Origin of the sequence: Georgenia wutianyii (assembly GCF_006349365.1) — a bacterium.
GTDB classification, from domain to species: domain Bacteria; phylum Actinomycetota; class Actinomycetes; order Actinomycetales; family Actinomycetaceae; genus Oceanitalea; species Oceanitalea wutianyii.
This window is the reverse complement of the sequence record NZ_CP040899.1, coordinates 3321986-3377770: the sequence shown is the minus strand read 5'-3', so window position 1 is coordinate 3377770 and position 55785 is coordinate 3321986. Positions and strand designations below refer to the sequence as shown.

Annotated in this window: 54 protein-coding genes, 1 tRNA gene and 1 riboswitch (2 of these 56 only partly in view); of the genes, 37 read left to right on the top strand and 18 right to left on the bottom strand. The window is 73.9% G+C overall.

Features of this window, described 5'->3' with window-relative positions:
* On the bottom strand, positions 1 to 1227 hold the 5' portion of the coding sequence (gene purB, locus FE251_RS15000; RefSeq protein WP_139949172.1) for an adenylosuccinate lyase. The gene continues 273 nt to the left of window position 1, outside the view; the window shows 1227 of its 1500 coding nt (coding positions 1-1227); the start codon lies at positions 1225 to 1227; the stop codon falls past the left edge of the window.
* A 62-nt stretch (positions 1228 to 1289) separates the two neighbouring features.
* On the bottom strand, positions 1290 to 1790 hold the full coding sequence (locus tag FE251_RS14995; protein ID WP_139072313.1) for a low molecular weight protein-tyrosine-phosphatase: 501 nt from the start codon (positions 1788 to 1790) through the stop codon (positions 1290 to 1292).
* A 152-nt stretch (positions 1791 to 1942) separates the two neighbouring features.
* Between FE251_RS14995 and FE251_RS14990 the strand changes: the two genes are divergently transcribed.
* Both FE251_RS14990 and FE251_RS14985 read left to right on the top strand, forming a co-directional pair.
* Complete coding sequence (locus FE251_RS14990) at positions 1943 to 2224, top strand: hypothetical protein (protein WP_139949171.1); 282 nt, start codon at positions 1943 to 1945, stop codon at positions 2222 to 2224.
* Complete coding sequence (locus FE251_RS14985) at positions 2221 to 3753, top strand: hypothetical protein (protein ID WP_139949170.1); 1533 nt, start codon at positions 2221 to 2223, stop codon at positions 3751 to 3753. Before FE251_RS14990 ends, FE251_RS14985 begins: the two co-directional genes overlap by 4 nt.
* A 13-nt stretch (positions 3754 to 3766) precedes the next feature.
* Here FE251_RS14985 and FE251_RS14980 read toward each other — a convergent pair whose 3' ends face one another.
* Positions 3767 to 4138: a phage holin family protein gene (locus FE251_RS14980; RefSeq protein WP_139072433.1), complete on the bottom strand. Its 372-nt coding sequence runs from the start codon at positions 4136 to 4138 to the stop codon at positions 3767 to 3769.
* 48 nt (positions 4139 to 4186) lie between these two features.
* Here FE251_RS14980 and hisC point away from each other — a divergent pair, with 48 nt between their 5' ends.
* The 4 genes from hisC (at position 4187) to FE251_RS14960 (ending at position 9157) form a co-directional block, all read left to right on the top strand.
* Positions 4187 to 5284, top strand: a complete 1098-nt coding sequence (gene hisC / locus FE251_RS14975) for a histidinol-phosphate transaminase (protein ID WP_139072316.1) — start codon at positions 4187 to 4189, stop codon at positions 5282 to 5284.
* 320 nt (positions 5285 to 5604) lie between these two features.
* Positions 5605 to 6750 carry a pyruvate dehydrogenase (acetyl-transferring) E1 component subunit alpha gene (pdhA, locus tag FE251_RS14970; protein WP_139949169.1) on the top strand — a complete coding sequence of 382 codons (1146 nt, stop codon included), beginning with the start codon at positions 5605 to 5607 and terminating at the stop codon, positions 6748 to 6750.
* Between the two features lie 23 nt (positions 6751 to 6773).
* Positions 6774 to 7763: an alpha-ketoacid dehydrogenase subunit beta gene (locus FE251_RS14965; RefSeq protein ID WP_139949376.1), complete on the top strand. Its 990-nt coding sequence runs from the start codon at positions 6774 to 6776 to the stop codon at positions 7761 to 7763.
* Positions 7764 to 7771: 8 nt separating this feature from the next.
* Positions 7772 to 9157, top strand: a complete 1386-nt coding sequence (locus FE251_RS14960) for a dihydrolipoamide acetyltransferase family protein (protein ID WP_139949168.1) — start codon at positions 7772 to 7774, stop codon at positions 9155 to 9157.
* 3 nt (positions 9158 to 9160) lie between these two features.
* On the opposite strand, the gene FE251_RS14955 is transcribed toward FE251_RS14960, so the two are convergent.
* The 4 genes from FE251_RS14955 to FE251_RS14940 all read right to left on the bottom strand — a co-directional run bounded on the left by FE251_RS14955 (position 9161) and on the right by FE251_RS14940 (position 15639).
* Positions 9161 to 10354 (bottom strand): PP2C family protein-serine/threonine phosphatase, encoded by a 1194-nt coding sequence (locus FE251_RS14955; RefSeq protein WP_139949167.1) that lies wholly within the window; start codon positions 10352 to 10354, stop codon positions 9161 to 9163.
* 133 nt (positions 10355 to 10487) lie between these two features.
* Positions 10488 to 12098 carry an SLC13 family permease gene (locus FE251_RS14950; protein ID WP_139072320.1) on the bottom strand — a complete coding sequence of 537 codons (1611 nt, stop codon included), beginning with the start codon at positions 12096 to 12098 and terminating at the stop codon, positions 10488 to 10490.
* Between the two features lie 81 nt (positions 12099 to 12179).
* Positions 12180 to 14228 (bottom strand): S9 family peptidase, encoded by a 2049-nt coding sequence (locus FE251_RS14945; RefSeq protein ID WP_139949166.1) that lies wholly within the window; start codon positions 14226 to 14228, stop codon positions 12180 to 12182.
* A gap of 25 nt (positions 14229 to 14253) precedes the next feature.
* Positions 14254 to 15639, bottom strand: coding sequence for a GntP family permease (locus FE251_RS14940; RefSeq protein WP_139072321.1), 1386 nt, complete (start codon positions 15637 to 15639; stop codon positions 14254 to 14256).
* A gap of 140 nt (positions 15640 to 15779) precedes the next feature.
* Here FE251_RS14940 and FE251_RS14935 point away from each other — a divergent pair, with 140 nt between their 5' ends.
* A complete protein-coding gene (locus FE251_RS14935) occupies positions 15780 to 16598 on the top strand; it encodes a hypothetical protein (protein WP_139072322.1) in 819 nt (272 codons plus the stop codon).
* A gap of 47 nt (positions 16599 to 16645) precedes the next feature.
* Positions 16646 to 17326: an HAD family hydrolase gene (locus tag FE251_RS14930; RefSeq protein ID WP_139072323.1), complete on the top strand. Its 681-nt coding sequence runs from the start codon at positions 16646 to 16648 to the stop codon at positions 17324 to 17326.
* 42 nt (positions 17327 to 17368) lie between these two features.
* On the opposite strand, the gene FE251_RS14925 is transcribed toward FE251_RS14930, so the two are convergent.
* Positions 17369 to 19825, bottom strand: coding sequence for an amidase (locus tag FE251_RS14925; protein ID WP_139949165.1), 2457 nt, complete (start codon positions 19823 to 19825; stop codon positions 17369 to 17371).
* Between the two features lie 190 nt (positions 19826 to 20015).
* On the opposite strand from FE251_RS14925, the gene FE251_RS15600 reads away from it, so the two are divergent.
* Together FE251_RS15600 and FE251_RS14915 are read left to right on the top strand one after the other, a co-directional pair.
* Positions 20016 to 20495: a helix-turn-helix domain-containing protein gene (locus tag FE251_RS15600; protein WP_168202758.1), complete on the top strand. Its 480-nt coding sequence runs from the start codon at positions 20016 to 20018 to the stop codon at positions 20493 to 20495.
* A gap of 314 nt (positions 20496 to 20809) precedes the next feature.
* Positions 20810 to 21502, top strand: coding sequence for an LmeA family phospholipid-binding protein (locus FE251_RS14915; RefSeq protein WP_139949163.1), 693 nt, complete (start codon positions 20810 to 20812; stop codon positions 21500 to 21502).
* On the opposite strand, the gene FE251_RS14910 is transcribed toward FE251_RS14915, so the two are convergent.
* Positions 21499 to 21765, bottom strand: coding sequence for a hypothetical protein (locus FE251_RS14910; RefSeq protein ID WP_139072327.1), 267 nt, complete (start codon positions 21763 to 21765; stop codon positions 21499 to 21501). The genes FE251_RS14915 and FE251_RS14910 overlap by 4 nt on opposite strands.
* Before the next feature lie 170 nt (positions 21766 to 21935).
* Complete coding sequence (locus tag FE251_RS14905; RefSeq protein ID WP_230976460.1) at positions 21936 to 23969, bottom strand: cytochrome c oxidase assembly protein; 2034 nt, start codon at positions 23967 to 23969, stop codon at positions 21936 to 21938.
* 132 nt (positions 23970 to 24101) lie between these two features.
* On the opposite strand from FE251_RS14905, the gene FE251_RS14900 reads away from it, so the two are divergent.
* The 9 genes from FE251_RS14900 (at position 24102) to FE251_RS16045 (ending at position 32544) form a co-directional block, all read left to right on the top strand.
* Complete coding sequence (locus FE251_RS14900) at positions 24102 to 25124, top strand: AAA family ATPase (RefSeq protein ID WP_139072329.1); 1023 nt, start codon at positions 24102 to 24104, stop codon at positions 25122 to 25124.
* Complete coding sequence (locus FE251_RS14895; protein ID WP_139072330.1) at positions 25125 to 26012, top strand: DUF58 domain-containing protein; 888 nt, start codon at positions 25125 to 25127, stop codon at positions 26010 to 26012.
* Entirely contained in the window at positions 25999 to 26451 is a 453-nt protein-coding gene (locus tag FE251_RS14890; protein WP_139072331.1) for a hypothetical protein, read from the top strand. Before FE251_RS14895 ends, FE251_RS14890 begins: the two co-directional genes overlap by 14 nt.
* A gap of 5 nt (positions 26452 to 26456) precedes the next feature.
* Positions 26457 to 27467, top strand: a complete 1011-nt coding sequence (locus FE251_RS14885) for a VWA domain-containing protein (protein ID WP_168202757.1) — start codon at positions 26457 to 26459, stop codon at positions 27465 to 27467.
* The gene (locus tag FE251_RS14880) at positions 27464 to 28507 is read left to right on the top strand and encodes a vWA domain-containing protein (protein WP_168202756.1); all 1044 of its coding nucleotides are present in this window, start codon (positions 27464 to 27466) and stop codon (positions 28505 to 28507) included. Before FE251_RS14885 ends, FE251_RS14880 begins: the two co-directional genes overlap by 4 nt.
* Entirely contained in the window at positions 28504 to 29331 is an 828-nt protein-coding gene (locus FE251_RS14875) for a prolipoprotein diacylglyceryl transferase (protein ID WP_139949159.1), read from the top strand. The genes FE251_RS14880 and FE251_RS14875 overlap by 4 nt, the downstream gene beginning before the upstream one ends.
* 44 nt (positions 29332 to 29375) lie before the next feature.
* Positions 29376 to 30857, top strand: a complete 1482-nt coding sequence (locus FE251_RS14870) for a phytoene desaturase family protein (protein ID WP_139949158.1) — start codon at positions 29376 to 29378, stop codon at positions 30855 to 30857.
* A gap of 83 nt (positions 30858 to 30940) precedes the next feature.
* Positions 30941 to 31705, top strand: a complete 765-nt coding sequence (gene aroD, locus FE251_RS14865; RefSeq protein WP_139072336.1) for a type I 3-dehydroquinate dehydratase — start codon at positions 30941 to 30943, stop codon at positions 31703 to 31705.
* A complete protein-coding gene (locus FE251_RS16045) occupies positions 31702 to 32544 on the top strand; it encodes a variant leucine-rich repeat-containing protein (RefSeq protein ID WP_330998296.1) in 843 nt (280 codons plus the stop codon). Before aroD ends, FE251_RS16045 begins: the two co-directional genes overlap by 4 nt.
* A 21-nt stretch (positions 32545 to 32565) precedes the next feature.
* Here the strand turns inward: FE251_RS16045 and FE251_RS14855 are convergent, their stop codons facing one another.
* Entirely contained in the window at positions 32566 to 32979 is a 414-nt protein-coding gene (locus tag FE251_RS14855; RefSeq protein ID WP_179954766.1) for a (deoxy)nucleoside triphosphate pyrophosphohydrolase, read from the bottom strand.
* Positions 32980 to 33034: 55 nt separating this feature from the next.
* Here FE251_RS14855 and FE251_RS14850 point away from each other — a divergent pair, with 55 nt between their 5' ends.
* Together FE251_RS14850 and FE251_RS14845 are read left to right on the top strand one after the other, a co-directional pair.
* On the top strand, positions 33035 to 33760 hold the full coding sequence (locus tag FE251_RS14850; RefSeq protein ID WP_139072338.1) for a M50 family metallopeptidase: 726 nt from the start codon (positions 33035 to 33037) through the stop codon (positions 33758 to 33760).
* 58 nt (positions 33761 to 33818) lie between these two features.
* Positions 33819 to 34319, top strand: coding sequence for a MarR family winged helix-turn-helix transcriptional regulator (locus FE251_RS14845; RefSeq protein WP_139949157.1), 501 nt, complete (start codon positions 33819 to 33821; stop codon positions 34317 to 34319).
* Between the two features lies 1 nt (position 34320).
* On the opposite strand, the gene FE251_RS14840 is transcribed toward FE251_RS14845, so the two are convergent.
* On the bottom strand, positions 34321 to 34881 hold the full coding sequence (locus FE251_RS14840; RefSeq protein ID WP_139072340.1) for a hypothetical protein: 561 nt from the start codon (positions 34879 to 34881) through the stop codon (positions 34321 to 34323).
* Positions 34882 to 35044: 163 nt separating this feature from the next.
* Here FE251_RS14840 and FE251_RS14835 point away from each other — a divergent pair.
* A tRNA-Gly gene (locus FE251_RS14835) sits at positions 35045 to 35118 on the top strand.
* 45 nt (positions 35119 to 35163) lie between these two features.
* On the opposite strand, the gene FE251_RS14830 is transcribed toward FE251_RS14835, so the two are convergent.
* Positions 35164 to 36363, bottom strand: coding sequence for a Fic family protein (locus FE251_RS14830; protein WP_139949156.1), 1200 nt, complete (start codon positions 36361 to 36363; stop codon positions 35164 to 35166).
* A 195-nt stretch (positions 36364 to 36558) separates the two neighbouring features.
* Between FE251_RS14830 and dcd the strand changes: the two genes are divergently transcribed.
* Together dcd and FE251_RS14820 are read left to right on the top strand one after the other, a co-directional pair.
* Positions 36559 to 37137 carry a dCTP deaminase gene (dcd, locus tag FE251_RS14825; protein ID WP_139072341.1) on the top strand — a complete coding sequence of 193 codons (579 nt, stop codon included), beginning with the start codon at positions 36559 to 36561 and terminating at the stop codon, positions 37135 to 37137.
* On the top strand, positions 37134 to 38138 hold the full coding sequence (locus tag FE251_RS14820; protein WP_139072342.1) for a hypothetical protein: 1005 nt from the start codon (positions 37134 to 37136) through the stop codon (positions 38136 to 38138). Before dcd ends, FE251_RS14820 begins: the two co-directional genes overlap by 4 nt.
* A 64-nt stretch (positions 38139 to 38202) precedes the next feature.
* On the opposite strand, the gene FE251_RS14815 is transcribed toward FE251_RS14820, so the two are convergent.
* From FE251_RS14815 to FE251_RS14805, 3 genes are read right to left on the bottom strand one after another with little or no spacing between them, the layout of a single operon-like run.
* Entirely contained in the window at positions 38203 to 38856 is a 654-nt protein-coding gene (locus FE251_RS14815) for a DUF3618 domain-containing protein (RefSeq protein ID WP_139949155.1), read from the bottom strand.
* Positions 38856 to 39386, bottom strand: a complete 531-nt coding sequence (locus FE251_RS14810) for a phage holin family protein (protein WP_139949154.1) — start codon at positions 39384 to 39386, stop codon at positions 38856 to 38858. Before FE251_RS14810 ends, FE251_RS14815 begins: the two co-directional genes overlap by 1 nt.
* On the bottom strand, positions 39383 to 40117 hold the full coding sequence (locus FE251_RS14805) for a hypothetical protein (protein WP_139949153.1): 735 nt from the start codon (positions 40115 to 40117) through the stop codon (positions 39383 to 39385). Before FE251_RS14805 ends, FE251_RS14810 begins: the two co-directional genes overlap by 4 nt.
* Positions 40118 to 40607: 490 nt before the next feature.
* Between FE251_RS14805 and FE251_RS14800 the strand changes: the two genes are divergently transcribed.
* The 6 genes from FE251_RS14800 to mnhG are packed head-to-tail and all read left to right on the top strand — an operon-like array spanning position 40608 to position 47181.
* Positions 40608 to 43610 carry a Na+/H+ antiporter subunit A gene (locus FE251_RS14800; RefSeq protein ID WP_139949152.1) on the top strand — a complete coding sequence of 1001 codons (3003 nt, stop codon included), beginning with the start codon at positions 40608 to 40610 and terminating at the stop codon, positions 43608 to 43610.
* Positions 43607 to 44125 carry a Na(+)/H(+) antiporter subunit C gene (locus tag FE251_RS14795; protein ID WP_176554695.1) on the top strand — a complete coding sequence of 173 codons (519 nt, stop codon included), beginning with the start codon at positions 43607 to 43609 and terminating at the stop codon, positions 44123 to 44125. The genes FE251_RS14800 and FE251_RS14795 overlap by 4 nt, the downstream gene beginning before the upstream one ends.
* Complete coding sequence (locus tag FE251_RS14790; protein WP_139949151.1) at positions 44122 to 45711, top strand: Na+/H+ antiporter subunit D; 1590 nt, start codon at positions 44122 to 44124, stop codon at positions 45709 to 45711. Before FE251_RS14795 ends, FE251_RS14790 begins: the two co-directional genes overlap by 4 nt.
* Positions 45708 to 46352 (top strand): Na+/H+ antiporter subunit E, encoded by a 645-nt coding sequence (locus tag FE251_RS14785; protein WP_139072348.1) that lies wholly within the window; start codon positions 45708 to 45710, stop codon positions 46350 to 46352. The genes FE251_RS14790 and FE251_RS14785 overlap by 4 nt, the downstream gene beginning before the upstream one ends.
* Entirely contained in the window at positions 46349 to 46774 is a 426-nt protein-coding gene (locus FE251_RS14780) for a monovalent cation/H+ antiporter complex subunit F (RefSeq protein WP_139072349.1), read from the top strand. Before FE251_RS14785 ends, FE251_RS14780 begins: the two co-directional genes overlap by 4 nt.
* Positions 46771 to 47181, top strand: a complete 411-nt coding sequence (mnhG, locus tag FE251_RS14775) for a monovalent cation/H(+) antiporter subunit G (protein ID WP_139949150.1) — start codon at positions 46771 to 46773, stop codon at positions 47179 to 47181. Before FE251_RS14780 ends, mnhG begins: the two co-directional genes overlap by 4 nt.
* Positions 47182 to 47199: 18 nt before the next feature.
* Here the strand turns inward: mnhG and FE251_RS14770 are convergent, their stop codons facing one another.
* Entirely contained in the window at positions 47200 to 47466 is a 267-nt protein-coding gene (locus FE251_RS14770; protein WP_139072351.1) for a DUF4235 domain-containing protein, read from the bottom strand.
* Positions 47467 to 47545: 79 nt separating this feature from the next.
* Positions 47546 to 47652, top strand: a riboswitch (TPP riboswitch).
* Between the two features lie 47 nt (positions 47653 to 47699).
* On the opposite strand from FE251_RS14770, the gene FE251_RS14765 reads away from it, so the two are divergent.
* From FE251_RS14765 to FE251_RS14735, 7 genes are read left to right on the top strand one after another with little or no spacing between them, the layout of a single operon-like run.
* Positions 47700 to 48728 (top strand): thiamine ABC transporter substrate-binding protein, encoded by a 1029-nt coding sequence (locus FE251_RS14765; RefSeq protein WP_139949149.1) that lies wholly within the window; start codon positions 47700 to 47702, stop codon positions 48726 to 48728.
* Positions 48729 to 48733: 5 nt separating this feature from the next.
* The gene (locus tag FE251_RS14760) at positions 48734 to 50482 is read left to right on the top strand and encodes an ABC transporter permease (RefSeq protein WP_230976458.1); all 1749 of its coding nucleotides are present in this window, start codon (positions 48734 to 48736) and stop codon (positions 50480 to 50482) included.
* Positions 50476 to 51498, top strand: coding sequence for an ABC transporter ATP-binding protein (locus tag FE251_RS14755; protein ID WP_139072353.1), 1023 nt, complete (start codon positions 50476 to 50478; stop codon positions 51496 to 51498). The genes FE251_RS14760 and FE251_RS14755 overlap by 7 nt, the downstream gene beginning before the upstream one ends.
* Positions 51495 to 52040 (top strand): hypothetical protein, encoded by a 546-nt coding sequence (locus tag FE251_RS14750; RefSeq protein WP_139949148.1) that lies wholly within the window; start codon positions 51495 to 51497, stop codon positions 52038 to 52040. The genes FE251_RS14755 and FE251_RS14750 overlap by 4 nt, the downstream gene beginning before the upstream one ends.
* Before the next feature lie 58 nt (positions 52041 to 52098).
* Positions 52099 to 52884 carry an HAD family hydrolase gene (locus FE251_RS14745; protein WP_139072438.1) on the top strand — a complete coding sequence of 262 codons (786 nt, stop codon included), beginning with the start codon at positions 52099 to 52101 and terminating at the stop codon, positions 52882 to 52884.
* Complete coding sequence (locus FE251_RS14740) at positions 52881 to 55256, top strand: glycoside hydrolase family 65 protein (protein ID WP_139949147.1); 2376 nt, start codon at positions 52881 to 52883, stop codon at positions 55254 to 55256. Before FE251_RS14745 ends, FE251_RS14740 begins: the two co-directional genes overlap by 4 nt.
* A 29-nt stretch (positions 55257 to 55285) precedes the next feature.
* A complete protein-coding gene (locus FE251_RS14735; RefSeq protein ID WP_139072439.1) occupies positions 55286 to 55720 on the top strand; it encodes an aminoacyl-tRNA deacylase in 435 nt (144 codons plus the stop codon).
* 3 nt (positions 55721 to 55723) lie between these two features.
* Here the strand turns inward: FE251_RS14735 and FE251_RS14730 are convergent, their stop codons facing one another.
* Positions 55724 to 55785: the 3' portion of an ABC transporter ATP-binding protein gene (locus FE251_RS14730; RefSeq protein WP_139072356.1), read on the bottom strand. It continues 730 nt past the right edge of the window; the window shows 62 of its 792 coding nt (coding positions 731-792); the start codon falls outside the window, past its right edge; its stop codon occupies positions 55724 to 55726.

Sequence of the window (55785 nt, the reverse complement as noted above, 5' to 3'; positions counted from 1 at the left end):
CGCGTCGGCGTCGACGTCGAGGCCGGCCAGGCCGCGGCGGACGTTGTCGAGGGCGAGCAGCGAGTGCCCGATCGCGACGCCGATGTTGCGCTGCGTCGTGGAGTCGGTGAGGTCGCGCTGGAGGCGGGAGGTGACGAGGGTGGCGCCGAGCGTGTCGAGCAGCGCGGAGGAGATCTCGAGGTTCGCCTCGGCGTTCTCGAACCGGATCGGGTTGACCTTGTGCGGCATCGTCGAGGAGCCGGTCGAGCCCTGCGCGGACAGCCGCTGGCGGAAGTAGCCGAGGGAGATGTAGGTCCAGACGTCGGTGCACAGGTTGTGCAGCACGCGGTTGAACCGGGAGATGTCGGCGTAGAGCTCGGCCTGCCAGTCGTGCGGCTCGATCTGGGTGGTGAGCGGGTTCCAGGTGAGCCCGAGGCCCTCGACGAAGGAGCGCGACACGGCCTGCCAGTCGGTGCCCGGCACGGACACGGCGTGGGCGCCGTACGTCCCGGTCGCGCCGTTCATCTTGCCCATGAACTCGGCGGTCGACACGCGCCGCAGCTGGCGGCGCAGGCGCGCGGCGAGCACGGCCAGCTCCTTGCCGAGCGTCGTCGGCGTGGCGGTCTGGCCGTGGGTGCGCGAGAGCATCGGCACCTCGGCCGTCTGCCGCGCGAGGTCGGCGAGGTCCCCGGCGAGGGCGAGAGCGGCGGGCAGCCACACCTGGCGGACGGCGTCGCGGACGGTCAGCGCGTAGGAGAGGTTGTTGACGTCCTCGCTCGTGCAGAAGATGTGGACGATCTCCCCGACGGCGGGCAGCGGGCTGTCGGGCCCGACGGCGCCCGCGGCGGCGGCCAGGCGCCGCTTGAGGAAGTACTCCACGGCCTTGACGTCGTGCCGGGTCTCGCGCTCGATCTCGGCGAGCTCGGCGATCTCCGCCGCGCCGAAGGAGTCGACGACGCCGCGCAGGTAGGCGACGTCGGCGTCGCTCAGCGTCGGGGCGCCGGGCAGGGCGCCGGTCGTCGTGAGGTGGATGAGCCAGGAGACCTCGACGTCGAGCCGGGCGCGGTTGAGCGCGGCCTCGGAGAGGTGGTCGACGAGGGGGGCGACGACGGAGCGGTAGCGGCCGTCGAGCGGTCCGAGCGCGATGGGCGGCTCGAGCTCGGCGAGGGAGACGCGGCGGCGTCCGGGAGCCGCGCCGGCGGCCCCGGCCGTGCTCGCGGAGGACAGGCTGCTCAGGTTCTCGCTCATGGTCCCCCAGTGTCCCAGAGCCGCCGGGCGCGCGGTGCGCCGTCTCGCCGTGCGCCCGGTGCTCAGCCGGCGAGCGCCAGCTCCTCGCGCAGGTGGGCGACGACGCCCTCGCACGCCGGCAGGACCTCCTCGTAGGTCGTGACGAAGTCGGCGTCCTCCCCGAAGTACGGGTCGTCGACCTCGAGGGCGCCGGCCGCGACGGCGGCGGGGTCGAAGCTGCGCAGCAGCCGCACCTTCGCGCGGTCCTCCTCCGTGGGGGCGAGGCGACGCAGGATCTCCTCGTGGCCGCGGTCGAGTGCCAGGACGAGGTCGACCTCGCTGAAGCTGTCGCGGACGAACTGCTGGGCGCGGTGGGCGTCGCCGTCGAGGCCGAAGCGGCGCAGGGTGCTCAGCGCGCGCGGGTCCGCCGGCCCGCCGACGTGCCAGTCGCCGGTGCCGGCCGAGACGACGCGCACCCGGTCGGCCAGCCCTTCCCGCTCGAGGAGGTCGCGCAGGACGACCTCACCGATCGGGGAACGGCAGATGTTCCCGGTGCACACGAAGGAGACGACGAAGGGCGACATGACGGCATTCTCGCCCGCCCTGCAGGCGAAAGCCACCAGCCCTGCGCAACAGGCGCCCGCCGCGTCCCTCCCGTCCCCAGGGCACCCGGCGACCCGGCCCGCGCGACGGCGCGGGCACCTAGCGTCACCGCCACCGAGCCGAGGAGGGCGTGATGAGTGGGTCGAGGTGTACCCCGGTCGTCGTGGACGGGTGGGGAGGTGCCGGGGACGGGTGCGTCGCCGTCGGGACGGCCGGGCAGGTGCTCGGTGAGATCGAGGACGCCGTGCGCGCCGCCTTCCCCGAGGACTGGCAGTCGACCGCGGCCGACGAGTTCCGCGCCCGGCTCACCGACCTGCTCGGCCTCGCCGACGGCCTGCGCGGGCTGCTCGAGACGGCCCAGGAGCGGGCGGCCGCGCTGTCCGCCGCCGTGGCCGTCGCGTGGGGCGAGCAGTGACGGCACGGATCCACGCCCACGACGCCGACGGCGCGGCGGTCGCGCGCGACGGGCGCCTGCGCACCACGGTCCACGTGCGCGGCGGGGTCGGGGCGACCCGGGTGGACCTCGAGGAGCTGCAGGCGATCGACGTCGTGCTCGAGGGCGTCGTCCGGGAAGCCGGCTATCTCGAGTCGGCGCTGGACGCGGCGAGGCGCGCCCTCGCACTGGACGCCGGGTGGGCGCCGGCCGAGGCGGCGAGCGCGGAGTCGGCGGTGGACGAGGCCGTCCACGGCGCCCGCGGGGTGCGCCGGCTGGGGGAGGAGGCCTTCGCGCTCCTCATGTCCGTGCGGTACGCCCGCATCCTCTACGAGGAGGCCGAGCTGGCCGCCCGCACCCAGCTCGCGGCGCCGTCCTGGTGGGGCTTCCTGCGCGTCCTCCTCTCCCCGCAGGCCGCCGTCGGGGCGGTCGCCGACCGGCTCACCCTCGTGGGCCGCCTCCCCGGCCTCGAGCCGAGCGGACCGGCCGGCATGCTCGTCGACGGGCTCGCCGAGCTCGTCAACCTCGCCCACGGCGACGACGACCTGCCGCCCGACGGCCTCGCGCTCGACGTCGCGGTGCGCGAGCTCGGCGAGCAGGGTCAGTACCTGCTGCCGTGGGCGCTGCTTAGCGGGCCCTTCACCTACGACGGGCGGCGCATCGACCCGGACGGGCTCACGGCGGCCCAGCGGCTGCTCGTGCCGGTCGTCCTCACCTTCAACCGCCTCACCGGGCGCGGGCCGGCACACACGCGCGAGCTCACCATCGCCGTCTCCCCGCCCCGGCTGGTCGCGCCGTCGCGGGACCTGGCGGCCGTCGTCGACAGCCTGCGCACCGTCCACCAGGACCATGGCGCGGAGCCGGGGACGGTCGAGGTCAGGCGCACCGACCACCCCGACGGGCGGCGGACGTGGACCGTCCTGCTGCCGAGCACGCAGGCGATGGTGCCCGGCGGGAGCAACCCGGTGGACAACCTCACCAACGGCGAGACCTACAGCGGGCTGGTGAGCGACGTCGAGATCGCCGCCGCCCGCGCGATGACGCTCGCCGGGATCGCACCGGGGGAGGCGGTGGCCGTCGTCGGCTTCAGCCAGGGCGGCCTGGTGGCGATGCGGCTCGCGGCCGACCCGGTGGTGCGGGCCCGGTTCGACATCCGTGCCGTCGTCACGGCCGGCTCACCGGTGGCGCACCTGCCCACCCCGCACGGGACGGAGGTGCTCCACCTCGAGCACCTCGAGGACCCGTTCATCGGGCTGGACGGTACGACGAACCCCGCGTCCCCCGAGCGGACGACGGTGAGCCGGTCGCTCGCCACCGGGACCACCGGTGAGGTGCGCTTCGAGGTGCCGCCCGGGGAGTCGCACTCGGTCGTCGAGTACGGGCGGACGGCGGCGCTCGCCCTCGCGGCGGGCGAGCCGTCGGTGGTCCACGCCTCGCAGCGGCTCGCCGAGATCACCGGCGGCGCCGGGGCGCGGGTGACGGCCACCGCCTACACGGTGGAGCGCGGATGAGCGGCCGGGCGGCTCAGTCGTTGGCGAGGACGAGGTTGAGCACCCAGCTGATCACCGAGATGATCACGCTCCCGATGAGCGCCCACCAGAAGCCGTCGACGAAGAGGCCGAACTCGGTGGTCCTCGTGAGCCAGCTCGTGAGCAGGAGCATGAGGGCGTTGATGACGAGGCTGAAGAGCCCGAGGGTGAGGATCGTCAGCGGCAGCGCGAACAGGTGCACGATCGGCTTGACGACGAGGTTGACCAGCGTGAAGACGAGTCCGACCACGACGACGACGCCGACCTGCCCCCACCCCGTCCGCTCGCTGAGGGAGATCCCGCTGAGCAGGAGGGAGGCGAGCCAGATGGCGACCGAGTTCACCGCGAGCCGGACGAGGAAGCGCATGCCGACATCGTCCCACGAGGGGTCCGCGCGGGGTGCGATCATGGGCGCATGGCTCCAGCGTTCCGCTTCCGCGCGGAGATCGACTCCCTGCCGGCCTACGTCCCGGGCCAGCGCCCGCCGGCCGGGCGCCCCGCCTACAAGCTCTCCTCCAACGAGAACCCGTTCCCGCCGTCGGCCGCTGTGCTCAGCGCCGTCGCCGACGCGGCCGCGGACCTCAACCGGTACCCGGACATCCACGCCACGGGGCTCGTGGCGGCGATCGCCGCGCACGTCGGGGTGGACGCCGAGCGCGTCGTCGTCGGCAACGGGTCGGTCGCGGTGCTCGAGACGGTCCTCCGAGCCGCGTGCCGCCCCGGCGACGAGGTGGTCCACGCCTGGCGCTCCTTCGAGGCCTACCCCATCGCGATCCAGGTCGCGGGCGCCACCGGCGTGCCGGTGCCGCTGCGGGAGGACGGCGGGCACGACCTCGCCGCGATGGCCGACGCCGTCACCGAGCGCACCCGCGTCGTCCTCGTGTGCAGCCCCAACAACCCCACCGGCACGGTCGTCCACGAGGACGAGATGCGCGAGTTCCTCGCCCGCGTGCCCCGGCAGGTGCTCGTCGTCCTGGACGAGGCGTACGTCGAGTTCGTCCGTGACGACGCCGCGGCCGACGGGCTGGCGCTGGCCCGCGAGTTCAAGAACGTCCTCCTCCTGCGCACCTTCTCCAAGGCCTACGGCCTCGCCGGGCTGCGCGTGGGCTACGCCGTGGCCCGCCCCCGGCTCATCCGGGGGCTGCGCACGGCCTCCACGCCGTTCGGGGTCAACGCCCTGGCCCAGGCGGCGGCGCTCGCGGCGCTGCGCGAGTCCGACGAGGTCGCCGCGCGCTGCGAGCGCATCGTCCAGGAGCGCACCCGGGTGCTGGCCGCGCTGCGCGAGCAGGGGTGGACGGTGCCGGAGTCGCACGGGAACTTCTACTGGCTCGACCTCGGGCGCCGGGCGACGCCCTTCGCCCGGGAGGCCGCCGCGAGCGGCGCGACCGTCCGCGCCTTCGACGGCGAGGGCGTGCGGGTGAGCATCGGCGAGATCGAGGGCAACGACGTCGTCCTCCGCCTCGCCGCGGACTGGGGCCACTTCATCGAGCAGCTCAGCCCGGCGACCCTCTAGCCCCGGCTCGTCGCCCCGCCCCCGCTGCCCTCGGCTCGCCTGCCGGCTCGTCCCACTGCCGCGCCCAGCAACCCTCTGGGACACCCCGTGGCGCCACTCGGACACCCCGTGCAGCACGCGCGGCGGCCGCAAAGGGGCGTCCCGGAGGAGGGGGGTTGTCCGGACCCGCAGGGTCCGGGCCGTGCCCGCACAACGAGGGTGCCGTCGTTCTGTAGGTCTCCTACAAGCGAAACTTACGGTTCCGTAGCCTACGCTGGCGTAGGTTCGGGGCCCGACCCCCCGGGCGCGAGGAGGCAGGACCGATGGAGGTGGTCACCACCATGGACACACTGACACCGCGACCGCAGACGAGCAGCACGGTCGATCCCGACACGCTCGTGCAGCTCCTCGACCCGGAGGGCCGTCGCCTCGACCACAGTCGTTACGACGCCTGGGTCGCCGACCTGGGTCCCGCCGAGCTCCGCGGGCTGTACCGCGACATGGTCCTGGCCCGCCGCTTCGACGCCGAGGCGACCGCGCTCCAGCGCCAGGGCGAGCTCGGCCTGTGGCCGCCGAGCCTGGGCCAGGAGGCCGCCCAGGTGGGCTCCGGCCGCGCGCTGCGCCCCCGGGACTTCGTCTTCCCCTCCTACCGCGAGCACGCGGTCGCACACACCCGCGGCCTGGACATGCGCCGGCTCCTGCGCGTCTTCCGCGGGGTCGAGCACGGCGGGTGGGACCCGGCCGCGCACAACTTCCACCTCTACACCTTCGTCATCGGTTCCCACACGCTCCACGCGACCGGCTACGCCATGGGCGTCCAGCGCGACGGCGACGTCGGCACCGGCGACCCGGACCGTGACCGCGCCGTCGTCGTCTACTTCGGTGACGGCGCCACCTCCCAGGGCGACGTCCACGAGGCGATGGTCTTCGCCGCCGTGACCAAGGCGCCGGTGGTCTTCGTGTGCCAGAACAACCAGTGGGCCATCTCCGTGCCGACGAGCGGACAGACCACCGTCCCGCTCGCCCGCCGCGGCCCGGGGCTGGGCATCCCCTCGGTGCGGGTGGACGGCAACGACGTCCTCGCGAGCTACGCCGTCACCGCCGAGGCCCTCGAGCGTGCCCGCAGCGGCGGGGGCCCGACCTTCATCGAGGCCTACACCTACCGCATGGGCGCCCACACGACGTCGGACGACCCCACCCGCTACCGAACGAGCGCGGAGGAGGACTACTGGCGCGAGCGTGACCCGATCGCCCGCCTGCGGACCTACCTCACCGCGCAGGGCCACGCGGACGAGGCGTTCCTCGCCGAGGTCGAGGCCGCCGCCGAGGAGCTCGGGGAGTCCACCCGCGAGTACTGCCGCGCCCTCACCCCGCCCCCCGCCGAGACGATGTTCGACCACGTCTACGCCGCCGCGCACCCGCAGGTCGAGGCCGAGCGCGCGTGGTTCACCGAGTACCAGGCGTCCTTCGCGGAGGGGGCCCGGTGACCGCGACGACCACGACCGCACCCATGCCGCTCGCCAAGGCCGTCAACGCCGGCCTGCGCGCCGCCATGCACCGCGACCCGAAGGTCCTCCTCATGGGTGAGGACATCGGCGCGCTGGGCGGCGTCTTCCGGGTGACCGACGGGCTGCAGAGCGAGTTCGGCCGTGACCGCGTCGTCGACACCCCGCTCGCCGAGTCCGGGATCATCGGCACCGCGATCGGCCTGGCGATGGCCGGGTACCGACCCGTCTGCGAGATCCAGTTCGACGGGTTCGTCTTCCCCGGCTTCGACCAGATCACCACCCAGCTCGCCAAGCTCGCCTACCGCTCCCAGGGCCGGGTCCGGGTGCCGGTCGTCGTCCGCATCCCCTACGGCGGTGGCATCGGGGCGATCGAGCACCACAGCGAGTCCCCCGAGAGCCTCTTCGCCCACACCCCGGGCCTGCGCGTCGTCTCCCCGGCGACGAGCGCGGACGCCTTCACGATGATCCAGCAGGCGATCGCCTCGCCGGACCCGGTGCTCTTCCTCGAGCCCAAGGCCCGGTACTGGGACCGCAGCGAGGTGGACCTCGAGGCGCCGGTGGACCTCGGCGAGAGCGGCGTGACCACGGGCCTGCACTCCGCGCGCGTCGTGCGCCCCGGCCGCGACGCCACGCTCGTGGGCTACGGCCCCACCGTCAAGACACTCCACGCCGCGGCCGACGCCGCCGCCCAGGAGGGCCACGAGCTCGAGGTCATCGACCTGCGCTCGGTCTCCCCGCTGGACGTGCCCACCGTCGTGGAGTCGGTGCGCCGCACCGGCCGGCTCGTCGTCGCCCACGAGGCGCCGACGTTCCTCGGTCCTGCCGCCGAGGTCGCCGCCCGCGTCACCGAGGAGTGCTTCTACCACCTGCAGGCGCCCGTCCTGCGGGTCGGCGGCTTCCACACCCCCTACCCCGCGTCCGCGCACGAGGAGGAGTACCTCCCCGGCCTCGACCGCGTGCTCGACGCCGTCGACCGCGCACTCGCCTACTAGGAGACCCGTTGCCGAGCTACCAGCAGTTCAAGCTCCCGGACGTCGGGGAGGGCCTCACCGAGGCGGAGATCGCCGAGTGGCGGGTCGCCGTGGGTGACACCGTCACCGTCAACCAGACGATCGTCGAGATCGAGACGGCGAAGTCGCTCGTCGAGCTGCCGGCCCCGTGGGCCGGCGTCGTCACCGAGCTGCTCGCCCAGGAGGGGCAGACCGTGCCGGTCGGGACCCCGATCGTCGTCATCGACGTCGACCCGGGCGGGGCGCCGTCCGACGACTCCGCCGCCCCCGCGGCGGAGACGAGCGGTGACGTCCTCGTCGGCTACGGGACCAAGGAGGCGCCGGCGGCCCGGCGTCGCCGGTTCGCCGCCGACGGCGCGGCGACGGCCGTCGCGACGGCGCCCGCTCCAGCTGCCCCGGCCCCGGCCCGGCCCGCTGCCGACGTGGCGCGCGCCGCGGCCACCGGCGGCAACGGCCGCAGCTCGACCTCGCCCGCCGTCCTGGCCAAGCCGCCGGTCCGCAAGCTCGCCAAGGACCTCGGCGTCGACCTGACGGCGATCGCCGCGACCGGTCCGGGCGGGATCGTCACCCGCGAGGACGTCCTGGAGCACTCCCGGCGCTCGCAGGCCGAGGAGCTCGCCACCTACCCCGGCGACGACCAGCCGTGGCTCGCCGACGGCACGGTGTCGGCCAACGGGCGGCAGACCCGTGTGCCGGTGCGCTCGGTGCGCCGCCGCACCGCCGAGGCGATGGTGAACTCGGCCTTCACCGCCCCGCACGTCACCGTCTTCCACACCGTCGACGTCACCCGCACGATGCGGCTCGTCGCCCGGCTCAAGGAGGACCGCGCGTTCGCCGACGTGCGCGTGACGCCGCTGCTCCTCGCGGCCAAGGCGCTCGTCCTCGCGGTGCGCCGCCACCCGCAGATCAACGCCTCGTGGGACGAGGCCACCCAGGAGATCGTCTACAAGCACTACGTCAACCTCGGGATCGCTGCCGCCACCCCGCGCGGGCTCGTCGTGCCGAACATCAAGGACGCCCACCGCCTCGACCTCCACGAGCTGGCGACGGCGATCGCCGGGCTCACCGCGACCGCCCGGGAGGGCCGCGCCACCCCGCAGGACATGACCGACGGCACGGTGACGATCACCAACGTCGGCGTCTTCGGCATCGACACCGGCACCCCGATCATCAACCCGGGGGAGGCGGCCATCCTCGCCTTCGGCGCGATCCGCAAGCAGCCCTGGGTGCACAAGGACAAGGTCAAGCCGCGGTGGGTCACCCAGCTCGCGCTGTCCTTCGACCACCGGCTCGTCGACGGCGAGCTCGGCGCGCGGGTCCTCTCGGACGTCGCCCAGGTGCTGGAGAACCCCGACATGGGGCTCGTCTGGTCCTGAGGCTCAGGCGGGCAGCACGGAGACCGAGGGGCGCGGCGCCCAGCTGAGCAGCACGACCGTCGCGTCGTCCTGGAGCGCCCCGTGCTGGTGGTCGACGATGTCGCGCACGATGAGCCGCAGCGTCTCCGCCGCCGGCCGCTGGTCGGCGCCGTGCTTGCGGACGAGGGCGGCCAGGCGGTCCACCCCGAAGAACTCCCCGTGCTCGTCGCGCGCCTCGGTGACGCCGTCGGTGTAGAGCACCACCTGGTCGCCCGGCTCGAGCTGGACCCGGGAGACGGACGCCTCCCGGCCACCGAGCCCGAACAGCGCCCTGCCCGAGCGGGTGAGGGGGTCGAGTGCGCTGCCGTGCCGCAGCAGCAGCGGGTGGGGGTGCCCGGCGTTGAGGTACTGGAGCTCACCGGTGCTCGTGTCCAGCCGCAGGAGCACGCCGGTGGCGTAGCCCGCCCCGTCCGTGTGCGTGGACAGCACCCGGTCGACGGCGCCCGCGCAGGCCACGAGGTCGTCCCCGCGCCGCCGGTGGTTGCGGTAGGTCGCCAGCACGACCGAGGTGAGCAGGCCCGAGCCGAGGTCGTGACCGGTGCCGTCGAAGATCGCGACGTCGACCGTGGAGCCCTCGACCGCGTAGTCGAAGGCGTCCCCGGCCACCTGCCCGCTGGGCTCGAGGAGGCCGGCGACGGCGACGTCGTGGGCGGCGAAGGTCAGCGGCGGCAGCAGGTTCCACAGCAGCTCGGCCTCGACCGTGCGGTCCCGGGCGCCGCGCGCGCGGCTGAGCGCGTCACCGTGGGGCGTCATCACCGCGACGAGGTGGCCCACGAGCATCGCCACCCAGCGCAGCACGGTCGCCCGGTCGGCCGCGTCCTCGAAGTCGGGCAGCGGCACCACCCGCAGTGTCCCCACCCGCTCGGAGCCGTCGACGAGCGGCAGCCACGCGGTGCCGTCCACCTCCACCGGGCGCAGGTCGCGGAACGCGGCCGCCTCCGGGCCCTCCACCGGCAGCGGGTCGCCCACCGGGCCGAGCGGCACGAGCGAGCGCTGGTCGAAGGTCACGAGGAACACGGTGAGGTCCCAGCCCTGGAGCCGGCCGGCGAGGGCGACCACGTCGGCCAGCTCGTCCGGCGTCGCGTGGTGGGCGCCCTCGAGGAGTGTCCCGAGGCAGGCGAGGGCCTGCTCGGCCGCAGCGCCGGTGGGTGTCTCCACCGTCGGAGGATACGCCCGGAGGTGGCTCCCGCACCTGCCGGTGATCTCGACGTCCGGGTGTGCGCCCACCTGGAGACGGGACCGGGGCCTGCGCCGTCGGCGCAGGCCCCGGTGAGTTCCGGTCGAGTCCCGGTCAGGTCCCGAGCCCGAGCAGGGTGCCCATGCCCATGACCCCGGCGACGATGAGGATGATGCCGATGACGTCGAAGACGATCCCCGAGCGCACCATCTTCGTGATCGGCACCATGCCGGTGCCGTAGACGATGGCGTTCGGCGGCGTCGAGACCGGCAGCATGAAGCCGAAGGAGGCACCGAAGATCGCGGCCACCGCGGGGATCAGCGGGTTGACCCCGGCGGCGTCGGCGAGCGGGATGACGATCGGGACGACGACGCCGACGCTCGCGGTGTTGGAGGTCGTCTCGCTGATGATGACGGCGATGATCGTGGCGAGCAGCGTGAGCCCCAGCAGCGACTGGACGCCGAGCATGTCGGACAGGGCCCCGCCCATGGCCTCGGCGAGGCCGGTCGAGCCGAGCAGGCCGCCGAGGGCGATGCCCGAGCCGAAGAGGATGATCGTGCCCCAGTCGATGCGGGCGGCGTCGTTCCACGTGACGGTGAACTTGCGGTGGGTGAAGTCGACCGGGAGGAGGAAGAGGAGGGAGGCGGCGACGATGGCGACGACGCCCTCGTTGAGCCGGCCCGCGACGAGGTCGTAGAACTCGCCCTCACCGCCGGTGAACAGACCGACGACGCCCGGGGTGATCCACAGCGTCACCGCGACGGCGAAGGCGATGAGCGTGTTGCGCCCGCCGGTCCCCATCTTGCCGAGCTTCGCGCGCTCGGTCCGGACGTACTCCTCCACGCCCTCGATCCGCTTGAACTCGGGCCGGTTGAGCATGATGAGGACGATCGACAGCGCGATGAACATGACCGCGACGATCGGGAAGGCGAGCAGCATCCAGGTGAAGAACGGGATGGTCTCGCCGGTCGCCTGCTCGATGAGGCCACGGCCGATGAGGTTGGGCGGGCTGCCGACCGGGGTGAGCAGGCCACCGATCGAGGCGCCGTAGGCGACCATGAGCATGAGCGCGGTGGCGAACCGCAGCCGGCGCGGGTCGATCTCCTTGCCCGTGTTGCGCGCCATGACGCTGGCGAGGAACCCGACGATGCCGGCGGCGATCGGCATCATCATCGCCGCGGTCGCGGTGTTCGAGACGAACGCGCTGAGCAGCGCGGTGATCGCGCCGAACGCGATGATGATGCGGGTCGTCGAGGACCCGACCCCGGGCAGCGCGAGGATGCTGAACGCGAAGCGCCGGTCGAGCCCGTACTTCTGCATGGACTCGGCGATGATGAAGCCGCCGATGAAGACGAACAGCGTCGGGCTGCCGAAGAGGGCGAAGACGTCCGCCCCGCCCGCGACACCCGTGATGACGACGAGCCCGAGGGCGAGCATCGCCGTCACCGGGATCGGGATCGCCTCGCTGATCCAGTAGACGATGACGAACGTGAGGATGCCGGCGAGCTTCTGCGCCGGGTCGTCCAGGCCAGAGGTGAGGAGGTAGACCACCACCCCCGCGATCGGGCCGACGAACAGCCCGACGGTGCGGCGCAGCTTCTCCAGCCGCTGCTCGTGCGGGCTGAGGACCTCCTCCACCTCGTCGAAGGTCCGGTACGTCCCGGTCTTGTTGGTCGGCGCCGCTGCCACCACAGATCTCTCCCGCTCACTCGTCGATTCGCTCATGATGTGCCCCCTCGCACCGTCGGAACGCACGCACAGTAGCGCGGTGCGTCCCGACGGCGCAGCGAATCGCCGGGCGGTCGTCTAGCCGAGAGTTTCCGGCAGTGTCTGGGCCTCCTGTCCCAGGACGTGCTCGGCGAGGAACGCGAGGTTGACCTGGTACCAGACCTTGGCGTTCTGCGGCGTGAGGATCCAGTGGTTCTCGTCGGGGAAGTAGAGGAAGCGGTGCGGGCTCGTGCCGTCCTCGCCCGCGGGCAGCCCTGAGCGGGAGTTCAGCTCGTACCAGAGCCGCAGGCCCTCCCCGATCGGCACCCGGTAGTCCTTGTCCCCGTGGATGACGAGCATCGGGGTGCGGATCTGCTCGACGTGCAGGTGCGGGGAGTTGGCCAGCGCCATCTCCGGGGACATCTCCCGGCCCCAGTACCAGGCGGCGTCGGTGGTCGGGCCGAAGGCGTCCAGCGCCCACAGGCTCGCGTGCGTGACGACGGCGCGGAAGCGGTCGGTGTGCCCGGCCACCCAGTTGGCCATGTAGCCGCCGAAGGACCCGCCCATGGCGGCGGTGCGCTCGGCGTCGACGTCGGGGCGCTGCTCGACGGCGTCGGTGATGGCCATGAGGTCGGTGAACGGCGCGGCGCCCCAGGCGCCCCAGCCGCGCTGGACGAAGTCCTGCCCGTAGCCGGTGGACAGCGCCGGGTCGGGCAGGAGGACGGCGTACCCGCGGGCGACCATGAGCCACGGGTTCCACCGCCAGGACCACGCGTTCCACGAGCTCAGCGGCCCGCCGTGGATCCACAGGAGCAGCGGTGCCGGGGACTCCGGGCCGGCGCCGTCGGGCAGGGCGAGCCAGGCGCGCACCCGCACGCCGTCCTCGGTGGTCGTCTCGACCTCGGTGAGCGTGCCGGGCAGCGCGGGCCGCTCCGCCGGGCCGCGCAGCACGGTGACCTCGCCCTCGCCCTCGCCGGTGAGGTCGATGCGCACGACCTCGGCCGGGTAGCCGTAGGAGGAGCGCAGCGCGTACGCCGCCGTCCCGTCCGGGGCGACGACGACGCCGTCGAGCGCACCCTCGTCGGTGAGCCGGGTGACGGCCGCGGTGTCGAGCGCGACGCGGAAGAGGCGCGAGCGGCCGTCGTCGTCGGCGACGACGAGCAGCCCCGAGCCGTCGGGCAGCCAGCGGATGTCGGCCGGCCAGCGGTCCCAGGCGCGCGTGTCCAGGCGAGGCTCCCCGCTCACGGCGTCGACGACCTCGAGCCACCGGCGCGGTGCGCGCTCGGCGGTGCTGCGCGACTGGCGGACGAAGGCGACGAGCGTGCCGTCGGGGCTGATGCGCGGGGTGTCGGTCTCGCTGGCGGTGTCGTCGACGAGGACGGTGGTGGCGCCGTCGGCGACCTCGACGCGGCGCAGCTGCGCGCGCAGGGAGCCGCGCTCCTCGGGCACGTTCCACGTCGTCACGAGGAAGGTGCCGTCCGCGGCGAGGTCGGCGTGCGTCTCGGTGAGCGCGGGGCCGGCGTGCGGGGTGAGGTCGCGAAGGGCGTGGGTGCCGCGCGGCGCGCGGGTCTCCTCACCCTCGGCGCGCTCGTCGCCGGCCGGCTCGGCGGCGTAGAGGCGGGGGCGGTCCGGGCCGAGGTCGTGGTCCCAGTAGCGCACGGGGTAGCCCGTGTGGAGGATCGCGCTCACCTTCTGCTCGGTGCGCGCCGTGCGCAGCCGGTGGTCCTCGTCGACGTCGCTCGCCGAGAGGAGGGCCGAGGCGGTCACCGTGACGACGTCGGCGCGGGCCGCGGCGCGCACCGCGGACACCCCGCCCGGGTGGGCGGCGAACAGGCACGCCTCACCGCCGGCGGCGGGCAGCGACCAGACGGCGGGCTTCGCGTCGTCGCCGCGCTTGGCGACGAACAGGAGGTCGCCACCGGCCGTGAAGGTCGGCTGGGACTCACTGGTCGACCCGTGGGTGAGTCGCCGCGCGGGGCGCTCGCCGGCCGGGTCCACCTCCCACAGCGCCGACCGGAAGGCGGTGCGGTCCTCGTCCAGCGTGCTCACGCCGACGACGAGCCGCGACCCGTCCGGGGACAGGGCGAGGCCGCCGAGGCGGGGCAGGTCGAGGTAGTCGTCGAGGTCGTGGAACGGGGTGGTGGTCACCTCCCTGTCCTACCACGCAGGTCCGTCAGAAGACCGCGTACACCGCCAGGCAGCAGAGGAAACCGGCCACCGACTGCAGCGACTGCTGGACCGTCCACGTCTTGAGGGTCGTCTTGACGTCCATGCCCATGAGCCGCCCGACGAGCCAGAACCCCGAGTCGTTGACGTGGCTGGCGAACACCGAGCCGGCCGCCGTCGCGAGGACGATGGCGACGACCTGCAGCGCGCTGAAGTCGCCGGCCTCGACGGCGGGTCCCATGAGGCCCGCGGCGGTGACGAGGGCGACCGTCGCCGAGCCCTGCGCGACGCGCAGGACGACCGCGGTGAGGTAGGCGGCGAGGATGATCGGCACGCCGAGGTCGCCGAGCACCCCGGCGAGGGCGTCACCGATCCCCGACAGCCGCAGGATCCCGCCGAACATGCCGCCCGCACCGGTGATGAGGATGACGGAGGCGACCGGGCCGAGGGAGGAGTCGACGATCTTCTCCAGGGCGGTGCCCCTCACCCCGCGCCGCCGGCCGAGCACGACGAGCGCGACGAGTACGGAGATGAGCAGGGCGACCGGCGCGCTGCCGAGGGAGACGAGGACCTGCACCCACGTCTCCCTCTCGTCGACGACGCCGGCGGTGCTGAGGAAGTCGAGCCCGGTGTTGAGGAAGATGAGCACGAGCGGGAGCAGCAGGATGAGGATGACCGTGGCCACGCTCGGCGGGTCGACCGTCTCGTCGTCGTCGGTGCTGCCGAACAGGGCGGGCACCGGCAGGACGAAGCGGTGGCCGACGAACAGCCCCCACCGGTAGCCGGTGAGGTACCAGACCGGCAGCGCGATGAGGACGCCGACGACGAGGACGAGGCCGATGTTCGCGTCGTAGAGCTCCGAGGCCGCCACCGGTCCGGGGTGCGGCGGGACGAACACGTGCATGACGGAGAACGCCGTGGCGGCGGGGAAGCCGTAGAGCAGTACGTTGTTCCCCAGCCGGCGTGCCACCGCGAAGATGACCGGCAGCATGACGACGAGCCCGGCGTCGAAGAAGATCGGGAAGCCGAAGGCGAGGGAGGCCAGGCCGAGCCCGAGCGGTGCCCGCCGCTCCCCGAAGAGGGAGACCATCCTCTCCGCGAGCACCCGGGCCCCGCCGCTGTGCTCGACGAGCTTTCCGAGCATCGCCCCGAGCGCGATGAGCAGCGCCACCTGGCCGAGGGTCCCGCCGAAGCTCGAGACGAGCGCCGGGACGATCTGCGACGCCGGCAGCCCGGTGGCGAACGCCGTGAGCAGCGAGACGAGGACGAGGGTGAGGAAGGCGTGCATCTTGAGCCAGATGACGAGCACGAGGATGAGGGCCACCGCCCCCGCCGCGATGAGGAGGAGCGGCCCCGCTCCCAGCGTCTGGTCCCAGCCCTCGAGGTCAGGCATCGTCGTCCCCCCGTCCGTATCGCGGCGCCGCCCGCCGCGAGTGGCCCGGACACTACCCAGCAGGGTCGGCAGGCGCATCCGGGCCGGAATCGCCGGGTACCCCCTCGCTGTGGACGGTCCGCGCGGCTAGCGTTGGTGTCGTGGCGGTCGCCGACGGCGTCCCGGAGGGGGAGGACCTCCTCGCCGCAGCCCAGGGCTCGGTCGAGGTGGAGCTGGCCCGCGCGCTGTCCGCGGCGCAGCGGCAGATCCACTGGCTGCGCGAGGAGCGCGCCCGGCTGCGCGCCGAGCTGCTCGGCGAGCCGGAGGAGCCCTGGGACGAGTCGACGCGGATGCTCGGTGACGTCGTGGAGCAGGTCGTGCCGGAGGCGGCGCGGCGCCTCGCGCTGCGTGAGGCCGCCGGCACCGACACGTGGGAGCGGCTGACCGAGAGCGTGCGCGAGCTGTACCTCACCCGGGCGCAGGCGGCCGTCGAGGCCGTCGTGCCCGTCTTCGAGGCGGCGGTGGCCGCCATCCCGGGGTTGGGGGAGGTGCGGCGCGCGCAGCTGCGCCTCGGACTGCCTCCCGAGGGTGACCTCGCCGAGCTGCTCGACCACGTCCGCGCGGAGGGCCGCGCCCGCGCCCTGCAGGAGGTCTCGGCCGACCTGAGCGCACGGCTGAGTGACACCGAGGTCACGAGCAGGGCGGTGCAGGCGGTCGAGCTCGTCATGGTCGAGGGCGAGCACATGGCCGGCGAGCACCCGTCGCCGGTGGCGGTCGAGGTGGCCGAGTGGTTCACCCGCCGCCTGCAGCAGGCGCTCGCGGCGTCCGACGTCACGCTCGGGGACGCCCTGGAGGCCGAGCGGGAGCAGGTGCTCCTCGCCGTCGCCGCCGAGCTCGGCCTGACGGGAATGGACGCCCTCGCCTGGTACACCGACATGAGCCACCGGCTCGACGCCGCCGACGACGCCGACGAGGAGTGACGCCGGGCGCGGATGCGGGGACCTGCGCCCTGCGGTACGAACGTCCCATGCCTACCGACGCGCCCGGTGCCGTGCTCCTCGACATCGACGGGACTCTCGCCGACTCCAACTACGTCCACACCTTCGCGTGGACGCGCGCGTTCCGGGAGGTGGGCCACCCGGTGGACGCCTGGCGCATCCACCGACGCATCGGGATGGGCGGCAGCCTGCTGCTCGCCGAGCTGCTCGGTGACCGCCTCGAGGAGCTCGGGGAGCGGGCGGAGGAGCTGCACACGCGCTACTACGCGGAGGCGGCCGACGAGCTCCACCGGTTCGACGGGGTCCCCGAGCTCGTCCGCGCGCTCAAGGAACGCGGCGTGCGCGTCGTCCTCGCGACCTCCGCCGCCCCGGAGGAGCTGGAGATCCTCGAGAGGGTGCTCGGCATCGTCGACGACGTCGACGCCGTCACCTCCGCAGGCGACGTCGAGGAGGCCAAGCCCGACCCCGACATCGTGAGGACGGCGCTGGACGCCGTCGACGTCCCGGCCGACCGCGCCGTCTTCGTCGGGGACACCGTGTGGGACGTCGAGGCCGCCGCCCGCGCCGGGGTGCCGTGCGTCGGCGTGCTCACCGGAGGAATCAGCGAGGCCGAGCTCACCGGCGCCGGCGCCGTCGCCGTCTACGACTCGGTCGCCGACCTCCTCGTGGACCTCGACGCCTCGCCCCTGCGCCACGCCTGGGAGGGGTGAGCGGACGGGACCCGCGGTCGAGAGGACCGCGGGTCCCTTCCGTCAGCCGGCCGTCGTGCGGCGGATGCCGAGCGTCTGGCTCCCGTCGCCGTCCCAGTCACCGACGTGCACCTCGTCCCCCGTCCTGCCGAAGGTGACGACGGTCGCTGCCGCCCCCGCCCGCAGCGAGTTGCTCACGTGGAACGTGCGGTCCCGTTGGACCGCGACGGTGTCGGTGCCGTTGCCGTCCCAGTCGCCGGTGAGGGCGATGTCCCCGGGGCGTCCGAAGGTGAAGGACACGGAGGCCGCGCCGCCGCTGAGGGAGTTCTTCACGTGGAAGTCGGCCCCGCGTCGCACGGCGAGGGTGTCGGTGCCGTTGCCGTCCCAGTCGCCGGTGAGGGCGATGTCCCCGGGGCGTCCGAAGGTGAAGGACACGGAGGCCGCGCCGCCGCTGAGGGAGTTCTTCACGTGGAAGTCGGCCCCGCGTCGCACGGCGAGGGTGTCGGTGCCGTTGCCGTCCCAGTCCCCGACGAGCACCGTGTCGGACGGCCGGCCGTAGGTGAGGACGACGTCGGCGTTCCCGCCGCGCAGGGAGTTCTTCACGTAGTAGGTGGCCCCCCGCCGGACGGCGAAGGTGTCCGTGCCGTCGCCGTCCCAGTCCCCCACGAGGACTGCGTCACCCGGACGCCCGTAGGAGAGGACCGCCTCGGCACCGGTGGGGTCCGGGACGTGGAAGGTGCTGCCCCGGCGCACGGCGACGGACTCGCTCCCGTCCCCGTCCCAGTCGCCGATGAGCACCTCGTCGGTGCGCTGCCCGTAGGGGAGGGTGGTGTGGGTCGTGCCGCGCCAGTCGTTGCTCAGGTGGAACGTCGCCGTGGGCCGCGGACCCGCCGGCGGGGGCGTGGTGCCCGGCTCGTCCGGCAGCGCGGGGAAGTCGGCCGGTGCCGTGCGGTGCTGCGTGCCCTGCTCGTAGGCGTAGGCCATCTCGAAGAGCACGGCTTCCGACCAGGGGCGGCCGAGGAGGTCGATGCCGACCGGGATGCCCGCGGTCGTGAAGCCGGCGGGGACCGCCAGCGCCGGGAAGCCGGTGACCGGGGCGAGGTTGCGGTTGCTGCCCTGACGCAGTCCCGCGGTCGCGTCCGGGTTGGTGAGCTGGTCGGCGGGGATGACCGGTGCCTCGTGGTCGAACGTCGCGTGGGCGATGGCGTCGAGCTCGTGCTCGTCCATCACGGCGAGGACCGCCTGGCGGAGCTCCTCGCGCATCTGCTCGCCCTCGAGGTACTCGGGGTCCTGGGTCGTCCGTCCGAGCAGGCTGCGCAGGCTCGCCTGCCGGGTCGGCGTCACGAGCGGCGAGGTCGCGATCTCCTCGAAGGTGGCGACGGGCGGGTCGGAGATGTCGGCGAGGTCGGCCAGGTAGGCGTTGGTCGCGGCCTCCGTCTCGGCGCCTCCGGCGGAGTAGGCCGCGAGGAGCTCGCGAAGCCGGGGGATCTCGACCTCGATCACCTCGGCGCCGAGCGCCTCCATGTCGGCGTACGCGGCGTCGACGACGGCCTGCACCCGGGCGTAGTCGGGGGCGGTGGTGTCGGTGTCGGCCGACATGGGCTCGCGGACCACGCCCACGCGCTTGCCCTCGAGGTCGTCGGCGTCCAGGCCGGCGGCGTAGTCGTCCACGTGCCCCTCGGCCTCGGCGGTGAGCGGGTCGTTCGGGTCCGGCCCGGCGATGACGCTCGTGACGATCGCGGCGTCCTCGACCGTGCGGGTGAGGGGGCCGAGGGTGTCGTAGGTCGGGTTGGCGGGCATCATCCCGTACCGGCTGATGAGCGGGGTCGTCGGACGCAGTCCGACGGCGTTGTTCCACGCCGCCGGACCGCGCGTCGAGCCACCGGTGTCCTCGGCGATCCCGACGGCACCGTAGTTGGCGGCCACTGCCGCGCCGGTCCCGCACGAGGAGCTGCTCGCGGCGCGGGAGAGGTCGTAGGGGTTGCGGCACACGCCGAAGGCGGAGCCGGCCCAGCCGCTGGCGAACTCGCCCATGTTGGTCTTGGCGAGGATGACGGCGCCTGCCTCGCGCAGGCGGGTCACCACGGTGGCGTCCCGGCCCGTCTCGAAGCCGGCGAAGATCGCCGAGCCGTACGTCGTCGGCATGTCCGCGGTCTCCACCTGGTCCTTGACGAGGACCGGGACGCAGTGGAGCGGCCCCGTGAGGCCGGTCCGCGCGTACTCGGCGTCGAGCTCCGCGGCCGCTGCCATGGCCTGGGTGCTGACGACCTGCACGGCGTTCGTCGTCTCGGCGTCGTAGGTCTCGATCCGGTCGACGTAGGCCGCGACGAGGTCGGTGCAGGACACGTCGCCTGCGGCCAGAGCCTGGTGGATGGAGGAGATGGTCGCCTCCACGACCAGGCTGTCGGCGGTGCCGTCGTCCGCGGCCGCGCTCGCGGGTGCGGTGACGAGCGTCAGCGCCATGGACGGGACGAGCGCCGCGAGAGCGATGCGGCGTGTGGCGGTTCTGCGGTGGTGCATATGCCTGCCTCCTGCAGTGAGGAACTGTCGTGGGAGTCGGACGCTACGGAGGTGGCGTTACGGAAACGTGACCTCGTCGTTACGAACTCCGCCTCGGCGCGCCGGTCCACAGTCGGACGCCCTGCACCCCGGTCCCCAGGGGCGGGGGTCCGTGCCGACGCCGCGACGGGCGAGGGTGCACGGTCATCGCATGGCGACCGTCCCGTTCCACGAGCAGGTGGGCCTCGTCCTGCGCGCGACCCGCCGCGAGCTGGGGATGAGCCAGCGGGCGTTCGCGGAGGCGGCCGGCGTCCCGAAGTCCACGCTCGCCCGGGTCGAACGGTCCGCGCTGGGGTGCTCTCTCGAGCTGGTGCTCGACCTGCTCGGGAGGACCGGTCACTCGCTGGGCGTCGTCGGGGCCGACGGTGAGCTCGTCACCCGGTGGACCCCGACGGACCTACGGGCCCGTGACCGCTCCGACCGTCGCTTCCCGGCACACAGGGAGGTCAGGGAGGTGCCGAGGATGGCGAACGCGCCGCTGTGGTGGGTGCTGCACGAGTTCCTGGGCACCGGACGCTGCGGACCTCAGCCGCGGTGGACGGCCGAGGGGTTCGCGATCCCGCCGGGGACGCGGTTCGGCCGGGAGCCTCGGCCCCGTGAGCCCGGCGAGGGGCTGCGCTGGCCCTACTGATCCCTGCTCGTCGCCGCCCACCCCCGCTCCGCCCACGCCCTCTGCGGGCCTGTGCTCCGCTCCGGCGGCGCCGACGGCGGGTGCTGAGGGCGGGACACGTCAGGGTGCCCCGTGTGGTGGGGCAGTCTGACCGGCCGAGGGGGGCGGGTGGTGCGTTCTCTGCACGTCAGGTTGCCCCGTGTGGTGGGGCAGTCTGACGTGTGCGGACGACGTACCTCCTCCCCGGTCCGTGGCCGACGTGGTCGGACAGGGGCGCGGCCGCGCCGGCGCTCGAGCGACATGTCCGCGGGCGGCTCGGCCCGTACGGTTGGCCCATGCGTCGCGTCGCCACGGTGGTCCTTATCGTCCTCGTCGTCCTCGGGGCGGCCTTCGTCGCCGTCGACCGGTTCGCCGTCGCGCAGGCCGAGAACCGGGTGCTCGCCGAGGCACGCGAGTGGGCCGAGCTCGCCCCCGGGACGGAGGTCGAGATCGACGGCTTCCCGTTCCTCACCCAGGTGCTGGCCGGCCGGCTCTCCGAGATCCGCGGCAGGGCGCCGAGCCTCGTCGCCGACGGGCTCGAGCTGCAGGACGTCCGTGTCGCGGCGCGCGGGGTCACGCCCCGGGAGCCCTACCGGGCCGAGACCGTCGAGATCAACGCGGACATCCCGGTGTCGACATTGCGCGACGCCTTCGGCCAGGGCGGGCTGCCCGGCCTGCCGCTGCAGGTGGAGGTCGCGGACGGGCTCCTCCAGGTCGGGATCGACGCCGGCGGGCTCGAGCTCGACGCGCGCGTGGAGCCGGTCATCGTCGACGGCGCCGTCGGGCTGCGTCTGGAGGACATCTCGGTGGGGACGGCGGACGTGCCGCAGGAGGTCATCGACCTCCTCGAGGGCGCGCTCCGGGACGCGCGGATCGAGATCCCCGGGCTCTCCGACGGTCTCGAGCCGACCCGCCTCGCGGTCGGCCGGGACGGGCTCGAGCTGCGGCTCGAGGGCAGGGACGTCGAGCTCGGCAGCTGGATCGGCTAGTCGCGCGGCTCCTCGCGCGACCCCCACGGGTCGAGCAGACCGGCGAGGGCGATGAGCGCCGCGCCGGTCGCGATGCGCAGCGCGTTCTGGGTGGGCTCGGCCAGCCCGTCGACCCAGGCCGCACGGTCGAGCGCGACGAAGGCGCCGACGGTGAAGGTGACGGCAGTCGTCCACCACCCCGCCCGCAGCGCACGCTGCGTGAGGGGCGCGCCGCCCCCGCGTGCCGTGGGCCGGTTGAGGGTCGCGGTCTTCTGCTCGTCCATACCTCCATGCTGGCCGGGACCGGCCGCGCGCGAATCAGCCGCGGGGCTGCTCGTCCGGCCTGTCACGTCGGCCCGCAGGGGGACGGGGGTCAGACCCAGGTCGTAGACGCGCGTCGGAAGTCGGCTCTCGCGCGGAAGTCGGCTGTCGGCGAAGGGAGGGGGTGAGCGGGTCAGCGGTCGTGGTCGGCGAGCTGGGCGAGGCGGGCGTTGTAGGCGGTGAGGGCGGCGTCGTCGTCCCGGTCCGCCTGGCGGTCCTGGCGACGCGCGGTGCGGTCCTCGTCGCGCGACCACGCGATGGCGACGGCGACGGCGAGCACGAGCGTGGGCAGCTCCCCGATCCCCCAGGCGAGCGCGCCGCCGAGCTCCTGGTCGGCCAGCGCGTCCACGCCCCACGGCAGCCCGAGGCGGCCGAAGTGGTCGGCGGCGAAGAGCGTCGTCGCCTGCATGACCGAGACGCCGAAGAACGCGTGGAACGCCATCGTCGCGAAGAGCAGGAGCAGCCGCATCGGGTAGGACGGGCGGCTCGGTCCGGGGTCGATGCCGATGAGCGCGTTGGCGAACAGGTACCCCGCGAGGGTGAAGTGGACGACCATGAGCACGTGCCCGATGTGCAGGTCCATGTCGAGCGCGAAGGCGAACAGCGGGGAGTAGTAGAAGACGATCATCGAGCCCGCGAAGTTGATCGCCGCGACCACCGGCCGGGCCAGGAACTGCGCCCACCGGGAGTGGACGAGCGCGAGCAGCCACTCCCGCGGCCCGCGGGAGCCGTCGGTCCGCGCCGGGAGCGCCCGCAGGGCCAGCGTCACCGGCGCGCCGAGCACGAAGAGGATCGGCACGACCATGGCGAGCAGCATGTGCTGGAGCATGTGGGCGCTGAACAGGACGAGCCCGTAGACGGCCGGCCCGCCGGAGGTCACCCAGGCGAAGAGCACCACGCCGGCGACCCAGGAGACGGTCCGCAGCGCCGGCCAGTCGTCCCCGCGCCGGCGCAGCCGCCGCGCCCACGTGAGGTAGACGGCGATCGCGGCGACGGCGGCGACGGCGAAGAGGATGTCCACCCGCCACTCGCTCAGCCAGGCGGCGAAGGACGGCGTCGGCGGCGCCGGGTACCCGGTGACCGCCTCGACCGGGCTGGGCCGCGTGGTCGGCTCCTGCGGCACGGGCGGCGGGCTGGCCGCCAGGGCGACCGAGACGCCGATGACCGCGGCCATGAGGAGAACCTCGACGGCCGCCACCCGCCAGAACAGGCCCGGCCGCTGCGCCACCTGCGGCACCGTGCGCCGACGGTGCAGCCAGCCGACGACACCGAGCACGAGGAACGCGCCGGTCTTGACGAGGACGAGCTGCCCGTAGGGCGTGCCGAGGCCCGCCAGCGAGCCGACCCGGACGATCCCGTTGGCCAGGCCGGAGATCCCCACGAGCGCGAAGCTCCACCCGGCGAGGGCGGAGTAGCGCCGCACCGCGGCGTCCCGGTCGATCCCCAGGCGCCGCCCGACGAGGCAGAGCACTCCCAGGCCACCCGCCCACAGCGACATCGAGCCGATGTGCAGCCACATCGACGACACGGCGAGCCCGTGGTCCGCGGCCCCGGCGGCGTGCCCGGTGAGCGCGATCGGGACGAGCGCGACGAGCGCGAGCACCGAGGCGAGGGCCGCGCCCGTGGGCGTCACGACGGCGACGCACACGGTGGCGAGCACCGCGGTGAGCACGGTCGCCACCAGGTAGTGGCGCCCCACGGGGATCTGGGTGACGAAGTGGGCGAGCTCGGGCCCGAAGCTCGGCTCGGTGAGCCCGCGACCGGAGGTGCGGGCGTAGGTGAGGACGATGCGCACGACTCCCGCGAGCGTCCAGAGCACCGCGGCGACGGCGGCGACCCGGGCCGAGAGCAGCCACGCAGTCCCGTCGACGGCGGTGTGCCGGGAGGCCGCCCGGCGGGCCGCACCGCCGGCGCCCGGGCGGGCCGGGGCGGGCAGGACGAGCGCGCACAGCGCGAGGGCGCCGATCGTCGCCGCCGCGGCGGCGTCGGCGAGCACGGTGGTCGCGGGCACGCCCCAGCGCACGAGCGCCCCCGGGTCGAGCACGCCGCTGGGGGCGACGGCGCCGGAGAACAGCAGCCCGAGGACGAGCGCGGCCCCCGCGGCGACCGCCGCCAGCGGCAGACCGAGCGTGGGCCGGGGTGGGGCGGTGGGGGGCGTGGGGCTCACGCGTCCAGGGTAGATCCGCCCGGCGCGGCCCCACGCAACCCCCGGGCCGCCCCCAGGCGTGGATGGCATACTCGCGCAGGTACACGGCGCAGGCCGGGCCGGCCGCGGCCGGCTTCGAGGACAAGGGGAACGATGACCACACCGACCGGCACGGGCCTCGCGCCCAGCGCGGCGACCATCGACCAGACCGACCTGCGACGCTCCGCCGAGCTGCTCGGGCGCGTCAACGACATCTTCGGCCAGCGGGTCATCGGCCAGGAGGCGCTGCGCGTCGCCCTCGTCTCCACGCTGCTCGCCGGCGGGCACATCCTCCTGGAGTCGGTGCCGGGCCTGGCCAAGACGACGGCGGCACAGACGCTCGCGTCGTCGGTCTCGGGCTCCTTCCACCGGATCCAGTGCACCCCCGACCTCATGCCGAACGACATCGTCGGCACGCAGATCTTCAACTACGGCACCGGGACGTTCACCACCCAGCTCGGCCCCGTCCACGCCAACCTCGTGCTCCTCGACGAGATCAACCGGTCCAGCGCCAAGACGCAGTCGGCGATGCTCGAGGCGATGCAGGAGAAGCAGACCTCGATCGGCGGGGAGGTCTACCCGCTCCCCAAGCCGTTCATGGTGCTCGCGACGCAGAACCCCATCGAGGAGGAGGGCACCTACGTGCTGCCCGAGGCGCAGATGGACCGGTTCCTCGTCAAGGAGGTGCTCACCTACCCGACGCCGACCGAGGAGATCCGCATCCTCGACGGCATCAGCTCCGGCTCCTTCGACGCCCCGCTGCGCAGCGAGCCGATCACCCTGGAGGACGTCATGTTCCTCCAGCGGCTGGCCTCCCAGGTGTACGTCGACGCGTCGATCAAGCAGTACGTCGTCGCCGTCGTCAACACCACCCGCGGCGGTGGACCGCGGCCCCTGCCGAAGTTCTCCCAGCACGTGCGCGTCGGCGCCAGCCCGCGCGGTGCGATCGCGCTCATGCGCATCGCCCAGGCGCACGCGCTGCAGCAGGGCCGCACCTACGTCGTGCCCGACGACGTCAAGGCGCTGAGCCACAGCGTCCTGCGCCACCGGCTCGTGCGCACCTACGACGCCCTGGCGAACAACGTCGCGCCCGAGGCCCTCATCGACGCCGTCTTCGCCGCCGTCCCCGCCCCGTAAATGTCGAGCGCGTCGCGGCTGGCGAAGATCCGAGCGCGCCTGGACCTGCCCACGGTCCGGCGCGCCTCGGGCCTGCTCGACGGCCAGCACCGCTCGATCTTCACCGGGCACGGGCAGGACTTCGACGACATGGTCGAGTACCACCCGGGCGACGACGTCAAGGACATCGACTGGAAGGCCTCGGCGCGCACGGGCCACCCGGTCATCCGCCGCTTCGTCCACGAGTCGAACCTCGCGATGGTCCTCGCGGTCGACACCGGCCGCTCGATGGCGGCCACCGCCCCGAGCGGGGAGCGCAAGTCGGAGATCGCGCTGTTCGCCGCCGACGTCGTCGCCTACCTCGCCCGCGCCCGCGGCGACCTCGTCGGGCTCGTCGCCGGCGACTCGCGTCGCATCACCCAGGTCCCGGCGCGCGGCGGCACCGGCCACATGGAGATGCTCCTGCGGATCCTCGAGCGCGACCTCACCCGGGAGGCGCCGTCCTCGGACCTGTCCCGCGTCCTGGACCGGATCCTCACCTCGGCCACCCGGCGCACGCTCGTCGTGCTCATCACCGACGAGGCCCGTCCGGCCCTCACCGACGAGGAGGCGCTGCGCCGGCTGCGCACCCGCCACGACATCATGGTGATCTCGGTGGCCGACGCCGTGCCCACCACCCCGGGCCTGGGCCCCGTCGCGGACGTCGAGGGAGGACTCGTCCTGCCCCCCTTCCTCCAGCGCGACCGCCGCCTGCACGCGGCCGCGACCACGGCCGTGGCCAACCGCAAGAAGCGGGTGCGCGACATGCTGCGCCGCCGCGGGATCGAGCACGTCGTCGCCTCGAGCTCCGACGACGTCGTCGACGCCCTCCTCGACCTGTTCCGGAGGCAGCGCCGTGTCCGGGCTTGAGGACCTGCTGCCCCCCGAGGCCTACTCGGCGTGGGTGCCCGTGCTGGGCGGCGTGCTCCTGCTCGCCGTCGCCGGCTGGTACGCCTTCGTCCTGCTCTCCACCCGCCGCGCCCGGCCCACCGAGGCGGGCTCCGTGTCGCCCGACGGGCGGGCGCGCTTCGCCGCGGACGTCGACGCCGCCCTGGAGTCCTACCGGCGGGGTGAGGAGGACCTGCGCGGGCTGCACCTCGAGCTCGCCCGGATCATGCGCGAGTTCGCCTCCGAGCGGATCGGGCGGGACGTGCGGTCGTGGACGGCGGGGGACATCGCCGGCTACGACCCCACCGCCCGGCTCGGTGACCTCCTGCGCCTGTGGGAGGAGCCGTCCTTCGCGCGGCGCAGCGACGCCGAGGCCGTGACGGCCGCCGAGCGCGCCCGGGAGGTGATCCGCCAGTGGTGATGCTCATGACGTGGCTCATCCCGGTGGTCCTCGGGCTCGTCCTCGCCGCCGCGGTGCTCGGCTGGTTCATGCCGCGCGAGGGCCGCCCTGCCCGGCAGGTGCGCTGGCTGGCCAACACCGGCTACCTGCGCCGCCTGCCCACCTACCGCAGGCGGATGCGCCTGTACCAGGTGGCCCTCGGCGGGCTCGGCGTCTTCACGCTCGTCGCCTCCCTCGGCACCGCCCTGCTCCTGGCCCGGCCCGCCGACCGCGACGTGCGCGCCGAGGTCATGGCCACCCGCGACATCGTCCTGTGCCTCGACGTGTCCGGCTCGATGATCGAGTTCGACAGCGAGATCGTGCGGACCTTCTCCCAGATGGTCGAGTCCTTCGACGGCGAGCGGATCGCCCTGTCGGTGTGGAACTCCACCTCCCGCTCGGTCTTCCCGCTCACCGACGACTACGCCCTCGTCACCGAGGAGCTCGACGCCGCCGCCGAGGCGCTGGACTTCGACCTCGACGCCCTGTTCCACTCCCCGGAGGCCCTCGAGCAGCTCGAGGAGTTCGTCGCGGGGACGATGTCCCACGACCCGGACTCCTCCTCGCTCGTCGGTGACGGGCTCGCCACGTGCGCCTTCGCCTTCGACGCGTCGGACACCGAGCGGTCCCGCTCGATCATCCTCGTCACCGACAACCAGGTGCTCGGCGCGCCGATCTACGGCCTGCAGGAGGCCGCGGACCTCGCCGCCGAGCGCGACATCCGCCTCTACGGCCTGTTCGCCTCCTCCGACGAGTCCTACTCCCGCGAGAACGAGCAGGCCTTCCGTGAGGCGGTCACCGGCCACGGCGGGCTGTTCTACCAGGCCGACGACCCGGCCGCGGTCGACGCGATCGTCGCCGACATCGACTCCCAGCAGGCCGTCGAGCTCGACGCCGCCCCCGAGGTCGTCATCACCGACCGCCCCGAGACGGTGCTGTGGCTGGCCGTCGCCGGGGTCGCCGGGCTGGTGCTCGCGGCATGGAGGCTGCGCTCATGATCCTGCGTCTCGTGTGGCCCGCGTGGGCCGTCGCCGTCGTCATCCTCCCGCTCGTGACCGTGTGCGTCCTCGCCGCCGTGCGCGCGCGCCGCAGCGGTGACGGCTCGTTCCCCTCCTGGCTGCGCCGCGGCGGGATGGTCCTCGCCCTCCTCGTCGTCGCGCTCGGTCCGGCGGTCCCGAGCACGACGACGACGGTCGCGACGAACGTCGAGGTCTTCTTCGTCGTCGACCGCACCGGCTCGATGGCCGCGGAGGACTACGCGGGCGGGCAGCCCCGCCTGGACGGGGTGCGGCACGACGTCGAGGCGATCGTCGAGGCGATGCCCGGCGCGCGGTACTCGGTCATCACCTTCGACTCCCAGGCCGCCCGCCAGCTCCCGCTCACCACCGACGCGCGCGCCGTGCGCACGTGGGCCGACACCCTCGTCCAGGAGATCACCGCCTACTCGGCGGGCTCGGCGGTCGACCGGCCGCTGCCGACCCTCACGGCGGCGCTCGAGGGTGCCGCGGAGCGCAACCCGGAGAACGTGCGCGTCGTGTTCCTCCTGTCCGACGGCGAGAACACGAGCGGCGACGGCAGCGAGGAGGGCGAGCCGCAGTCCTTCGCCGACCTCGCCCCGCTCGTCGACGGTGGCGCGGTCCTCGGCTACGGCACCGCGCAGGGCGGGCAGATGCGCGTCTACGACGGGACCGACGAGACCGGCGCGGGCACCGACGCCGAGTGGATCCTCGACGAGACCCAGCCCGGGTCCCCGCCCGCCGTCTCACGCATCGACGAGACGCAGCTGCGGCGGGTCGCCGAGCAGCTCGGGCTCGACTACGTCCACCGTAACCAGCCCTCCGACGTCGGCGGGCTCGTCGCCGGGATCGACGCGGAGACCATCGCCGCGGACGGCCGGCGCGACGTGTCGGTCTACGAGGACGTCTACTGGCCGGCCGCGGCGGTGCTCGCCGTGCTCCTCGCGTGGGAGGCGTGGCACCAGGCGCGCCACTTCCCGCGGCCCGGCGCCCCCGTGCGGCGTGAGAGGAGCGCGGCATGAGCCGGACCCGCGAGCGCCCAGCGCTGCCGCCGCACCTGCGCCTGCGCCGTCGCCTCCTCGCGTGGTCGGCGCCCGTCGTCCTCGCCTTCCTCGTCGTCGGCTCGCTGCTCCTCGGGACGTGGGCCGGCAACCTCCTCGGCACCCGGGACTACGACGCGCTGCGCTTCCCCGAGGCCGCGGACCAGTACGAGGCGCAGCAGCGCTGGACCGGCTTCGCCGAGCAGTGGAAGGCCTGGTTCAACCGGGGGACCGCGCTGTACCGGGCCGAGGAGCACTTCCTCGCCGTGGAGGACCTGCGGGTGGCCCTCGAGCGCGTCCCGGAGGCGGGGCCGCTGCCCGGCGGTCCCGAGGGCAGCAAGGCGCCGGAGTCCCCCGAGTGCCGTGTGCGCACCAACCTCTCGCTGGCGATCGAGGCGCTGGGCGACGTCGCGGCGACCGGCGACGGCGACCCGGGCATCGCCGAGGCCTACTACGCCGAGGCGCAGGAGGTCATCGCCCCGTGCACGACCTCCCCGCAGAACGAGCAGACCTCCGAGCGTCAGCAGGACAAGGAGGACCAGGCCCGCGAGGACCGCCAGAACCCGCAGGACCAGCCCACCGAGGAGCCGAGCGGGGAGCCCACCGACGAGCCCTCCGACGAGCCGTCCGACGAGCCGTCCGAGGAGCCGACGCCGGGTGAGGAGCCCAGCGCGGAGCCGACCCCCGAGCCCACCCAGGACCCCCGTCAGGAGGAGCTCGAGGAGCGCAACCGCGACGCCGAGCGCGAGCGCCAGGAGGAGCAGGAGCGCGGCGGCGGCGGCTTCGGCGGCGGACAGAACTGGTAGCCCGTCCGCCTGCGCCGGCCGGCCGCAGGCCACACAATGAGGTGGTGCCGGGTTCCAGGGAGACACGCGACGTCGTCGTCGTGGGCTCGGGACCCAACGGCCTGGCGGCCGCGGTGACGATGGCGCGGGCCGGACTGGGCGTCCTGCTCCTCGAGGCCGAGACGACCGTCGGCGGCGGTGCCCGCACCCTGGACCTCGGGCTCGGCGAGGGTCTCGTCCACGACGTGTGCTCCGCCGTCCACCCGCTCGCCACCGCGAGCCCGTTCCTCTCCGCGTTCGACCTGCCCGCCCGCGGCGTCGAGCTCGTCGCCCCCGAGCTGTCCTACGCCCACCCGCTCGACGGTGCCCGCGCCGGGCTCGCGTGGCGCGACCTCGAGCGCACCGTCGCGGGCCTGGGCGCCGACGGCGGGGCGTGGCGGCGCACCTTCGGCCCGCTCGTGCGGGACGCGGAGGCGGTCGTCGGCGCCACGCTCGGGGACATGCGCAGCATCCCGTCCCAGCTGCGGTCGCCGCAGGGGATGCGCGGCGCCGTCGCCTTCGGCCTGCGCACGCTCGTCGAGGGGACGGCGCTGTGGAGCCTGCCCTTCGCCGGGGAGGTGGCGCCCGCGATGCTCGCCGGGGTGGCCGGCCACGCGATCGCCCCGCTGCCCGCGCTCGCCCCGGCCGGGGTGGCGCTCATGCTCGGCACGCTCGCCCACACGACCGGGTGGCGGATCCCGGTGGGCGGCTCGCAGGCCATCGCCGACGCGCTCGTCGCCGACCTGCGTGCCCACGGCGGGGAGGTCCGCACCGGGGTGCGGGTACGCAGCTGGCGTGAGCTGCCCCGCGCCCGCAGCTACCTCCTCGACACCTCGACGGCGGTGGCCGCGGAGATCTGGGGCGAGCGGCTGCCCCCGGCGGTCGCCCGCCGGCTCACCCGCGCCCCGCGGGGCGGGGCGGCGGCCAAGGTCGACTTCGTGCTCGACGGGCCGGTCCCGTGGGCGGTGCCCGACGTCGGGCGCGCGTTCACCGTCCACGTCGGCGGCACCCGCGCGGAGGTGGCGGCCGCCGAGGCGGACGTCGCCCGCGGCGTCCTGCCCGAGCGTCCGGTCGTCCTGCTCTCCGACCCCTCGGTGGCCGACCCGGGCCGCGCCCGCGACGGGCGGCGCCCGCTGTGGACCTACGCCCACGTGCCCGCCGGGTCCACCGTCGACCCCACCGAGCACGTCATCCGCCAGATCGAGCGCTTCGCGCCCGGCTTCCGCGACGTCGTCGTGCGCAGCCGCGGCATCCCGGCCGCGCGGATGGTCGAGCACAACCTCAACCTCGTCGACGGCGACATCGCCGGCGGGGCGGTGACGATGGGGCGTGTGCTGCGCGGTCCGACCGGCCGCTGGGACCCCTACGGCCTCGGCGTCCCCGGTGTCTACCTGTGCTCCTCCTCGACGCCGCCCGCCCCGGGCGTGCACGGGATGAACGGCTTCCACGCCGCCCGGCGTGCCCTGCGGCAGCGGTTCGGGCTGCCCGTGCCCTCCCTCTCGCCCTGACCGACCGGCTCCCGGGCCGGTGTGACGCCCGCCGCGGGCTTGTCGGTAGTGTGCTCCCGGTGCCGAGCGGAGGAGAGGTCCGGATGAGTGCGGTCGTGCGTCTGCGCGGCGTGCCCGTGGGGGAGGGGCGCGCCAAGGTCGCGGCCTCCCTGAGCTCCCCGCGCGCTGCGGACCTGCTCGCCGAGGCCGGGCGCGTGCTGGCCGCCGGCGTCGACGTCGCCGAGTGGCGGGCGGACCACGCCCTGGCCGCGGGCACCCCGGTCACCGGGCTGCCGGCCGCGCTGCGCGAGCGCCTGGGCGACACCCCGCTCCTGCTCACCGTGCGCAGCGCGCACGAGGGTGGCGCAGCCACGCTCGACGACGCCGCCTACGCCGCCGCCGTCACCTCCCTCCTCGAGCCGGGCGGCGGGGACGCCGTGGACCTCGAGGCCGCCCGGCACGCGGTGCTGCCCGACCTGCTCGCCCGTGCCCGCGAGGCCGGCCTGCCGGTCCTCGTCTCGGCGCACGACGTGCACGCCACCCCCTCCGCCGCCGAGATCACGGACCTGCTCGCCGCGATGGCCGCGGCAGGAGCCGACGTCGTCAAGCTCGCCGTCACCGCCCGCGGCCCGCGCGACGTCCTCGCCCTGCTCGAGGGGACGCTCGCGGCGCGCGAGACGCTCGACGTCCCGGTGGTCACCATGGCCATGGGCCCGGCCGGCCTGGTGAGCCGGCTGTGCGGGGAGGTCTTCGGCTCGGCGCTGACCTTCGGTGCCGTGGACCGGCCCTCCGCGCCGGGCCAGATCGACGCCCGGGCGCTGCGCGAGGTCGTCGACCTCGTCCACGAGCACGGGGGAGGCGGGCGATGACGTTCACCGTCTACCAGGCGACGAACCCGGCCACGCCCCCGGAGACGCTCGCCCGCATGGCCGCCGACCGGCCCGACCTGCGCCAGTTCGTCGCGGCCAACCCGGCCACCCCGCCGGGCGTCGTCGAGTGGCTCGGCACGCTGGGGGACCACGCGGTGGACGCCGCGCTCGCCCGTCGCCGGCCCGCCGGCTACCCGCCGCCCTCGGGGCCCCCGAGCGGGTCGGTCCCTAGCTCCCCGCGCCCCCTCTCCCCGCAGACCGGGCCGTGGGCGTCCGGCGGGTCCCCCGCACCGGGCGCGCCTCCCGCCGGTCGTCCCGTCGCCAACCCCTACGCCCCACCGGGCGCCAACCCCTACGCCCCACCGGCCGGCCCTGGCGCGCCCGGCCCGGGCGGGTACGGCGGCACCCCGGCACCCTCCGGCCACACGGCACCGTCCGGCTACGGCGCCCCGTCCGGCTACGGTGCGCCGTCCGGCTACGGTGCGCCGTCCGGCTACGGGCCCGTCTCCGGCTCCCCGCTCGACGCCTACGGCTACCAGCTGCCCGAGCCGCGCGGCCGACGCGTGGGCCTCGTCGTGGCGATCGTGGCCGCCGCCGTCCTGCTCGTCGGGGCGCTCGTCTTCGCCGCGTCCTCGATCTTCGGTGCGGTCGGCGACGACAGCACCTACGGCGACGACCCCTACCTCGACCGGCTGTGGGACGCGTGCGAGGCCGGGGACGGCCAGGCGTGCGACGACCTCTACCTCGAGTCGCCCCTCGGCTCGGGCTACGAGGAGTTCGGTGACACGTGCGGACACCGGTTCGACGAGCAGTCCGTGTGGTGCGCCGAGGTCATGTGACCCGTGCCCACCCCGGCGGGCTCAGCGCGCCAGGCCCACGGCGGCGACGACCGGCCCGTCGGCCGGCAGCCACCTCAGCCCGGCGGCTCCCGGGGCGTCGACCCACAGCACGTCGTCGTGGTCGAGGAGGGGCCGCGGCTCCCCGTCGGTGAGGGCCAGCCACACCCGCAGCCGCAGCCGGTCGTTGATCGGCCAGTCGCCCGCGAGCGGACCGGGGAGCGGCGGGCCGAGGGTGAGGTCGACGCCGAGCTCCTCGCGGATCTCCCGGTGCAGCGCCGCCGCGGGGTCCTCACCCGGCTCGACCTTCCCGCCGGGCAGCTCCCACATCCCGGCGAGGTCGCTCGGGGCGGAGCGGCGCGCCGCCAGCAGCCGGCGCGGCGCGACGAGGTCGTCGACGACGGCCGCCGCGACGACCAGCCTGGGCGCTGTCTCCACGGCCGAAGGCTACCCGTGGCGTGACCCGCGCCGCGGCGACGGGCACGATGGCGGGGTGGACCTCCTCGACGTGTGGACGGCGGTGGCCGACCGGACGCGCCCCGGCCCCGCGCTCGCGACGCTCGGGCTGCCTGCCGCCGCGGTGTGGGCGGCGCTCGCGGCCGGGCTGCTCGTCGTCGCCCTCCCGCCGCTGTGGCGGGCGCTGCGCGTCGTCGTCACCGTGGTGCACGAGCTGGGGCACGCGGTCGTCGGCGTGCTCGTCGGCCGCTCGTTCACCGGGCTGGTCCTGCGACCGGACATGTCCGGGCACGCGGTGACGGTGGGCCGTTCCCGGGGGCCGGGCAGGGTGGCGACGACGTGGGCGGGCTACCCGGCCCCGGCGCTCGTCGGTGCCGGTGCCGTCCTCGCCGGGACCTCCGGGTGGGCTCCGCCGGTCCTCCTCGTCACGGCCGGCGTCCTGCTCGTCGGGCTGCTCCGCTCCCGGTCGGCCTACACGGTCCTCGTCATGCTCGCCGCCCTCGGGGCGACCGGCTGGCTGTGGTGGTCCGGCGACGGCGAGGCCCAGGGGCTGGCCCTCCTCGCCGTCGGTGTCATGCTGGTGCTCGGGGCGTGGCGCCACCTCGGCGCCGTCACCCGGGAGCCGGGCAGCGGGTCGGACCCCGCCGTGCTCGCCCGGATCACCCCGCTGCCCCGCGCGGTGTGGACCGTGTCCTTCGTCCTCGCGCTGGCGGGCGCGACCTGGGTGGTGGCCGACCGGCTGTGGACGCTCGTGGGACGTTGACAGCCGCGCTCCCGGGCGGGACACTTGAAGACTCAACTATGAGACACGAGGACGCACCATGAGCGACGACGAGCCGCGCTGGCTCACCCCGGTCGAACGGACCACCTGGCTGAGCATCAGCGAGCTGTTCATGACGCTCCCGGGCGCCCTCGACACGCGGCTGCAGCAGCACGCCGGCATCACGTTCTACGAGTACATGGTCCTCGCGATGCTCTCCGAGCAGGAGGACCGCACGCTCCAGCTCAGCGAGCTCGCCGAGCTCACCTCCGGCTCGCTGTCCCGTCTGTCACACGTCCTCACCCGCCTCGAGCGGCACGGCTGGGTGGTGCGCGAGCGCTCCCCGCACAACGCCCGGGCGCGGATCGCCCGGCTCACCCCCGAGGGTCTGTCCAAGGTCGTCGCGACGGCGCCGGCGCACGTCGACGACGTCCGTGAGCTCGTCTTCGACGCGCTCGGCGAGCAGGACGTGCCCGCGCTCGCGGCGATCCTCGCCCCGGTGCTCGAGCGGCTGCAGCCCGGCGGGCGGCCGGTGCGTCCGGGCCGCGGCGTCGGGGTCTGACTCAGACGGCCGCGCCGCCGATCTGCGGGCGCCACATCTCCGGCCGGCGGCCGAGGCGCAGGGCGTCGGCAGCGGAGCGGACCTGGTCGATCTCGGTCGGGCTCAGCGACTGCGCGAGCGTGTCGAGCAGCCGGATGCGGATGGCCTCGGACTGCCCGAGGACGGCCTGGCCCTTGGGCGTGAGGTGGACGAGCGTGGGCTCGGCCGCGGAGTTCGGCTCGGCCGGGTGGTGGTGGCGGCCGAGGAGCGCCTTGCGGACCAGGCCGTCGACGGTCGCGGCGGCAGCGGCGTCGGCCTGCCCCGTGTAGCGGGCGATCGCCCGGTAGTGGTCCACGCCCTCGGCGACGGCGGTCAGCGCCTGCAGCTCCCCGAGGCGCAGGCCGGTGAGCTCCTCGACCGCGCCGATCATGAGGTGGCGGGTCTGGTCGAGCTGGGTGGTGCCCGCCCCGAGGTCCAGGATCGTGGCCAGGCCGGTGCCGGGGGTCGTCGCGCGCAGCACCCGCCGGATCTCGGTGACCGGGGCGCGGAGGTCGTCATCGCCGCCGCCGACGACGACGGACATTGGCGGGGGTTCTGCCTGAGTACTCACAGTTGGACAACGGTACGTGAGGCTGCGAGGTTCCACCCGTCGGGCGCGTGCCGCGTCGCTCACCGTGCCGGAGTTTTACGAACCGGGCACGGCGATGGCTATACTCGGACTCCGGCAGCGCCTGCGGCACTGCCACGCGGGTGTAGTTCAATGGTAGAACTTCAGCTTCCCAAGCTGACGGCGCGGGTTCGATTCCCGTCACCCGCTCCACCGGCTCGGCCCCTCCGGGGTCGGGCCGTTCGTGTTCGTAGCGCATCAGTTGACAAGGGTGCGCAGCACCTTTGGAGCGTAGAACCGACGGCGATAGGTGCCTTCAGGGTCCAGCGGTGCGAGGATCTCCAGATCGACGAGTTGGCCGACCAGGCTGTTCGCTCTCCCGTACGAGAGTTGGAGATCGCGCTGGACCGCGCGCACGGTGAACGAGATGTGGCCCACCGCGTAGTCGACGAGGGTCTGGGCCGTGTCTGCCCGTAGCTTGGAAGTCCGGACGACGTCCTTGAGCTGGTCTTGGACTGCGACGAGTGCGAGCATCTGGTCGCGCGTAGCGAGGGCGGACTCCCTTAGTCCGTGCGCGAAGAAGGAGACGAATCCGTCCCAGTCCCCCGCTGTGCTGACGGCCAGAAGGCGGTCGTAGTAGTCGTACCGACGCGATTCGAACCAGGGTGATACTGAGAGCGTGGGTTCGGCCAGGACTCCGGACAGCAGCAGGTGTATCACGATGAGGAGCCTGCCGATCCGCCCGTTTCCATCATTGAAGGGGTGTAGCGCCTCGAACTGGTAGTGCGCCATGGCGGCGGCTACTACGGGGTCGATCTCGCTCGAGCGGTCGATGCTCATCCACGCCAAGAGGTCCTGTACTCGAGCGTGCAGGTCGTCCCCCGGTGGCGGGGGCACGAATCGCGCGACCGTCACGGGAAGATCTGCAGGAGTTGCTCCATCTCGCCGACCAATGACCACCTGCATGTTGCGGATTGCGCCCGACGCAGCGACGTCGCTGGGCGTGCCTGCGACTAGGATTCGCTGGAGCCCGCTCATCATGCTGGTGGTGAGGGACCTGCCCTGCTGTAGCCAGTCGAAGGCCGTATCTGCCATCTTGACGTAGTTGAGAACCTCCCGGAGATCTGCGGTGCCTGGGTTGTCCTCATCTGCGGTTAGGACGTCGCTCAGTGGCGCGTAGGTACCCTCCAGTGCGGAGGTGCTCTGCGCCTCGGTCTGGAGGGTTGGACGCCTGAGTAGTTGCGGGTTGGGCAGCTGGCGGGCTGTGCTGTCCAAGGATGCCAAGGCTGCGCGAGCGTTTGCGACCGCGAGGTAGGTGGCTGGGGTGAGGGGTGGGCACTCGCTGGGCAACGGGTCGGGCAGGAACGCGCGATGCTCCCAAGCGCCGTGCCTCGGGTCGGTTCCGGTGATGGGTACAAGCGTGCCCGGTGACGCCTTCGTGAAGCGGCCAAGGTCCATGAATGTCACTCTACTGGTCGAAGTGTAAAATTTCACGTACGAGATTCACACTTAGAGGATCCATGGCCGACTCGTAGAGTGTCTGGGAAGTGTCGGTTCGCAGTCATAGTCGGCTGTGGATTGTCACTAATGAGGTCACACCGGCTCGGCCCCTCCGGGGTCGGGCCGTTCGTGTTCGTGAGGCACAATCTTTGCGTGCTTCTCTCCGACCGTGACATCCGGGCCCAGATCGACGCCGGGCGGGTCCAGCTCGACCCGTACGACCCCGCGATGATCCAGCCCTCGAGCATCGACGTGCGCCTCGACCGCTGGTTCCGGCTCTTCGACAACCACCGCTACGCCGTCATCGACCCGGCGCAGGACCAGTCCGAGCTCACCCGCCTCATCGAGGTCGCGCCCGACGAGCCGTTCGTGCTCCACCCGGGTGAGTTCGCCCTCGGCGCCACCTACGAGCTCGTCACGCTCCCCGACGACGTCGCGGCCCGGCTCGAGGGCAAGTCCTCCCTCGGCCGTCTCGGCCTGCTCACCCACTCGACCGCCGGCTTCATCGACCCCGGGTTCACCGGCCACGTCACCCTCGAGCTGTCGAACACCGCGACCCTGCCGATCACGCTGTGGCCGGGGATGAAGATCGGCCAGCTGTGCTTCTTCCAGCTCTCCAGCCCGGCCGAGCACCCGTACGGCACCGGGGTGCGCGGCTCGCGCTACCAGGGCCAGCGCGGCCCGACCGCCTCCCGCTCCCACCTCAACTTCAGCCGTACCCCACTCCGGTGAGCGACCTCCCCCTCCTCGACCGCGGCCTGGCCGCTCCCCGACACCTGCTCGTGCTCTCCGCCGAGGTGTCCCCGGAGGAGGTGGAGGCGCTGGCGGTCTCGCACTTCGACGACGCCGGCTGGGTGGCGCCGAGCTCGCTGCGGCTCACCGGTGACGCCCTGCTCACCGGGCCGTGGGAGGTGGACGACACCGTGCGCGCCGCGCTCGACCTGCCCTCCTGGGCCGCCTCGGCGATGCTCCTGCGCTGCCCGGTCCAGCGCGGCGGCGCCGTGCCGCCCGAGCTGCGGGGCCTGGGCGGGCTGCTCGACGCGTTCCCCGAGGGGGAGCCGGTCGGGCTGGAGCGGCGCGTCCTGGACCACCTCCTCGCCCAGGCGCGACGGCTCGCCGGCGCGCTGCGGGTCGCGGGCACCGGCACCGTCCTCGTGCCCGACCCCGCCTCCGCCGTCGACCTCACCGTCCACACGACGGTGTGGCTCGAGCCGGACGCGTGCCTCAAGGTCCTCGCCCCGGTGCTGCCCGGGATCACGACCGACGAGGAGGTCGACCCGCCCGCGCACGTGCCGTCGCTCGACGCCGGCGTCGCCCCGCAGCGGGCGGCGGCGGTCGCCGAGCTGGACGAGGGCGAACGGGCCTGGCTGCACGCCGAGGCCGACGCGCTCGACGAGGCTGTCCTCTCCCAGCCGCAGGTCCTCGACGGCTACGCCTGCGCGGCCCCGGCGCCGGGCGGGCTGCTCGAGGTCGGTGTCGCGGGCAGCGAGCACACCCCGCTCGTCCTGCGCGGCGAGCCGTGGGCCCGTGGCGGGGTCATCACCTACGAGGTGCGCTGGCGGCCGGACGACCCGGCCACCGCGCTCGGTCCTCGCCCGCCCCTCGCGCTGCGCCGGCAGCGGGAGCAGGCCGCCCGGCTCGTCGAGCGCGTGACCCTCGCCCTCCACGCGGCCGTGGGCGGCGCGATCGTCGACGACGACGGCTTCCTCGTCGCCCCCGAGACGCTCGGCTGACACGGATCGCACGACCGCGGGCCCTCCTGCCGCAGCGGCAGGAGGGCCCGCGGTGCGTCGGGTGTCAGTGGTCGTCGCGGACCTCGTGGGCAGAGTCCTGGGCCTGCGAGCGGACCTCACCGGCCTTCTCCTGGGCCTGGGTGCGCACGTCCTGTGCGGCCTCCTGGGCGTGGGAGCCGACGTCCTGCGCTGCCCCGGTGCCCTCCTCGCGCACGCGCTGGACCCCTTCCGTGGCGGTGTCCTTCACGTCCTGGACGGCCTGCTGGGCGGGCTCCCTGAGCCTCTCGGCGCTCTCCCGCGCGACCGTCCTGACCTCCTCGGTCGCCTGGCCGACGGCGTCGCTCGACCTCGCCTGCTCGACGAGCTCACGCTCCTTGCGGGAGGAGGGGATGAGCCCGGCGAGCAGCAGACCGGCGCCGAAGGCGACGAGGCCGGCGGCCAGCGGGTTGCCCTCGGCCCTCTCCTTCGTCCGTGCCGGGGCGCCGGTGGCCATGCCGGCGACGTGGCCGGCCTGGTCGCGCACCGAGCCGGCGGTGTCGGACGCCGCGCCGAAGATCCGGTCCTTGGCGTCGGTAACGGCGCCGCGCACCTTCTCCTTCTGGCGCTCGGCGATGTTGGTCGGGCTCACCTTGTCGGTGAGCGCGTCGACGTTCTGGCTGAGGTCGCTGCGGGTGCCCTCGATGTCCTGACGGATCTGGTCCGGGTCGTTGGTGGCCATCAGTGGTCCTGTCCTCTCACTGCGTCCGGGATCTTCTTCACGGTCTGCGAGGTAAGGGGGAGCCCCTCGACCTCCTTCATCTCCTTGCGGCCCGTGAGCGCGAGCACGGCCGCGACGACTGCCCAGATCGCCGCGACGATGAGCGCGGACCAGCCCAGGGCCGGCACCGTGTCCTCGTCGGCGATCAGCGTCCCCAGCGCCCACCACAGGGCCAGGGAGAGGAAGAGCAGGGTGAAGTACCCCGCCAGGCCGGCTCCGCCGAACATGCCGGCGCCCTTGCTCGCCTTCGAGACCGACTGCGTCAGCTCCGCCTTGGCGAGATCCATCTCCTGGCGGACGAGGGTGGAGAAGTCCTGCGTGATGTTGCTGACCAGCTCCCCGATGCTCGTGTCGGAGGAGGGCAGCGGCTCGGAGGTCGGGACCTCCGGGACGGTGACCGCCGGGACGGCGGTCCCCAGGTGGCCAGGCGGGACGGTCCCAGGGGGAGGCGCCGCGCCGCCGGGGGGCGGGGGACCGGGTGGCGTGGTCATCGCAGCCCACCCGGCTCGTCCGTGCCGTAGGTGAGGCCGGGCGGACGGGCGTCCGGAGTCGTCCCGGTCGGGGTCGCGGTCCCGTAGCCGACGGGGCTGCCGGTCGGCGGGAGACTGGCGGTGGTGGCGGTGGGCGAGGTGTCGTACCCGCCGGCCGGCTCGTCGTCCCCGGTGTCCTTGAGACTGCGGGCGATCCGCCCGACAGCCAGCCCCAGCCCACCGGCGATGAGCACGAAGGTCCCGGGGCTGCGGCGGGCGTAGCTGCGCACCTCCGCGAGCACCGCGGACGGCTCACGGCCCTCGAGCCACCGGCCGGCGTCGCCGGTCGTCTCGGCCGCCCAGCGGGCGAGGTGGGTCGCCATGCCCGGCTCCTCGGCGCCCTCGGCCAGCTGGCCCATCTCGGCGGAGAAGGCGCGCAGGCCCTGCGCCAGCCGCTCCTGCTGGGTGCCGGCCTGGGTAGACAGCTCGGTCTGTCCCTCGTGCAGCAGGGTCTGTGCCTGCCTCCTGGCCTCGCCGACCGCGCGCTGCGCCTCCTCCTTGGCCGTGCCGGCCACCTGGGTGGCCTGGTCCTTGGCGTTGCCGGCCACCTGGGCGGCCTGGTCCTTGGCGTTGCCGGCCACCTGGGCGGCCTCGTCCTTGGCGCTGCCGGCGACCTTCGAGGCCTCCTCCTTGGCGGCCTCCTTCGTGCCCCCGCCGGAGTGCCTCCCGGACTCGACGGGCGTGGTCGACACGGGGGACGGGGCCCCGGCGGGCGGCGGTGGCGTCACCGGTGGCGTCGCCGGCGGACCGACCGGCGGCCGCGCCGGGGCTGGTGGGCCCTGCCCGAGTGTCGAGGGGTCTGTGGGTGGGCGACGGAATTCCTCGGTCATGGTTCAGTCCTCCCGGTGCTGATCCGGCCACGGCTCGACGCCGAGGCTCGCGCCCAGAGTGCTCCCGATCGGACCGTCCCGCCTCTCGGGACAGCCGGTCCGGGTGAATGACATCCGCGAGATTCCGCCTCGAAGTGCGGTCGGGCGAGTCAGTGCGACCTGTGCCGGACGCGGTCGGGGGACCTCGGGACAGCGGGACGTGCGGACGCCCTGTCGGGAAACGTCGGTGTGTCGTTGTTAGACTGCGGGTGTCCCCGTCATGCTGCCGCGTTCGGCGTGCGGGCGTGATGTCCGGCGTGGCCGTTTCGCCGCCCAGGGCCTGTCTTGACCGTTGACAACACTGGAGCGGCCTGTGCTGCAGCTGCTGATCCTCCACCTCGTGGTGGCTGTGGTCGCGCCTGCATGCATGAAGCTGTGGGGGCGCCGGTTCTTCCTCGCCCTCGCGCTCGTCCCCGCCTCGGCGGCGGTGTGGGCCGGGATGCAGACCCAGGAGGTCCTCGCCGGGAACCACCCCGCGGTCTCCGTGGCGTGGGTGCCCACGCTCGACCTCAGCCTCACCTTCCGGCTCGACACCCTGTCGTGGCTCATGGTCCTGCTCGTCGGCGGGATCGGTGCGCTCGTCCTCGTCTACTGCGCGGCCTACTTCTCGGCCACGGCCAAGGGCCTGGGCCGCTTCGCGGGCGTCTTCGTCGCCTTCGCCGGCTCGATGCTCGGGCTCGTGACGACGGACAACACCCTGCTGCTCTACGTGTTCTGGGAGCTGACGACGATCACGTCGTTCCTGCTCATCGGCCACTACCACGACCGGCAGAGCTCGCGGCGCGCCGCGGTGCAGGCCCTCGTCGTCACGACCTTCGGCGGCCTGGGCATGCTCGCCGGCTTCATCGCCCTCGGTGAGGTCGAGGGCGGCAGCTACTCCCTGCGTGAGCTCGTCGCGAACCCCCCGACCGGCGGGATCGTCCCGGTCGCGGTGGCCCTCGTCCTGCTCGGTGCGGTGACGAAGTCGGCGCTCATCCCCTTCCACTTCTGGCTCCCCTCGGCCATGGCCGCGCCGACCCCGGTCAGCGCGTACCTCCACGCCGCGGCGATGGTCAAGGCCGGCGTCTACCTCGTCGCCCGGCTCGCGCCCGGCTTCGCCGACGTCCCGCTGTGGCGGTGGACGCTGCTCCTCCTGGGCGCCGGCACGCTCCTGCTCGGCGGCTACCGGTCCCTGCGGCAGCACGACCTCAAGCTGCTCCTCGCCTTCGGCACCGTGAGCCAGCTCGGGTTCATCATCCTGCTCGTCGGGTTCGGGACCAACGCCGCGGCCCTCGCCGGGCTCGCGCTGCTCGGCGCCCACGCGCTGTTCAAGGCCTGCCTGTTCCTCGTCGTCGGCACGATCGACTGGTCGGTCGGCACCCGTGACCTGCGTGAGCTCACCGGGATGGCTCGGCGCATGCCGCTGACGGCGCTGAGCGCGGCGATCGCCACCGCCTCGATGGTGGGCCTGCCGATCACGGCCGGCTACCTCGCCAAGGAGGCGGCGCTCGAGTCGATGCTCCACGGGGACGGCTTCGGCAAGGCGGCGCTCGTGGCGATCGTGCTCGGCTCGATGCTCACCTTCGCCTACGGGGTGCGTTTCATGTGGGGCGCGTTCGCCTCCAAGCCCGGGGTCGAGCCCCCGACGGCCCAGCGCGCCTCGCGGGTCATCACCACGCCGGCGGCCGTCCTCGCCGCCGCCACCGTCGCCGTCGGCTTCCTGCCCGGCAGCCTCGAGCACGTCCTCGCGCCCTACGCCGACACCTACCCCGGCGAGCCGGGGCACCTCACGCTGTGGGCCGGTCCCGGTCCCGCGCTCTACCTCACCCTGCTCGTCGTGGCCGTCGGCACGCTGATGTTCGTCGCGCGCCGGCCCATCGAGCGGGCCCAGGACTCGATGTGGGACTTCGGCGGCGCGGCTGCCGCCTACCGCAAGATCGTCCTCGGCACCGAGCGCCTCGCGGCCGACGTCACGGCCGTGACCCAGCGTGGTTCGCTGCCGGCCTACCTCTCGACGATCCTCGTGACGACCGTCGGCCTCGTCGGCGGCGGCGCGATCGGCTTCGCCACCCTCCCCGCCCACGTCCGGCTGTGGGACAGCGGGGTCCAGGCCGCCGTCGTCGTCGTCATCTGCGTCGCTGCCTTCCTCACCGCGCGCGCCCGCCGCCGCCTCAAGGCGGTGCTCCTGGTCGGCGTCACCGGCTACGGCGTCGCGCTCATCTACGAGCTCCAGGGCGCCCCGGACCTCGCGCTCACCCAGGTGCTCGTCGAGACGATCACGCTCGTCGTGTTCATCCTCGTCCTGCGCCGCCTGCCCGCGTACTTCTCCAACCGCCCCCTCGTCGCCTCGCGGTGGCTGCGGGCCGCGATCGGCGCGGTCAGCGGCATCACCGTCGCCGGGCTGGCGATGGTCGCCGCCGGGTCGCGCGTCCACGCGCCGGTGTCGGTGGACTTCGCCGAGGAGGCCTACGAGTACGGCTACGGGCGCAACGTCGTCAACGTCACGCTCGTCGACATCCGCGCGTGGGACACGATGGGCGAGATCTCGGTGCTGCTCGCCGCGGCCACCGGCGTCGCCTCGCTCATCTTCCTGCGCGCCCGCGCCTCGAAGATCGACCGCGCCACCAAGCTCAGCGCCGACCAGCAGGCCAAGGTGTGGCGCACGCCCGCCCCCGAGCGCAACGCGCAGCTCTACCAGCGGCTCGCCGCGCAGGCCCAGGAGCCCGAGGGCGACCGCGGCCGGCAGTGGCTGAGCGCGATCCCCACGCTCGCGCCCCAGCGCCGCTCGGTGATCTTCGAGGTCGGCACGCGCCTCATCTTCCACACGATGGTGCTGTTCTCCATCTACCTGCTCCTCGCCGGCCACAACCAGCCCGGTGGCGGGTTCGCCGGCGGCCTCATCGCGGGCATCGCGCTCACCGTGCGCTACCTCGCCGGCGGACGCTACGAGCTCGGTGAGGCGCTGCCCGTCCAGGCCGGCTGGCTGCTCGGCTCGGGCCTCTTCCTCTCCGCCGGCGCCGGCGCGATCCCGCTGTTCTTCGGCGGCGACGTGCTGCAGTCCGTGCTCGTCCAGGCCGACCTCGGGATCATGGGCGAGCTCAAGCTCGTCTCGACGATCTTCTTCGACGTGGGGGTCTACCTCGTCGTCGTCGGGCTCGTCCTCGACATCCTGCGCACCCTCGGTGCCGAGATCGACCGGCAGGGCGAGCGGGAGGGCGACGCCGCTCCCGACGTGCCGTTCGACTCCCCGGAGGTCACGTCCGACGACGTCGCCCCCGAGGCGGCCCCCGCCGGCCGCACCGGCGCGACCCGACCCACCGACGGAGGTGCCCGGTGATCGACACCTCTCCGAGCCTCGCGCTCGTCCTGCTCGTCGCCGTCCTCGTCGGCTGCGGCGTCTACCTGCTCCTCGAGCGCAGCCTCACCCGCGTCATCGTCGGGATCGCGATGATCTCCAACGGCGTGAACATCATGTTCCTCATCGCCGGCGGCCGGGCCGGCGGCCCGCCGCTCGTCGGGACCACCGAGCCGGAGAACATGAGCGACCCACTTCCCCAGGCCATGGTGCTCACCGCGATCGTCATCACCCTGGGCCTCACCGCCTTCCTGCTCTCCCTCGCCTACCGGGCGTGGCAGCTCAACGGCCACGACGAGGTCCAGGACGACCTCGAGGACCGCCGCATCGCCCGCCTCGCGCAGTCCGACGAGGTGCCCGCCCGCAGCGTCGACGACGCCGGGACCACGCTCGCCGAGGACGCCCTCCTGTCCCGCGACGAGACCTCCGTCCTGCCCGACCGCGCCGGCCGCGCCCGGCGCGCCCGGATCGGCGCGGGCGACGAGGAGCTGCGATGAGCTGGCTCCTCCCGCTGCCCGTCCTCATCCCGCTCATCGGGGCCGGGCTCGCCCTCGCCCTCGCCCGTTTCCCGCGCGTCCAGCGGATCGTCACCGTCACGGCGCTCACCTCGGTGCTCGCGATCGCCATCGCGCTGCTCGTCCTCGTCAACGACGGGCCGATGGCGGTGGACATCGGCGGCTGGGCGGCACCGGTCGGGATCGTCCTCGTCGCGGACCGGCTCTCCGCGCTCCTGCTGCTCGTCTCGGTGAGCGTGACGCTCGGGGTGCTCCTGTACTCCCTGGCCCAGGGCAACGCCGACGGCGACGAGGGCGCCCCGGTCGCGATCTACCACCCGACCTACCTCGTGCTGTCCGCGGGTGTCTCCAACGCCTTCCTCACCGGGGACCTGTTCAACCTGTACGTGGGCTTCGAGATGCTCCTCGTCTCGAGCTTCGTGCTCATCACGCTGGGCGGCTCGCGGGAGCGGGTGCGTGCGGGGACCGTCTACGTCGTCGTCTCGATCCTCTCCTCGATCATCTTCCTCGCCGCGATCGCGCTGGTGTACGCCGCCGTCGGCACGGTGAACCTCGCCCAGCTCTCCCAGCGCATGGGGGAGATCGACCCGGGCACCCAGCTGGTCCTCCAGCTCATGCTGCTCGTCGCCTTCGGGATCAAGGCCGCCGTCTTCCCGCTCCACGCGTGGCTGCCCGACTCCTACCCGACCGCGCCCGCGCCGGTCACCGCGGTGTTCGCGGGCCTGCTCACCAAGGTCGGCGTCTACGCGATCATCCGCACCCAGACGCTGCTCTTCCCCGACGGCCGGGTGGACGACCTCCTCATGGTCGTCGCGCTCGTCACGATGGTGATCGCGATCCTCGGCGCCGTCGCGCAGCAGGACGTCAAGCGACTGCTGTCCTTCACCCTCGTCAGCCACATCGGCTACATGGTGTGGGGCGTGGGGATGTCGAGCACGCTGGGCCTCTCGGCGGCGATCTTCTACGTCGTCCACCACATCACCGTCCAGACCGCGCTGTTCCTCGTCGCGGGTCTCATCGAGCGCAGGGGCGGCACGACCTCCCTCGCCCGCCTGGGCTCCCTCGCGCGGGTCGCGCCCCTCCTCGCCGTCCTCTACCTCGTCCCGGCGATGAACCTCGCCGGCATCCCGCCGATGTCCGGGTTCCTCGGCAAGGTGGGACTCATCGAGTCCGGCATCGCCCGCGGCACGGGGCTGGACTGGGCGCTCGTCGCAGGCTCCCTCGTCACCAGCCTGCTCACCCTCTACGCCGTGACCAAGGCGTGGAACCAGGCGTTCTGGCAGGAGGCGCCGGAGCCGCTGCCCGACACGACCATCCCGCGCTCGATGATGGGCCCGACGGCGGCGCTGGTCCTCATGTCGCTCGCCTACACCGCCGTCGCCGGCCCGCTCTTCCAGTACACCGACCGTGCGGCCCGCGACCTGCGCGCCCAGACTCCCTACATCCTCACCGTGCTCCCCGACGGGCAGCGCGGCTCGGGCCAGTCGCCCGAGGTCACCGAGGAGAACCGGGAGGAAGGCTCGGTCGAGGCGCCGACGGACCGTGAGACGGGGGAGCAGGTGCCATGAGCCACGACAAGCACGTGGAGACCTCCCGCGAGCACCCCCGGCCGCGCCGGTTCCGGCTCCGGGCGAACTGGGGCGTCCTCCTGTGGCTCACCGTCGTGTGGGTCTTCCTCTGGGGTGACCTCACCGTCGCCAACGTCGTCATCGGCGCTTTCCTCGCCGTGCTCGTCACCGCGGTCCTGCCGCTGCCCGCGACGCCGTTCAACGGCCGGTTCCGCCCCTGGGGCGTCGTCCTGCTCGTCTCCTACTTCCTCCGGGACGTCGTCAAGGCCTCGATCGAGGTCGCGGCGATCGCGCTGCGACGCGAGCCGCCCCGCGGCGCGGTCATCCGGGTGCGTCTGCGCAGCCACAACGACGTCTACCTCACGATGGTCGCCGGGATGACCACCCTCGTGCCCGGCTCCGTGGTCATCGAGGCGCACCGCGTCACCGGGACGCTCTACCACCACATCCTCGACGTCGACATGCACGGCGGGCTCGAGCGGGCCCACGACGCCGTGCTCGAGCAGGAGGAGCGGATCCTGCGGGCCTTCGCGACCAAGGAGGAGCTCATCGCCGCCGGGCTCGTGCCGGGGAGCTCCCCGCGCGCCGGCCGGCTGAGCGGACGGGCCGCGGCCGGCACCGGCCGGGAGGGGGACGCATGACCGTCGTCTACGTCATCTGCTTCGCCGTCCTCCTCGCGGCGGCCGTGCTCGCCCTCACCCGCATCGAGCGCGGGCCGAGCATGTTCGACCGCATCGTCGGCATCGACGTCATGACCGCCATCCTCATCGGGTCGGTCGCCCTGGTCGCCGCCGTCACCAAGCGCTCCGACCTCGTGCCCGTCCTCATCGTGCTCGCGCTGGTCGGGTTCATCGGCTCCACCTCCGTCGCGCGCTTCGCCGCGGCCGAGTCCGCCGAGGAGGGCCGCATCCTCACCCGCGAGGAGCTCGACGCGATCCTCGCCGAGCGGGAGCGGCAGCCCGACGACGCCCCCGCTGTGCACGACGTCGACGACGACAGCGGGGCGGTCATCGTCTCGGTCTCCGACGACGACGACCCGACCGAGCGGAAGGAGGGCCGATGACCGAGACCGTGCTCGACGTCCTCGCCGCGGCGCTGCTGCTGGGCGGGTCGCTGCTCGCGTTCATCGCGGGCCTCGGCATCGTCCGCTTCCCCGACCTGCTCTCCCGCATGCACGCGGCGACCAAGCCGCAGGTGCTCGGGCTCATGCTCCTCATGACCGGGCTCGGCATCGAGCTGCGGAACTTCACCGCCGGAGTGACGCTGCTGCTCGTCGTCGCCTTCCAGCTCGTCACCGGGCCGATCTCGGCCCACATGCTCAGCCGCGCTGCCTACCGCACCGGCAAGGTCGACTCCTCGACGCTGCTCGTCGACGAGCTCACCGAGGACCTCGCGCGGGCCGCGAAGCTCGACGAGCTCGACCGGCTCGAGCTCGAGCGCAGGACCACCGCAGCCCGCGGGGAGGACTGAACCCGCGGGCCGCGGGGATCAGCCCAGCGTGCCGGTCTGCTCGACCGGGCCGCCGTACCACTTGGCAGCACCGCGCTGCGCGAGCTGGCGGGTGAGCCCGACGACCGCACCGCTCACCGCGGCGAAGACGACGATCTCGGTGAAGCTCACCGACGGGTCGCCGTCGTCGTCGCCCGGAGGGGCGTGGCCGGTCACGGCCTTCCACCCGAGGTCGAGCAGCTTGTTGGCGAGGATCCCGGCGACCACAGCCGACCCTGTGCTGACGATCTTCCAGCCGATGTCCATGTCTCTCCGTCCGTGGGGGATGGGGACCAACCTAACGAAGCGCGTGGTGGCGCGCACACCTGCCGTGGGTAGCATGGTCGGTGAACGACAGGGGAGCACCCCACGGTGCTGAGAGTGCGGCAAGGGCCGCAGACCCTCGAACCTGCTCCGGTTAGCACCGGCGAAGGAAGTCGGGAATTCTCTCCCCGGGCACGTGCGCCCGGACCCCTCCTTGAAGCCGAGGAGGACCACGCATGACCACGACACACCGCACCGCCGCCGCCCTGGCCGCCGTCCTCACGCTGGGCGCGTGCAGCGCCACCACCGGCGCGGACGGGCAGCAGGAGGACGTCCTGCGGGTCGTCACCCACGACTCCTTCCACCTGAGCGACGGGCTGCTCGCCGACTTCGAGGAGGCCACCGGGTACACGGTCGAGCTGATCGCCCCGGGGGACGGCGGCGCGCTCGTCAACCAGCTCGTGCTCACCCGGGACAACCCGCTCGGTGACGTCGTCTTCGGGATCGACAACTCCTTCGCCGCCCGCGCGGTCGAGGAGGGGGTGCTCGCGCCCTACCGCTCCCCGGACGCCGCGGAGACCGCCTTCGACGACGCCCTCACCGCCGTCGACTACGGCGACGTCTGCGTGAACATCGACCGCGCCTGGTTCGCCGAGGAGGGGCTGGCCGAGCCGCGGACGCTCGCCGACCTCGCCGACCCGGCGTACGCGGACCTGCTCGTGGTCACCAACCCGGCGACCTCCTCACCGGGCCTGGCCTTCCTCCTCGCCACCGTCGCGGAGTTCGGCGAGGACGGGTGGGAGGACTACTGGCGCGACCTCACCGCCAACGGGGTGCGCGTCGTCGAGGGCTGGTCCGACGCCTACTACGTCGACTTCTCCGGCTCCGAGGGTGCCGGGCCCCGCCCGCTCGCCCTGTCCTACTCCTCCTCCCCGGCGGCCGAGGTGCCCGGCGACGGCTCGGCCCCCGGCACCGGCGCGCTGCTGGAGACCTGCTTCCGCCAGACGGAGTACGCCGGGGTCCTCAGCGGTGCGCGCAACGTCGAGGGTGCGCAGGCGTTCGTCGACTTCCTCCTCTCCCCGCAGGTCCAGGCCGACATCCCCGGCAGCATGTACATGTACCCGGTCCAGGAGGGCGTCGAGCTGCCCGCCGAGTGGGCCGAGCACGCCCCCGCGAGCGAGGAGCCGCTGGACCTGGCCCCCGAGGACATCACCGAGAACCGCGACCGGTGGGTCGAGACGTGGACCGAGATCGTCGTCGGCTGACGGCCGTGCTCGACCAGGCACCCGCGCCCCTCGCCCCCGCCCGCCCGGCCCCGCCGGCGCCGCGGCGCCGGCGGCGCGGGCCGGGCGCCGGGACCGCGCTCGCCTGGGTCCTCGCCGCCGGGGTCCCGCTCGCCTTCCTCTCCGTCTTCTTCCTGTGGCCGGTGGCGACGATGGTCGGCCGGGGGTTCCTCACCGACGGCGCCCTCGACCTCAGCGGGATCGCCGAGATCCTCGACCGGCCGCGCACCTGGCGCGTCATCGGCGTCACCGTCGGGCAGTCGCTCACCGCGACGGCGGTCTCCCTCCTCCTCGGCGTGCCGGGCGCCTACGTCCTGTACCGCTGCCGCTTCCGCGGGCGACGCCTCCTCCGCGGCTTCATCACGGTGCCGTTCGTGCTGCCGACCGTCGTCGTCGGCGTCGCCTTCCGCGCGCTGCTCGTCGAGACGGGGCCGCTGGGCTCCCTCGGCCTCGACGGGACGTTCGCCGCGGTCGTCGCGGCGCTCGTCTTCTTCAACTACGCCCTCGTCGTGCGCACGGTCGGGTCGCTGTGGGAGCGCCTGGACCCGCGCGCCGAGGAGGCCGCCCGCGCCCTCGGCGCCTCGCCCTGGCGCGCCTTCCGGACCGTCACCCTGCCGGCGCTCGCCCCGGCGGTCGTCTCGGCCGGCGCCGTCGTCTTCCTCTTCTGTGCGACCTCCTTCGGCGTCGTCCTCACGATGGGCGGGATGCGGTACGGCACCATCGAGACCGAGGTGTGGATCCAGACCACCCAGTTCCTCGACCTGCGCGCGGCCGCCGTCCTGTCGGTGCTCCAGCTCGTCGTCGTCGGGTCGGCGCTGCTCCTCGCGGGCCGCGCCCGCCGGCGCTACGACCGGTCCCTGCGGCTGCGGACCGACCGGTCGGCCGCCCGCCCGCTGCGCCTGCGCGGCCCGGGCCTGCGCCCGGGCCCGGACCTCCCGGCAGCGGCGGTCACCGCCGCCACGGTCCTCGGGCTGCTCGTCACGCCGCTCGCCTACCTGCTCGTCGGCTCGCTGCACGCCCCGGAGGGCTGGGGGCTGGGCAACTACCGCCGCCTCGCCACCACCGGCGGGTCGAACACCCTCACCGTCACCGTGTGGGAGGCCGCCGCGAACTCGCTGCGCGCGGCGGTCGACGCGACGTTGCTCGCCGTCGTCGTCGGCACGCTCGTCGCGGTCGTCGTCTCCCGCCGCCCGCGCTCGGCCGGCGGCCGACGTGCGCTCGGCGTCCTCGACGCGGTCTTCATGCTGCCGCTCGGGGTCTCGGCGGTGACGGTCGGCTTCGGCTTCCTCATCACCCTCGACTCCCCGCCGCTGGACCTGCGCGGCTCCCCGCTCATCGTCCCGGTCGCCCAGGCGGTCGTCGCCGTGCCGATCGTCGTGCGCACCGTGCTGCCGGTCCTGCGCGCCGTCGACCCGCGGCTGCGCGAGGCCGCGGCCGTCCTGGGCGCCGCCCCCGGCCGGGTGCTCGCCACCGTCGACGGGCCCTTCCTCGCCCGCGGGCTCGGGCTCGCCGTCGGCTTCGCCTTCGCCGTCTCGCTCGGGGAGTTCGGGGCGACGGCGTTCCTCGCCCGGCCGCAGGCCCCCACGCTGCCGGTGGTGATCTTCCGGCTCATCGGCCGGCCCGGCGCGGAGAACTACGGGATGGCGCTCGCGGCGTCCGTCGTCCTGGCCGTCCTCACCGCGACGGTGATGATGCTCGCCGAGAGGCTCCGAGGGGACAGGATGGGGACGTGGTGAACGGTCTGGAGGTCCGCGAGGTCGTCGTCACCTACCCCGGTGGCCCGACGGCGGTGGACGGGGTGAGCCTCGACGTGCCCGAGGGGGAGGTGCTCGCCCTCCTCGGCCCGTCCGGCTGCGGCAAGTCCTCCCTGCTGCGCGCCGTCGCCGGCCTCGAGCCGCTCGCCGCAGGGGACCTGCGGTGGGACGGGCGGTCGGTGGCCCACCTGCCCGTGCACCGGCGCGGCTTCGGGCTCATGTTCCAGGACGGGCAGCTCTTCCCCCACCGGCACGTCGCCGGGAACATCGCCTACGGCCTCGCCGGCCGGCCGCGCGCCGAGCGCGCGGAACGGGTCGCCGAGCTCCTCGACCTCGTCGGGCTCAACGGGTACGGCGACCGGCCGGTGACGACCCTGTCCGGCGGGGAGCAGCAGCGGGTGGCCCTGGCCCGCTCCCTCGCGCCGCGCCCGCGCCTGCTCCTCCTCGACGAGCCGCTGTCCTCCCTCGACCGCTCGTTGCGCGAGCACCTCGCCGGGGAGCTGCGCGACATCATCCGCGCGGCCGGGACCACCGCCGTCTACGTCACCCACGACCACGACGAGGCCTTCACCGTCGCCTCCCGCATCGCCGTCATGTCCCGCGGCAAGGTGCTCCAGGCGGACACCCCCGAACAGCTGTGGCGCGCCCCGGCGAGCGAGGAGGTCGCCCGGTTCCTCGGCTACGGTCCCGTGCTCGACGCCGTCGCCGACGGCGGTGCCCTGCGCACCCCGGTCGGCACCGTGGCGGCGCCGGCCGGCACGGGGGAGCGGGCCGTGCGGCTCGCGCTCGGTCCCCGCGCGCTCGTCCCCGACGACGCCGGCGCCCGGCTGCCCGTGCGCGGGTGGCGGATGCGGCGCGGGGAACGCGAGCTCGACGTCACGCTGCCCGACGGGCAGGGCGCCGTCGTGCGCGTGCCGGGCGAGGACCGCGCCCCCGCGGAGGTCGGCGTCCGCCTCGCGGCCGAGCACGTCGCCGTCGTCCCCGGAGGTGGCCGGTGAACGAGCCGCTCCTGCCCCTCCTCCTGCTCGCCGTCCTCCTCGTGCCGACGGTGCTCGTCGCCCGCTCGGCCAAGCGCCTGGGCCGCGGCGCCCGGCGCACCGAGCGGCTGGCGCTGTGGGCCGAGCCGCGCGGCTGGCGGGTGCGCGGCGCGGCGCCGGAGATGGTGGGCCGCTGGCAGGTCGCGCCCTTCACCGCCGTCGACAAGGACGTCACGGACGGGCTCGTGGGGGAGTACCGCGGCCGCGAGGCCACGTCCCTGCGGCTCGAGGCCCCGGCGGGGGAGGTCCACCACGTCATCACCCTCGAGCTGCGCGCCGCGCTGCCCGTCGTCCAGGTGATGACCGACGGCGTCCCGGCCCCGGAGCTCGGCGCCGCCGGAGGTGCCTGGCTGCTCGAGCGCGCGCCCGCGGGGATGTCGCTGCGGGTGGAGCGCGGCGTCGTCCTCGGGTGGCTCCCGGGTGAGCCGCTGCTCACCGAGCTCGACCGCTACCTCGAGGTCCTCGACGACGTCGCCGAGCACATGGAGCGGCTGGCCCGCTGACCCGTCCCGTACCCGGCGCCGGCCGGACGACCTGCGGGCTGGGGTGACGGGGGTCACAATGGGCGGGCGGGGTCCGCGGCTGGGACCCGAGACGACGAACGGAGACGACGTGCTCGGACTTCCCGACACCGTGAGGGTGCTCCTCTTCGACCTCGACGGCGTGCTCACGGAGACGGCGGAGCTCCACGTCCGGGCGTGGAAGGAGACCTTCGACGCCTTCCTCCGCGACCACGCCGAGCGGGTGCACGAGGAGTACGTCCCCTTCGACCCGGTGGCCGACTACGCGCGCTACGTCGACGGCAAGCGGCGCGTCGACGGCGTCCGCGACTTCCTCGGCAGCCGTGACATCACGCTGCCCACCGGCACCCCGACGGACGGTCCCGAGCGCGAGACGCTCAACGGCATCGGCAACCGGAAGAACGAACGCGTCCTGCAGCTCATGCGGGACGAGGGCGTCAAGGTCTTCCCGGGGTCCCGGCGCTACCTCGAGGAGGCTCGCGCACGGTCGCTGCCCTGCGCCGTCGTCTCCTCCAGCGCCAACGCCGCGCTCGTCCTGGACGTCACCGGGCTCGAGTCGCAGATCGACGTCCTGGTCGACGGGTCCCTCGCCCACGCGCTCGGGCTGCCGGGCAAGCCGGCGCCGGACACGTACCTCGAGGCCGCCCGGCGGATGGGCGTCCCGCCCGCCGAGGCAGCCGTGTTCGAGGACGCGCTCGCCGGGGTCGCCGCGGGCCACGCCGGGCACTTCGGGTACGTCGTCGGGGTCGACCGGCTCGGTCAGGGCGAGGCCCTGCGCGAGCAGGGCGCCGACGTCGTCGTCACCGACCTGGAGGAGCTGCTGTGACCACTCCGGCGCTGCCAGTCGAGCCCTGGTGCCTGCGCGAGCAGGGGGAGCACGGGGAGTACCTCGGCCAGCTCGAGTCGCTCTTCGCCCTGTCCAACGGGCACCTCGGTCTGCGGGGGAACCTCGACGAGGGCGAGCCGGCCGCCCAGCACGGCACCTACCTCGCCGGCTTCTTCGAGGAGCACCCGCTCCCGTACGCGGAGGCCGGCTACGGCTACCCCGAGTCGGGGCAGACGATCGTCAACGTCACCAACGGCAAGCTCATCCGCCTGCTGGTCGACGACGAGCCCTTCGACATGCGCTACGGCGAGGTGGTCTCCCACGAGCGGGTGCTCGACCTCCGCGCAGGCACCCTGCGGCGGGTGACCGAGTGGATCTCCCCCGCCGGACGGCGGATCATCGTCCGCTCCACCCGGATGGTGTCCTTCACCCACCGGGCCGTCGCCGCCATCGACTACGAGGTCGAGCCGGTGGACGGGCGCACCCGCATCATCGTCCAGTCGATGCTCGTCGCGAACGAGGAGCCGCCGGACCACCCCGGGGACGACCCCCGGGTCGCCGCGGCCCTGCGCGACCCCCTCGTCCCGATCGCCCAGGACGTCGAGCAGGACGGTGTCGTCCTCCTCCACCGCACGCGCGCCTCCGAGCTGACGATGGGCGCCGGCATGGACCACGACATCGAGTGCCCCAACCAGTACGAGGTGGAGCACGAGGCCCGGGAGGACTGGGCGCGCACGAGCGTCGTCACCGTGCTCGAGGCCGGGCAGACGCTGCGCGTGGTCAAGCACCTCGCCTACGGGTGGTCGGCGACGCGCAGCCTGCACGCCGTGCGCGACCAGGTGGCGGCCGCGCTCACGAGCGCCCGCTACGCCGGGTGGGACACGCTGCTGCGCGACCAGCGTCAGTACCTCGACGACTTCTGGAGCGTGGCGGACGTCGAGGTCGAGGGCGACCCGATCCTCCAGCAGGCCATCCGGTTCAGCCTCTTCGAGCTGCTCCAGGCCGGCGCCCGCACCGAGGGCCGGGCGATCGGCGCCAAGGGGCTCACCGGGACCGGCTACGACGGCCACACCTTCTGGGACATCGAGGGCTTCGTCATGCCGGTGCTCATCATGACCGCCCCGGAGGCCGCCGCCCACGCGCTGCGCTGGCGGGCCTCGACCCTGCCGCTGGCACGGGCGCGTGCCAGGACCCTCGGGCTGAAGGGGGCGACCTTCCCGTGGCGCACCATCCGGGGTGAGGAGACCTCCGCCTACTGGCCGGCCGGGACGGCTGCGTTCCACGTCAACGCCGACATCGTGCGCGCCTTCGAGGCCTACCGCTTCGTCACCGGGGACGACAGCCTCGAGCGCGAGTGCGGCGCCGAGGTGCACATCGAGACGGCCCGGCTGTGGATGTCCCTCGGCCACCACGACCGCGACGGCGTCTGGCACATCCAGGGCGTCACCGGCCCGGACGAGTACACCGCGGTCATCGACTGCAACGTCTTCACCAACCTCATGGCGGCCCTCAACCTGCGGGTCGCCGACAACGCGTGCGGACGCCACCCGGAGGTCGCCGCGGCGCACGGGGTGACCGAGGACGAGCGTGCCGCCTGGCGGACCGCCGCCGACGCGGTCCACGTGCCCTACGACGAGACCCTCGGCGTCCATCCGCAGTGCGAGCAGTTCACGACGTATGCCGAGTGGGACTTCGACAGCGGCACGCAGTACCCGCTCATGCTCCACGCGCCGTACTTCCAGCTCTACCGCACCCAGGTGATCAAGCAGGCGGACCTCGTCCTCGCGCTCCACTGGCGGGGCAGGATGTTCACCCCCGAGGAGAAGGCGCGCAACCTCGACTACTACGAGCGCCGGACGGTGCGCGACTCCTCGCTGTCGGCCACCACCCAGGCGGTCGTCTGCGCGGAGGTCGGGCACCTCGACCTCGCGCACGCCTACCTCCACGAGACGGCGCTCGTCGACCTGCGCGACCTCCAGGGCAACACGAGCCAGGGGCTGCACATCGCCTCGCTCGCCGGCACCTGGAGCGCCCTCGTCGACGGCTTCGGCGGCCTGCGCGACCACAACTCCCGGCCCCAGGTGTCGCCCGCGCTCCCGGACTCCGTGCGGCGGCTGTCCTTCCGCATCCTGTGGCACGGCACGCCGATCAAGGTCGAGGCCACCCACGAGACCGTCACGTGCACGCTGCTCGGGGAGGCCGGCGAGCTCGACGTCCGCATCTACGACGAGGACGTCACCGTGCGGACGGGGCACCCGGTCATCCGGCCGATGCGCGAGCGTGTGCCGCTGCTCCCGGCCCCCACCCAGCCGCCCGGGCGGGCGCCACGGCCGGCGGGCCGTCTGCCCCGGACGATCCCGGCGGAGAAGTGAGTCCTGACGAGACGACGGCCACGGCGGCGATGACGGCCGCCGGGCTCGAGCACCTCCTCACCCGGCACGGACCCGTCGACAGCCTGGAGGAGGCGGCCGCCGCCCGGGGCGTACCACCGGGTGCGCTCGTCAAGACGATCGTCGTGCGCCGCGCGGCCGAGGACTACCTCTTCGTCCTCGTCCCGGGCAACCGGACGATCTCCTGGCCCAAGCTCCGGACCCTGCTCGGGGTCAACCGGCTGTCCCTGCCGGACGCCGCGACGGCCAAGGAGGTCACCGGCTACGAGCGCGGCACCATCACGCCCTTCGGGGCGACCCACGCGTGGCCGGTCGTCGCCGACAGCCACGTGCGTGGCACGGTGTCCATCGGTGCCGGCGCGCACGGCGTCGCGGCGACGGTGGACGCCGTGGCCCTCGTCCACGCGCTGGGGGCCCAGGTCGCCGACGTCACCGACCCCCTCTGAGGGCTACTGCAGGAGCGTGCGGTCGTCCAGCTCGGCGCCCTTGACCTGCTCGAAGGCGCGCAGGA

What these genes read in the sequence shown, in the direction of transcription:
- FE251_RS14840 (WP_139072340.1), bottom strand. Translation starts at nt 34,881, where the DNA reads ATGTCCGTCGTCGTCGGCGGCGGCGATGACGACCTCCGCGCCCCGGTC.
- pdhA (WP_139949169.1), top strand. Translation starts at nt 5,605, where the DNA reads ATGGACACACTGACACCGCGACCGCAGACGAGCAGCACGGTCGATCCC.
- FE251_RS14995 (WP_139072313.1), bottom strand. Translation starts at nt 1,790, where the DNA reads ATGTCGCCCTTCGTCGTCTCCTTCGTGTGCACCGGGAACATCTGCCGT.
- FE251_RS14785 (WP_139072348.1), top strand. Translation starts at nt 45,708, where the DNA reads ATGAGCCACGACAAGCACGTGGAGACCTCCCGCGAGCACCCCCGGCCG.
- FE251_RS14845 (WP_139949157.1), top strand. Translation starts at nt 33,819, where the DNA reads ATGAGCGACGACGAGCCGCGCTGGCTCACCCCGGTCGAACGGACCACC.
- FE251_RS14930 (WP_139072323.1), top strand. Translation starts at nt 16,646, where the DNA reads ATGCCTACCGACGCGCCCGGTGCCGTGCTCCTCGACATCGACGGGACT.
- FE251_RS14875 (WP_139949159.1), top strand. Translation starts at nt 28,504, where the DNA reads ATGAGCCGGACCCGCGAGCGCCCAGCGCTGCCGCCGCACCTGCGCCTG.
- FE251_RS14925 (WP_139949165.1), bottom strand. Translation starts at nt 19,825, where the DNA reads ATGCACCACCGCAGAACCGCCACACGCCGCATCGCTCTCGCGGCGCTC.
- FE251_RS14910 (WP_139072327.1), bottom strand. Translation starts at nt 21,765, where the DNA reads ATGGACGAGCAGAAGACCGCGACCCTCAACCGGCCCACGGCACGCGGG.
- FE251_RS14745 (WP_139072438.1), top strand. Translation starts at nt 52,099, where the DNA reads ATGGGCGGGCGGGGTCCGCGGCTGGGACCCGAGACGACGAACGGAGAC.
- FE251_RS14810 (WP_139949154.1), bottom strand. Translation starts at nt 39,386, where the DNA reads ATGACCACGCCACCCGGTCCCCCGCCCCCCGGCGGCGCGGCGCCTCCC.
- aroD (WP_139072336.1), top strand. Translation starts at nt 30,941, where the DNA reads ATGAGTGCGGTCGTGCGTCTGCGCGGCGTGCCCGTGGGGGAGGGGCGC.
- FE251_RS14770 (WP_139072351.1), bottom strand. Translation starts at nt 47,466, where the DNA reads ATGGACATCGGCTGGAAGATCGTCAGCACAGGGTCGGCTGTGGTCGCC.
- FE251_RS14900 (WP_139072329.1), top strand. Translation starts at nt 24,102, where the DNA reads ATGACCACACCGACCGGCACGGGCCTCGCGCCCAGCGCGGCGACCATC.
- hisC (WP_139072316.1), top strand. Translation starts at nt 4,187, where the DNA reads ATGGCTCCAGCGTTCCGCTTCCGCGCGGAGATCGACTCCCTGCCGGCC.
- FE251_RS14915 (WP_139949163.1), top strand. Translation starts at nt 20,810, where the DNA reads ATGCGTCGCGTCGCCACGGTGGTCCTTATCGTCCTCGTCGTCCTCGGG.
- FE251_RS14880 (WP_168202756.1), top strand. Translation starts at nt 27,464, where the DNA reads ATGATCCTGCGTCTCGTGTGGCCCGCGTGGGCCGTCGCCGTCGTCATC.
- mnhG (WP_139949150.1), top strand. Translation starts at nt 46,771, where the DNA reads ATGACCGAGACCGTGCTCGACGTCCTCGCCGCGGCGCTGCTGCTGGGC.
- FE251_RS14830 (WP_139949156.1), bottom strand. Translation starts at nt 36,363, where the DNA reads ATGGACCTTGGCCGCTTCACGAAGGCGTCACCGGGCACGCTTGTACCC.
- FE251_RS14765 (WP_139949149.1), top strand. Translation starts at nt 47,700, where the DNA reads ATGACCACGACACACCGCACCGCCGCCGCCCTGGCCGCCGTCCTCACG.
- FE251_RS14815 (WP_139949155.1), bottom strand. Translation starts at nt 38,856, where the DNA reads ATGGCCACCAACGACCCGGACCAGATCCGTCAGGACATCGAGGGCACC.
- FE251_RS14895 (WP_139072330.1), top strand. Translation starts at nt 25,125, where the DNA reads ATGTCGAGCGCGTCGCGGCTGGCGAAGATCCGAGCGCGCCTGGACCTG.
- FE251_RS16045 (WP_330998296.1), top strand. Translation starts at nt 31,702, where the DNA reads ATGACGTTCACCGTCTACCAGGCGACGAACCCGGCCACGCCCCCGGAG.
- FE251_RS14780 (WP_139072349.1), top strand. Translation starts at nt 46,349, where the DNA reads ATGACCGTCGTCTACGTCATCTGCTTCGCCGTCCTCCTCGCGGCGGCC.
- FE251_RS14940 (WP_139072321.1), bottom strand. Translation starts at nt 15,639, where the DNA reads ATGCCTGACCTCGAGGGCTGGGACCAGACGCTGGGAGCGGGGCCGCTC.
- FE251_RS14990 (WP_139949171.1), top strand. Translation starts at nt 1,943, where the DNA reads ATGAGTGGGTCGAGGTGTACCCCGGTCGTCGTGGACGGGTGGGGAGGT.
- FE251_RS14790 (WP_139949151.1), top strand. Translation starts at nt 44,122, where the DNA reads ATGAGCTGGCTCCTCCCGCTGCCCGTCCTCATCCCGCTCATCGGGGCC.
- FE251_RS15600 (WP_168202758.1), top strand. Translation starts at nt 20,016, where the DNA reads ATGGCGACCGTCCCGTTCCACGAGCAGGTGGGCCTCGTCCTGCGCGCG.
- FE251_RS14950 (WP_139072320.1), bottom strand. Translation starts at nt 12,098, where the DNA reads ATGAGCGAATCGACGAGTGAGCGGGAGAGATCTGTGGTGGCAGCGGCG.
- FE251_RS14980 (WP_139072433.1), bottom strand. Translation starts at nt 4,138, where the DNA reads ATGCGCTTCCTCGTCCGGCTCGCGGTGAACTCGGTCGCCATCTGGCTC.
- FE251_RS14965 (WP_139949376.1), top strand. Translation starts at nt 6,774, where the DNA reads ATGCCGCTCGCCAAGGCCGTCAACGCCGGCCTGCGCGCCGCCATGCAC.
- FE251_RS14735 (WP_139072439.1), top strand. Translation starts at nt 55,286, where the DNA reads ATGACGGCCGCCGGGCTCGAGCACCTCCTCACCCGGCACGGACCCGTC.
- FE251_RS14885 (WP_168202757.1), top strand. Translation starts at nt 26,457, where the DNA reads ATGACGTGGCTCATCCCGGTGGTCCTCGGGCTCGTCCTCGCCGCCGCG.